At 59.6% G+C, this 56415-nt stretch carries 54 protein-coding genes and 1 pseudogene (1 of these 55 only partly in view); 26 read left to right on the top strand and 29 right to left on the bottom strand.

Annotated elements, in window-relative coordinates; genetic code table 11:
• Window positions 1-164 (top strand): annotated as a pseudogene (locus tag P2081_RS16545) (IS5/IS1182 family transposase); the annotation flags it as partial.
• Between the two features lie 704 nt (window positions 165-868).
• Here the strand turns inward: P2081_RS16545 and P2081_RS16550 are convergent.
• The 4 genes from P2081_RS16550 to P2081_RS16565 form a co-directional block, all read right to left on the bottom strand.
• Window positions 869-1618 (bottom strand): DeoR/GlpR family DNA-binding transcription regulator, encoded by a 750-nt coding sequence (locus tag P2081_RS16550; protein WP_278923976.1) that lies wholly within the window; start codon window positions 1616-1618, stop codon window positions 869-871.
• Entirely contained in the window at window positions 1618-3303 is a 1686-nt protein-coding gene (locus P2081_RS16555; protein WP_278923977.1) for an ABC transporter permease subunit, read from the bottom strand. The genes P2081_RS16550 and P2081_RS16555 overlap by 1 nt, the downstream gene beginning before the upstream one ends.
• Window positions 3300-4334 (bottom strand): ABC transporter ATP-binding protein, encoded by a 1035-nt coding sequence (locus P2081_RS16560; protein WP_278923978.1) that lies wholly within the window; start codon window positions 4332-4334, stop codon window positions 3300-3302. The genes P2081_RS16555 and P2081_RS16560 overlap by 4 nt, the downstream gene beginning before the upstream one ends.
• Before the next feature lie 85 nt (window positions 4335-4419).
• Window positions 4420-5427 carry an ABC transporter substrate-binding protein gene (locus tag P2081_RS16565; RefSeq protein ID WP_278923979.1) on the bottom strand — a complete coding sequence of 336 codons (1008 nt, stop codon included), beginning with the start codon at window positions 5425-5427 and terminating at the stop codon, window positions 4420-4422.
• A 206-nt stretch (window positions 5428-5633) separates the two neighbouring features.
• Between P2081_RS16565 and hisN the strand changes: the two genes are divergently transcribed.
• Window positions 5634-6446 (top strand): histidinol-phosphatase, encoded by an 813-nt coding sequence (gene hisN / locus P2081_RS16570; RefSeq protein ID WP_278923980.1) that lies wholly within the window; start codon window positions 5634-5636, stop codon window positions 6444-6446.
• A gap of 228 nt (window positions 6447-6674) precedes the next feature.
• Here the strand turns inward: hisN and P2081_RS16575 are convergent, their stop codons facing one another.
• Together P2081_RS16575 and P2081_RS16580 are read right to left on the bottom strand one after the other, a co-directional pair.
• Window positions 6675-7310: a class I SAM-dependent methyltransferase gene (locus tag P2081_RS16575; RefSeq protein WP_278923981.1), complete on the bottom strand. Its 636-nt coding sequence runs from the start codon at window positions 7308-7310 to the stop codon at window positions 6675-6677.
• A gap of 513 nt (window positions 7311-7823) precedes the next feature.
• Window positions 7824-8861, bottom strand: a complete 1038-nt coding sequence (locus P2081_RS16580) for a zinc-dependent alcohol dehydrogenase family protein (protein WP_278923982.1) — start codon at window positions 8859-8861, stop codon at window positions 7824-7826.
• A 140-nt stretch (window positions 8862-9001) separates the two neighbouring features.
• Here P2081_RS16580 and P2081_RS16585 point away from each other — a divergent pair, with 140 nt between their 5' ends.
• Window positions 9002-9481 (top strand): Lrp/AsnC family transcriptional regulator, encoded by a 480-nt coding sequence (locus P2081_RS16585; protein WP_278923983.1) that lies wholly within the window; start codon window positions 9002-9004, stop codon window positions 9479-9481.
• Between the two features lie 10 nt (window positions 9482-9491).
• Here the strand turns inward: P2081_RS16585 and P2081_RS16590 are convergent, their stop codons facing one another.
• Together P2081_RS16590 and P2081_RS16595 are read right to left on the bottom strand one after the other, a co-directional pair.
• Window positions 9492-9671 (bottom strand): hypothetical protein, encoded by a 180-nt coding sequence (locus P2081_RS16590; RefSeq protein ID WP_278923984.1) that lies wholly within the window; start codon window positions 9669-9671, stop codon window positions 9492-9494.
• Window positions 9668-11272, bottom strand: coding sequence for an FAD-dependent monooxygenase (locus P2081_RS16595; RefSeq protein WP_278923985.1), 1605 nt, complete (start codon window positions 11270-11272; stop codon window positions 9668-9670). Before P2081_RS16595 ends, P2081_RS16590 begins: the two co-directional genes overlap by 4 nt.
• Window positions 11273-11362: 90 nt before the next feature.
• Between P2081_RS16595 and P2081_RS16600 the strand changes: the two genes are divergently transcribed.
• Entirely contained in the window at window positions 11363-12052 is a 690-nt protein-coding gene (locus P2081_RS16600) for a helix-turn-helix transcriptional regulator (protein ID WP_278923986.1), read from the top strand.
• A gap of 188 nt (window positions 12053-12240) precedes the next feature.
• Here P2081_RS16600 and P2081_RS16605 read toward each other — a convergent pair whose 3' ends face one another.
• From P2081_RS16605 to P2081_RS16615, 3 genes are read right to left on the bottom strand one after another with little or no spacing between them, the layout of a single operon-like run.
• On the bottom strand, window positions 12241-13002 hold the full coding sequence (locus P2081_RS16605; RefSeq protein ID WP_278923987.1) for an ABC transporter ATP-binding protein: 762 nt from the start codon (window positions 13000-13002) through the stop codon (window positions 12241-12243).
• Complete coding sequence (locus tag P2081_RS16610; protein WP_278923988.1) at window positions 12996-14063, bottom strand: FecCD family ABC transporter permease; 1068 nt, start codon at window positions 14061-14063, stop codon at window positions 12996-12998. The genes P2081_RS16605 and P2081_RS16610 overlap by 7 nt, the downstream gene beginning before the upstream one ends.
• 60 nt (window positions 14064-14123) lie before the next feature.
• Window positions 14124-15260 carry an ABC transporter substrate-binding protein gene (locus tag P2081_RS16615; protein ID WP_278923989.1) on the bottom strand — a complete coding sequence of 379 codons (1137 nt, stop codon included), beginning with the start codon at window positions 15258-15260 and terminating at the stop codon, window positions 14124-14126.
• A 123-nt stretch (window positions 15261-15383) separates the two neighbouring features.
• Here P2081_RS16615 and P2081_RS16620 point away from each other — a divergent pair, with 123 nt between their 5' ends.
• Complete coding sequence (locus P2081_RS16620; protein ID WP_278923990.1) at window positions 15384-16148, top strand: class I SAM-dependent methyltransferase; 765 nt, start codon at window positions 15384-15386, stop codon at window positions 16146-16148.
• Between the two features lie 90 nt (window positions 16149-16238).
• Here P2081_RS16620 and P2081_RS16625 read toward each other — a convergent pair whose 3' ends face one another.
• From P2081_RS16625 to P2081_RS16635, 3 genes are read right to left on the bottom strand one after another with little or no spacing between them, the layout of a single operon-like run.
• Window positions 16239-17462: a CaiB/BaiF CoA transferase family protein gene (locus tag P2081_RS16625; protein ID WP_278923991.1), complete on the bottom strand. Its 1224-nt coding sequence runs from the start codon at window positions 17460-17462 to the stop codon at window positions 16239-16241.
• On the bottom strand, window positions 17459-17887 hold the full coding sequence (locus P2081_RS16630) for a PaaI family thioesterase (RefSeq protein WP_278923992.1): 429 nt from the start codon (window positions 17885-17887) through the stop codon (window positions 17459-17461). Before P2081_RS16630 ends, P2081_RS16625 begins: the two co-directional genes overlap by 4 nt.
• Before the next feature lie 3 nt (window positions 17888-17890).
• Window positions 17891-18676: an IclR family transcriptional regulator gene (locus tag P2081_RS16635; RefSeq protein WP_278923993.1), complete on the bottom strand. Its 786-nt coding sequence runs from the start codon at window positions 18674-18676 to the stop codon at window positions 17891-17893.
• A gap of 145 nt (window positions 18677-18821) precedes the next feature.
• Here P2081_RS16635 and P2081_RS16640 point away from each other — a divergent pair, with 145 nt between their 5' ends.
• The 9 genes from P2081_RS16640 (at window position 18822) to P2081_RS16680 (ending at window position 29836) form a co-directional block, all read left to right on the top strand.
• On the top strand, window positions 18822-20381 hold the full coding sequence (locus P2081_RS16640; RefSeq protein ID WP_278923994.1) for an acetate--CoA ligase: 1560 nt from the start codon (window positions 18822-18824) through the stop codon (window positions 20379-20381).
• A 36-nt stretch (window positions 20382-20417) separates the two neighbouring features.
• Complete coding sequence (locus P2081_RS16645) at window positions 20418-21554, top strand: FAS1-like dehydratase domain-containing protein (protein WP_278923995.1); 1137 nt, start codon at window positions 20418-20420, stop codon at window positions 21552-21554.
• Between the two features lie 34 nt (window positions 21555-21588).
• Complete coding sequence (locus P2081_RS16650) at window positions 21589-22104, top strand: TRAP transporter small permease (RefSeq protein ID WP_278923996.1); 516 nt, start codon at window positions 21589-21591, stop codon at window positions 22102-22104.
• Window position 22105: 1 nt separating this feature from the next.
• Window positions 22106-23107: a TRAP transporter substrate-binding protein gene (locus P2081_RS16655; protein WP_278923997.1), complete on the top strand. Its 1002-nt coding sequence runs from the start codon at window positions 22106-22108 to the stop codon at window positions 23105-23107.
• A gap of 75 nt (window positions 23108-23182) precedes the next feature.
• A complete protein-coding gene (locus tag P2081_RS16660) occupies window positions 23183-24472 on the top strand; it encodes a TRAP transporter large permease (protein ID WP_278923998.1) in 1290 nt (429 codons plus the stop codon).
• 76 nt (window positions 24473-24548) lie between these two features.
• Window positions 24549-26156: a carboxyl transferase domain-containing protein gene (locus tag P2081_RS16665; RefSeq protein ID WP_278923999.1), complete on the top strand. Its 1608-nt coding sequence runs from the start codon at window positions 24549-24551 to the stop codon at window positions 26154-26156.
• Window positions 26157-26158: 2 nt separating this feature from the next.
• The gene (locus tag P2081_RS16670) at window positions 26159-28153 is read left to right on the top strand and encodes an acetyl-CoA carboxylase biotin carboxylase subunit (protein ID WP_278924000.1); all 1995 of its coding nucleotides are present in this window, start codon (window positions 26159-26161) and stop codon (window positions 28151-28153) included.
• Window positions 28154-28163: 10 nt separating this feature from the next.
• Window positions 28164-29039 (top strand): hydroxymethylglutaryl-CoA lyase, encoded by an 876-nt coding sequence (locus P2081_RS16675; protein ID WP_278924001.1) that lies wholly within the window; start codon window positions 28164-28166, stop codon window positions 29037-29039.
• Window positions 29036-29836, top strand: a complete 801-nt coding sequence (locus P2081_RS16680) for a crotonase/enoyl-CoA hydratase family protein (RefSeq protein ID WP_278924002.1) — start codon at window positions 29036-29038, stop codon at window positions 29834-29836. Before P2081_RS16675 ends, P2081_RS16680 begins: the two co-directional genes overlap by 4 nt.
• Window positions 29837-29921: 85 nt before the next feature.
• Here the strand turns inward: P2081_RS16680 and zapE are convergent, their stop codons facing one another.
• Entirely contained in the window at window positions 29922-31010 is a 1089-nt protein-coding gene (gene zapE / locus P2081_RS16685) for a cell division protein ZapE (protein WP_278924003.1), read from the bottom strand.
• 288 nt (window positions 31011-31298) lie between these two features.
• Between zapE and P2081_RS16690 the strand changes: the two genes are divergently transcribed.
• Entirely contained in the window at window positions 31299-32540 is a 1242-nt protein-coding gene (locus P2081_RS16690; protein ID WP_278924004.1) for an MFS transporter, read from the top strand.
• Between the two features lie 76 nt (window positions 32541-32616).
• Here P2081_RS16690 and P2081_RS16695 read toward each other — a convergent pair whose 3' ends face one another.
• The 7 genes from P2081_RS16695 to P2081_RS16725 all read right to left on the bottom strand — a co-directional run bounded on the left by P2081_RS16695 (window position 32617) and on the right by P2081_RS16725 (window position 39333).
• Complete coding sequence (locus P2081_RS16695) at window positions 32617-33534, bottom strand: ornithine cyclodeaminase family protein (RefSeq protein WP_278924005.1); 918 nt, start codon at window positions 33532-33534, stop codon at window positions 32617-32619.
• Window positions 33531-34151, bottom strand: coding sequence for an HAD family hydrolase (locus P2081_RS16700; RefSeq protein WP_278924006.1), 621 nt, complete (start codon window positions 34149-34151; stop codon window positions 33531-33533). Before P2081_RS16700 ends, P2081_RS16695 begins: the two co-directional genes overlap by 4 nt.
• A 13-nt stretch (window positions 34152-34164) precedes the next feature.
• Window positions 34165-35127, bottom strand: a complete 963-nt coding sequence (locus P2081_RS16705) for a DMT family transporter (protein ID WP_278924007.1) — start codon at window positions 35125-35127, stop codon at window positions 34165-34167.
• A gap of 277 nt (window positions 35128-35404) precedes the next feature.
• Window positions 35405-35863, bottom strand: coding sequence for a YaiI/YqxD family protein (locus P2081_RS16710; protein WP_278924008.1), 459 nt, complete (start codon window positions 35861-35863; stop codon window positions 35405-35407).
• A complete protein-coding gene (gene sthA, locus P2081_RS16715) occupies window positions 35860-37398 on the bottom strand; it encodes a Si-specific NAD(P)(+) transhydrogenase (protein ID WP_278924009.1) in 1539 nt (512 codons plus the stop codon). The genes P2081_RS16710 and sthA overlap by 4 nt, the downstream gene beginning before the upstream one ends.
• Before the next feature lie 3 nt (window positions 37399-37401).
• A complete protein-coding gene (fghA, locus tag P2081_RS16720; RefSeq protein ID WP_278924010.1) occupies window positions 37402-38235 on the bottom strand; it encodes an S-formylglutathione hydrolase in 834 nt (277 codons plus the stop codon).
• A 132-nt stretch (window positions 38236-38367) separates the two neighbouring features.
• Window positions 38368-39333: an AEC family transporter gene (locus P2081_RS16725; RefSeq protein WP_278924011.1), complete on the bottom strand. Its 966-nt coding sequence runs from the start codon at window positions 39331-39333 to the stop codon at window positions 38368-38370.
• 155 nt (window positions 39334-39488) lie between these two features.
• Here P2081_RS16725 and P2081_RS16730 point away from each other — a divergent pair, with 155 nt between their 5' ends.
• A complete protein-coding gene (locus P2081_RS16730; RefSeq protein WP_278924012.1) occupies window positions 39489-40115 on the top strand; it encodes a TetR/AcrR family transcriptional regulator in 627 nt (208 codons plus the stop codon).
• Window positions 40116-40211: 96 nt separating this feature from the next.
• On the opposite strand, the gene P2081_RS16735 is transcribed toward P2081_RS16730, so the two are convergent.
• Window positions 40212-40727, bottom strand: a complete 516-nt coding sequence (locus P2081_RS16735) for a c-type cytochrome (protein WP_278924013.1) — start codon at window positions 40725-40727, stop codon at window positions 40212-40214.
• Window positions 40728-40951: 224 nt separating this feature from the next.
• Between P2081_RS16735 and P2081_RS16740 the strand changes: the two genes are divergently transcribed.
• Window positions 40952-41296 carry a DUF2794 domain-containing protein gene (locus P2081_RS16740; protein ID WP_278924014.1) on the top strand — a complete coding sequence of 115 codons (345 nt, stop codon included), beginning with the start codon at window positions 40952-40954 and terminating at the stop codon, window positions 41294-41296.
• Between the two features lie 50 nt (window positions 41297-41346).
• Here the strand turns inward: P2081_RS16740 and P2081_RS16745 are convergent, their stop codons facing one another.
• From P2081_RS16745 to P2081_RS16755, 3 genes are all read right to left on the bottom strand, one after another.
• Complete coding sequence (locus tag P2081_RS16745; RefSeq protein ID WP_278924015.1) at window positions 41347-42090, bottom strand: C40 family peptidase; 744 nt, start codon at window positions 42088-42090, stop codon at window positions 41347-41349.
• 5 nt (window positions 42091-42095) lie between these two features.
• Complete coding sequence (locus P2081_RS16750) at window positions 42096-43520, bottom strand: leucyl aminopeptidase family protein (protein WP_278924016.1); 1425 nt, start codon at window positions 43518-43520, stop codon at window positions 42096-42098.
• 199 nt (window positions 43521-43719) lie between these two features.
• Complete coding sequence (locus P2081_RS16755; protein ID WP_278924087.1) at window positions 43720-44079, bottom strand: hypothetical protein; 360 nt, start codon at window positions 44077-44079, stop codon at window positions 43720-43722.
• A 177-nt stretch (window positions 44080-44256) separates the two neighbouring features.
• On the opposite strand from P2081_RS16755, the gene P2081_RS16760 reads away from it, so the two are divergent.
• A complete protein-coding gene (locus tag P2081_RS16760; RefSeq protein ID WP_278924017.1) occupies window positions 44257-44907 on the top strand; it encodes a carbonic anhydrase in 651 nt (216 codons plus the stop codon).
• A 48-nt stretch (window positions 44908-44955) separates the two neighbouring features.
• Here P2081_RS16760 and P2081_RS16765 read toward each other — a convergent pair whose 3' ends face one another.
• Window positions 44956-46107, bottom strand: a complete 1152-nt coding sequence (locus P2081_RS16765) for a DUF3095 domain-containing protein (protein ID WP_278924018.1) — start codon at window positions 46105-46107, stop codon at window positions 44956-44958.
• A 193-nt stretch (window positions 46108-46300) separates the two neighbouring features.
• Here P2081_RS16765 and P2081_RS16770 point away from each other — a divergent pair, with 193 nt between their 5' ends.
• The 3 genes from P2081_RS16770 to P2081_RS16780 all read left to right on the top strand — a co-directional run bounded on the left by P2081_RS16770 (window position 46301) and on the right by P2081_RS16780 (window position 49082).
• On the top strand, window positions 46301-47476 hold the full coding sequence (locus P2081_RS16770; protein WP_278924019.1) for an MFS transporter: 1176 nt from the start codon (window positions 46301-46303) through the stop codon (window positions 47474-47476).
• Between the two features lie 78 nt (window positions 47477-47554).
• Entirely contained in the window at window positions 47555-48577 is a 1023-nt protein-coding gene (locus P2081_RS16775; protein ID WP_278924020.1) for an aspartate-semialdehyde dehydrogenase, read from the top strand.
• A gap of 127 nt (window positions 48578-48704) precedes the next feature.
• Window positions 48705-49082: an aspartate-semialdehyde dehydrogenase gene (locus tag P2081_RS16780; protein WP_278924021.1), complete on the top strand. Its 378-nt coding sequence runs from the start codon at window positions 48705-48707 to the stop codon at window positions 49080-49082.
• Window positions 49083-49262: 180 nt separating this feature from the next.
• Here P2081_RS16780 and P2081_RS16785 read toward each other — a convergent pair whose 3' ends face one another.
• Entirely contained in the window at window positions 49263-50147 is an 885-nt protein-coding gene (locus tag P2081_RS16785; protein ID WP_278924022.1) for a LysR family transcriptional regulator, read from the bottom strand.
• Window positions 50148-50279: 132 nt separating this feature from the next.
• On the opposite strand from P2081_RS16785, the gene P2081_RS16790 reads away from it, so the two are divergent.
• The 5 genes from P2081_RS16790 (at window position 50280) to P2081_RS16810 (ending at window position 55912) form a co-directional block, all read left to right on the top strand.
• Window positions 50280-51227, top strand: a complete 948-nt coding sequence (locus tag P2081_RS16790; RefSeq protein ID WP_278924023.1) for a Bug family tripartite tricarboxylate transporter substrate binding protein — start codon at window positions 50280-50282, stop codon at window positions 51225-51227.
• Window positions 51224-51739 (top strand): tripartite tricarboxylate transporter TctB family protein, encoded by a 516-nt coding sequence (locus P2081_RS16795; RefSeq protein ID WP_278924024.1) that lies wholly within the window; start codon window positions 51224-51226, stop codon window positions 51737-51739. Before P2081_RS16790 ends, P2081_RS16795 begins: the two co-directional genes overlap by 4 nt.
• Window position 51740: 1 nt before the next feature.
• Window positions 51741-53258, top strand: a complete 1518-nt coding sequence (locus tag P2081_RS16800; protein ID WP_278924025.1) for a tripartite tricarboxylate transporter permease — start codon at window positions 51741-51743, stop codon at window positions 53256-53258.
• Window positions 53242-54831, top strand: coding sequence for a gamma-glutamyltransferase family protein (locus tag P2081_RS16805; protein WP_278924026.1), 1590 nt, complete (start codon window positions 53242-53244; stop codon window positions 54829-54831). The genes P2081_RS16800 and P2081_RS16805 overlap by 17 nt, the downstream gene beginning before the upstream one ends.
• A gap of 112 nt (window positions 54832-54943) precedes the next feature.
• Complete coding sequence (locus P2081_RS16810) at window positions 54944-55912, top strand: bile acid:sodium symporter family protein (protein WP_278924027.1); 969 nt, start codon at window positions 54944-54946, stop codon at window positions 55910-55912.
• A gap of 326 nt (window positions 55913-56238) precedes the next feature.
• On the opposite strand, the gene P2081_RS16815 is transcribed toward P2081_RS16810, so the two are convergent.
• Window positions 56239-56415, bottom strand: partial view of a branched-chain amino acid ABC transporter permease gene (locus tag P2081_RS16815; RefSeq protein WP_278924028.1) — the 3' end only. 894 nt of this gene lie beyond the right edge of the window; only the last 177 of its 1071 coding nucleotides appear in the window; the start codon falls outside the window, past its right edge; the stop codon is at window positions 56239-56241.

Below are 56415 nucleotides of genomic sequence, written 5' to 3' on the forward strand. Positions count from 1 at the left end.
ACCCGTTCGGCACAATCAAAGCCTGGATGGGTGCGACGCACTTCCGGATGCGCACGCTCAAGAATGTCCGCACCGAGATGGCATTCCATGTCCTCGCCTACAAGATCAAGAGGATGATCAACCTGATCGGGGTGCGTGGGCTTCTTGCCGCAATTCCGGTCTGATTAGGGGCGCTCAGCTCAAATCGCGCCCAATTAATCGCCACAAAAGCACAGATTCAGCGCCCTCCGGCGCACAAGGTGCCACAATGGTCAAAAATCCGGGTGCCTCCACAAAATCAACCGAAAAATCCTCTTCGTCGAGAAATCAAGCGAGTTTCCACACGCCCTCGGCTGGCTGCAGCCATTGTTGCTAAGGGCTAATGAGGTCAGTTCACACTTCTCGTTTGCACGTGAACTAAACCGCAGCCGAAAGGGTGGGTAGGTTGCGACGGTTGTCTGCTCCCGCAACCAATAAATCATAACAAAATAAGACACTTAACGCCTCCCTTGGGAGGCTTTCTGCGTTGCTGCTATATGCGCAGTGCTGCAACGGTGCTACGCGCCACAGCAAACAACAGCAGCAAAGGCGCACTGCATTCCCAACCCGTGGAAGCACTGTGGAAGCAGTTCGCGCGCGAAACACAGCGACAAGCTCCCTTCCAATACAATCCTCAAATGTGAAAACTAACAGGACATACTGTCGGTGCTGTCGGTGCCGTCAGCCGCATGGGACAGGTCCAAACGAAAAGCGCCCGACCGTCGCCTTGGTTTGAGAACAGGCTAACCTTGAATGCCGGACATTTCAGGAGCGCAGGGCATTTCGAATGAAAATGGGACTCGCGTCATTCAAAACAGGACTGGCAAAGCTGACAGCCAGACCCAAAGGGCTAGACGACTTCAATGTTGGTGTTTCGGAACTGATCCAGCAGGGCTTCGGGTGCGGCGCGGTTGGTGATCAGTGTTCCGATCTCTGCCACGTCCCAGGCACGAACACGATTGGTGGTACCCAGTTTCGTGTGATCAGCCAATGCGACGGTCCGCAGGGCTTGCGCGGCCATCGCGATGGAGATTTCGGCCTCTTGCAAGTCATAGAAAAAGGACCCTTTTTCCGGGTGCAGGGCAACGGGCGCAGAGAAGCAGAGTTCGACCTCAAAGCGACGGATCTCCGATAGCGTGAGTTCGCCCACTGTGGCAGGCACATCGGTAGCGATCCGGCCGCCCAGCAGCAGTACGTCCATTCGACCTGCCTGCAGTGTTGTGGCAATGTCCAGTGAATTGGTGATAACAGAAACGCCTGGGACTTTGATCAATTCGCGGGCGAAGACAGCGGTGGTTGATCCGGCATCCACCATGATTGTCTGGCCGGGCTGGATCAGGCCGACCGCTTTCTTGGCCATTTCGGATTTAGCCCGGATCTGCGTCGACATGCGTTGGTGGAAAGGATCCTCTGAACGGGCTTCGGGCAGGACGGCACCGCCGTGTACCCGCGTCACTTTGCCAATCTCCTCAAGGTCGAGCAGGTCCCGCCGCACGGTTTCGCGCGACACGCCCAGCATTCCGGCAAGGTCATTGGCGCTGACCTGCCGGTTCGCGGTGAGCATCGACAAAATCCGCTGGTGACGCTCCTTTGCCCACATCAAGCCATTCCCTTGTTCCGACTGCGACGTCCGATAAGCGCCAGAGTTATCCTCATGGACAGGATCGCTACACAGACCACGGCCATCACGCAAGTGGAGAAGGCCGCCGCCTGTGAGGTCAGCCCGGCATCGTCGAGGCGCATGATCGTCACGGCGGCGACACTCAGGTTTGGGGTGGTCAGGAAGACCACGGCTGAAAGCGTCACCATGGAGCGCATGAAGAGGAAGAAAAAGACGGAGACCAGCATTGGCGCGACAAAGGGCACAACGATATCCCGGGCGGTGCGGCCAAGTCCGGCGCCAAGACTACCTGATGCTTCCTCCAGTGCAGGCGGCAATTGGCGAAAGCCTGTTATCACGGTCAGGAACCCCTGTGTGTGGTAATGGTAGAAGTTGATGATGGCGATCAGCGCGGCGGTACCATAGAGCAGGTAAAGCGGTGTCGCAGTGGAGTTGAAGGTCAGGATATAGGCCAGACCGAGGACCATTCCAGGAACGGCGGCAGGCATCGCCGCGAGGATCTGTATCGGCTGGGCGAGCGCTTGCGGCAGGCGGCGCAGGCCAAGCCCCAACATGAACACAGCAATGGTTCCGCCGACCGATGCCCCCAAGGATACGACGATGGTCATCCAGAGGGACGAATACCCGCCTGCCAGGGTAATGTTGTAGTGTTTGAACGAAAACGACATGTTGTAGGGCCACAGTTTTACAAAACTGGCATAGATCACGATCCCGATGACGGCGACAATCCCCGCACAGATCAGCAGTGAAACCGTTGCGATGCTCAGGTCGCGCAGCGGTGAAAAGCTGGGTTGGTAGGCGACCTGTCCGGTGGTCTGCCCTGCCTGCTGCCGCTTCATGGCCTGCCGTTCGATGCTGTAGGAAATCACCGTTGGCAGCAGCAGCATGATGCCAACGACGGCGCCCATGTTGAAGTTTCTCTGCCCAACAACCTGACTGTAGATCTCGGTTGCCAGCACGGAATAATCGCCACCGATCACGGCGGCATTGCCAAAATCGGTGATGGTGATGGTAAAGCAGACAAAGGCTGCGTTCAGGATACCGAACCGCGCGGCAGGAAGCGTCAGGTCGCGGAACTGTCGCCATGGGGACGCGCCCATGACCTCGGCTGCCTCGTAGGTGCGCGCGTCCAACAGGACCAGTGCCGCACCGATGATCATAACCGCCTGTGGCAGCGCGTAGAGCGTGTTGGCGATCAGCAACCCCCAGAAGCCGTAGATCTCGATCTCGATCCCAAGCGCCCGACTGATGACGCCATTGCGCCCCAGCAGAAAGATAAGCCCAAGTGCCTGCACCAGCGAAGGCGCCAGCAGTGGCAGGACGATGATACCTCGGATCAGCCATTTGCCCCTGAAGGCACAGCGATAGAGGCCCTGCGCAAGGATGAAGCCCAGAAAGACACTGAGCGCTGTGGTCGCGCCGCCCATCGTCAGTGAATGCCGCGTCGCCCGCCAGAAACCGGCAGAGCCAAGCACCTCGGTGTAATTGCCGATTCCGTAGCCGTCTGCGACGGTGATGGAACGCAAAAACACGATGACCATTGGATAAGCAAAGAACAGGATCAGCCCGATCAGTGGCAAGCCAACGCAGGCCAGCGTCAAGAGCCGGTCGGCGTCAAGGGACTGGCGCGAGCGAGGGCGGGAAGTCTGGTCAATGCTGCTCATGCTGGAATGGCCTTGGGCTGATCGGCGTCATCAAGAACCCAAGTGCAGTCCTGTGATGCGATGCTCAGGTGGACTTTGTCGCCTGTGCAGCAGCAGGGTCTGCCGTGGGTCTCGACCAGTAAAGGTCCGGTGGGACTGTCCACTTCCAGTCGCTGAAGATTGCCTAGAAAGCTCATGCTGCGCACTGTAGCGGTGCCATCCTCGGCGGGTATCAGCTCGATCTGTTCGGGGCGGATGCAGGCCAGATATGTCTCTGTGCTTGCGGGGCGTGTTGCCAGCAGATCCGGGTAGAATTTTGCCACGTCTTCGGCGGACAGCAAATTGCTGCTTCCCATGAACTCCGCCACGAACCGTGTGGCAGGACGGTGGTACAGATCCTCGGGCGTGCCCGCCTGAACGACGATGCCATGGTTCATGCAGATAATCTTGTCGGCAAGTGCCAGGGCTTCTTCCTGGTCATGGGTCACCATGAGCGTCGGGATTTCAAGCGAGCGCTGCACCTGCCGGATCTCATCGCGCAATGTCGCACGAACCTTTGCATCCAATGCCGACAGGGGTTCATCCAGCAAGAGGACCCGTGGATCGACCGCAATTGCCCGCGCCAGGGCGATCCGCTGTTGCTGTCCGCCGGACAGCTGACCGGGGAGCTTATTGGCCACCTGCGGGAGCTTCACCAGCTCCAAAAGCTCTGTCACCCGCGCTGCGATTTCGGATGAGGGAACATTGCGGATTTTGAGTCCGTAGCCGATGTTTTCGGCTACGCTCATGTTTGGAAACAGGGAATAGGACTGGAAAACAATGCCAAAGCCTCGTTTGCGGGCGGGCAGGTCCGACAGGGCCACCTCTTCGAGCGTGATTTCTCCTCCGTCCAGCTCGGTCAGCCCTGCGATAAGCCGCAGCAGGGTGGTCTTGCCGCATCCCGAAGGGCCAAGCAGGCAGACAAATTCTCCCTTCTCGATCTCGATGGATACGCGGTCGAGCGCGGTAAAGGTGCCGTAGGTTTTTGTGGCGTCACGGACGGTCAGATACATCGGGGTGCTTTCCTTGGCGTTCGGGCGGTCCACGACCAGGCCCGAAATTGTACCGGGGCGGCTCTTGGCCGCCCCGGTGTTTGGCTCAGCGGCCGAACTTCTCTTTCCATTGTGCTTTCACAGCGCTTTGCTGGGTCGACGCCTCAACAAAATCTACATCGGCAAGGATCGTCGAAATATCAGCGGGCAGGCCAGCGGCCTCGGCTGCTTTGGATGCGTCAACACCTGGTATGGTGATCAATGCCTTATAGCTTTGATACAATCCGATGGCTTCGTCTGACATGGTCCAATCAAGGAATGCCTGAGCGGCCTCCTTGTTGTCCGAACTTGCCATCAGGCCGGAGGCCTCTAGCTCGTAACCAACGCCACCTTCGGGAAAGACCATCGCCAATGGGTAGCCTTCTTCGATCGATTGCATCGCGGTAAAGGCCAGCGAGATGCCGACGGTATATTCCCCCACACGCGCCGCTTTGCAGGGCTTTGACCCAGAAGAGGTATACTGCGCCATATTGGGGTCGATGGCTGCGAGTTTGGCCCAGCCGGCCTCTGTACCCATGCCCTGCAAGACCGCGTTGACGTGCAGATACCCGGTGCCGGAAGAATTCGGGTCAGGCATCACCACCTCGCCCTTGAAGGCAGGATTCTCAAGATCCGCCCAGCTGGTTGGCATCGGCAGGCCTTTTTCTTCCAGTCGGGCTGTGTTCACGCAGAAGGCGCCCATATAGCCGATCGGGGCGAACCACTTCCCGTTTTCGCCACGGAATCTGTCAGGGAGCACCTCGACCCCAGTCGCCTCGTAGGGCTCCATCATATCAAGGATCTGCGGGTCCATCATGGCGCTGACCGCCCAACCCCAGATCACATCGGCCTGCGGGTTCCCGGCCTCGGCCAGAAGCCGCGCACCCAGCTTACCGGTGGAGAGGCGCAAGACGTTGATCTTGGTGTCGGGCATCGCCGCCTGCGCTGCTGCAACATATGCGGCGATCTCTTCTTCTTCCAAGGCGGTGTACACAGTCAGGTCATCGGCAAGGGCGGGCGCGGCAAAGCCGAGCGCCGCCATTGTAAGAGCGGTGGTCTGCATCCAGGTTTTCATATTGATCTCCTTGTTGGTCCATACTGTTGGCCCGGACCTGTATCCGGAAGACTGCGGGCCCTTGCGAAGACCCGTTCTGATTGCCCCGTTCAGTTCTTTGAGCTTGGGGTTATTTGTGTAGTCTTGCGTTTTTGTGGCATTTGTCTACAATTAATTTGCAACGCAGGTAGTCACAGCCTGCCAGAACCCGCATTCGAGGAATTTTTATGCAGATGATCCCCCCCCATCCTGAAACGGACTTGAAGGCTCAATTTGCAGCGAGTCTGGCCGATGCGACCGACGCCATGGCCATGACCTTTTTCCGAAAGCCACTGGATGTTGAGGCCAAGGCTGACGATTCTCCGGTCACCCAGGCGGACCGGGCCATTGAGAAAGAGATGCGGCGTCAAATCTCTGAAAGGTTCCCCGCAGATGGCATCCTTGGCGAAGAGCAGGAAGCCACGCGGCTGGATGCGGCCAATCTGTGGGTCATTGATCCGATCGACGGAACCAAGAGCTTTCTCTCTGGCATGCCAACCTTTGGCACGCTGATCGCATGTCTGATCGATGGGAACCCCGATCTTGGGCTGATTTCCATTCCGCCCACCGCCGAGCGTTGGATTGGTCAGCGTGGCAAACCTACTCTGCTGAACGGCACCCCTTGTCGGACGAGCGGCAAGACTCTGCTCCGCGATGCTATTCTATATACAACCAGTCCGGACAGCTTTGATGTCGCGGGTCTGGCGCAGTTTGAAGCGCTTTCAAAGCGGACCGCGCTGCGGCGTTTTGGCGGCGACTGCTATGGCTATGGCTTGCTGGCGTCAGGTCATGTCGATCTATTGTTCGAGATGAACCTGCAGCCCTATGACTACATGGCGCTTGTTCCGGTAATCGAAGGCGCGGGCGGTGTGGTCACCGATTGGGATGGCCAGCCGTTGACGTTGCGCTCCGAGGGGAAAGTCGTGGCAGCTGCCAGTGCCGCGCTGCACGCGGAAGCGCTGGCGGCACTGCGCCGGGATGAAAGTGATCCGCAATCCTGAACTTGCCCAGGGGGGAAGCTTTCTCTGGGCGTCGCGGTCAAACCTGGGGGAACGATCATGGTGAATATTCCGAAACAAGGCGTCGCGGTGGACGTCCGAAGATCTGAGGTGTTCAACTTCTCGACTAGCTTTGCTCTCGCAAATTGGCTGCCTTAACCGGCACATCAGGGTGGCTGTTCGTTTGGTGCAATCTGTCCCGTGCTACAGCGGCGCCGGGGCTGGATCACGCTACTGGGCTGACCCCTCTGCTCTGCGTCTGAACATGCTGAACTGGAAGGATTGGCTCGCACCGCCTGGTGTCGTGTGCAGGTGATGACACTGTTTCACGGGGATGAACTCTCGCCCCAGGCATTCTGCCAGTGTCTCTGGACTGTAGCGCACCACTGGCAGGCCGCTGCATTTTTCGGGGCCGTTGAGGTCAAATGTCGCTAGTATCGCCCACCCTCCGGGCGCGATCGCAGTTCTTAGGGCCGTGAGATAGGACGCACGATCCTGGGGGGCGGTCAGGAAGTGAAACGTCGCCCTGTCGTGCCAAAGGCTATAATGCCGCTCCGGTTGCCATTCGGTGATGTCGGCAGCGACCCATTGAACCTGCTCTGCAACATCGCCGAGCCGCTGCCGAGACATTTCCAGCGCGGTCTTGGAGAGATCGAGGACGGTCAGGTCGGTAAAGCCGCGATCGAGCAGAGCATCCACCAGGTTCGAGGTGCCGCCGCCGATATCGATCAGTGCCGCATCGCGGCTGACATGAGTCCTTTCGATCATCTCAAGAGAGATGGTAGGGGCGTCCTGATACCAGCTGACCTTGGCCTGGTCTTTTGTCGTGTAGATGCGCTCCCAATGATCGTTAGGCTTGCTGGTCATTTCTTTCTCCAGAAACTCTACCGGATTATATCAGATTGCGCGCCCGATGCACCTGTGACGGTGAGATGGCGATCAGGTCGCCCTCATGCAGTGCCCCATCGTCGCGCCGATCGGCCACCGGAAAACCGGACATTCGGTGTAGGACGCCAGCCCAGTATTATGTTGCTTCGGCTGGCTTTTGAGGCACTTGGTATCGGCCGTCACAACCGGTATTCGGGATAGTGTTGGCTGGCTCTGCATCATTACTTCCCGCACTGCACGGATGCGCCAGCCGATATCCTCGGGGCCGAGGCGCGCCGGGTTGACCCGACCGCCCTTGACGACATGAACGCCGAAATCACGGGTTCACGCTGCTTCTAGGCAGTCTGAGAGCGGCAGCAAAGTAATCCATCCCAATCATGATGGGATCGACGGGGGGCTCCTCGACTTTTTCAAACATGAGCTCCCCCTTTACAATTTCAGCTTCGCGCGTCCGGCATGCTGTCTGCATCTTGCGCATCTGTCGCCGCATTTTCAGAACCGGGTGATGACGGTGGCGCCGACGGACTGGAACTTGTCCATGTTCATCAGGGCCTCGGGCGCATCCGCAAGGTCGATCTGATTGCCCACCAGCCGCGCCGGATCGAGTTTGCCGCTGGCCACCATGTCGAGCATCGCGCCGTAGCGGTGCGCCTGCATCCCGTGCGAGCCGAGCAGCTCAATCTCCTGCGCCACGATCTTGGGCATGGGCACGGCGGGGGCGGCGTGCTCGCCCAGCATCAGCCCGACCTGAATGTGTTTTCCCCGCGGCCGCAGGCAAAGGATAGAGTTTGTCATGGTAACAGGATGGCCGAGCGCGTCGAGCGAGACATGCGCGCCGCCCCGCGTGATCTCCTTGATTGCTTCGGCCACATCGGCCTCGCCACCGTTGATGACGGCCACAGCACCGAGGTCTTTCGCGAGGTGCAGCTTTGCCGGATCGAGATCCACGCCGATGACATTGGCCCCGGCAGCGGCCGCAATCATGACGGCCGACAGGCCAACGCCGCCGCAGCCATGCACGGCGACCCACTGGCCCGCGCTTACCTTACCTTGATCAATCACCGCGCGGAAGGATGTCGCGAAGCGGCACCCGAGGCTGGCCGCGGTGGCAAAATCCATGCTCTCGGGCAGTGCCACAAGGTTCAGGTCTGCCTGGTGAATGCCGACATATTCGGCAAAGGATCCCCAGTGCGTAAAGCCAGGCTGTTCCTGGTGCAAGCATACCTGCTGGTGCCCCGCGTGGCATTCGGAGCAGCTGCCGCAACCGCAGATAAATGGTACTGTGACCTTGTCCCCCACCTTCCAGTTGGTGACATCCTTCCCCACCGCCTCGACCACGCCCGCCAGTTCATGTCCTGGAATATGCGGCAGCTCGATGTCGCTGTCATGTCCCATCCAGCCATGCCAGTCGCTGCGGCAGACACCTGTTGCTGCGACCTTCAATACGACTCCATGCGCCTCGGGGCTCGGGTCATCCACCATGGCCAGCTTGGGGGCCTCTTGGAACTTTTCAAACAGGACAGCTTTCATGGTGGTGTCTTTCCGTTGCGGTTTTCAGGTGCGCAGATCATAGCGTTCAGCCTGGAAACAACTTTGCCAATCTTGCATGATTTCCGGTAATCTGGGGCGGGAACCCCTCCCAATTCGCCAATTTCGAAAGGTTTCTGCCCTTGCCTGACATTGATGTTGTAAATTCCCACATCCTGTCCCTGCTACAAGACGATGGCCGCATGACCAATGCAAAGCTGTCCGAAAGGCTGGGCATGAGCGAAACACCCTGTTGGCGCCGCCTGAAACGGCTGGAGGAGAGCGGCGTCATAGAGGGCTACCAGGCCAACCTCAACCGGCGCAAGCTGGGGCTGGGTGTCATGGCCTTCGTGCAGCTTCGCTGTTCGGAACACGATCAGGCCGCAACGGCAGAGTTTCAGCGGATCGTCGAGACGACCCCGAACATACTGTCCTGTCACAATACCACGGGCGCAGACGATTTCCTGTTGATCGTCGTTGCCCGAGATCTTGACGATTACAGCAGCTTCGTCGACAGCACCCTGCGCCGCCTGCCGGGAGTGACCAGCATTCGCTCAAACCTTTCGCTGAAAGAGATGAAGGCATCTAACAAATTGCCAGTACTGCCACCTGCCGCATCGTGATTTTGTAACATCAGTCGGGGCTGGTGCGGGCTGCCTCGGCGATGAGGTCACATATACGATCAGCGTCGCCGAGTTCATGCGCCAGCAAGAGGGCGATTTTGGCCAGGAACAGATCCCGCTTGTCGGCTGTCAAGGAATCCAGTGTGGTGGCCAGAGCGTCATAGACGCGCTCAATGTCGATTTCTGTCATGTCAAATCTCCATGATTGCGGGCAAGGGCCGCCATGACTTGTGCTGCCGTTGCCTTGGTCCAGCGGGATGCGACATGCATGTCGGGACGAATGAGGTATGCGCCATCTGCACCAAGTTGCAGGGCCATATCGACCGCCGATCCTGTCGGGATCACAACATTCGTCAATTCATCGTGCGACACGGCCTCGGAAATGGCCGTGCTGCAGGTGACGAGCGTGAAGCCGCTGCCAAGCAGATCGGTCAAATATCCGCTATGGACACGCACTTCCGGTAATACCGCACCGGGTAATGGGCCACCGTTAAACCCCACATCATCCATTTCGGTGATCGGGCTGTCGGAATAGGTGTAAGGCGTCATCTGCCGCGGGTTGGCAAGCTGCCCGGCAAAGGGATGGCGCAGCGCGAGGCTTAGCGCAGCGTCTCTCATAAGCTGCCAGCCGGGCGTCGGCGGCGTCATGAAACGCGCCGATTTCGAGGCATTGGCAAAGACATCCAGCGTCGCACCGCGGCGCTCTGGTGAATAGCTTTCGAGCAACGCGTCTTGCGCGCGGCCATCCAGCACCCGCGCGAGTTTCCATGCGATGTTCTGCGCATCTGCCAAACCGTTGTTCAGCCCGCGCACCCCGAAGATCGGCACGATATGCGCGCTGTCCCCGATGAAAAACACCCGGCCATCGCGGTAGTCGTCCAGCGCCAGGGTGTTGGCGGAATAGATGCTCCACCATTCAAGATCCCATGTTCCGTCATAGCCCAGATCGTCCAGAACCGCCTGCACCGAAGCGCGTACGGTGGTCTCGGCGATGGCTGCGTCTGCATCTTCGTCGTCGCGCAGCTGATAATCGATCCGCCAGATGTCGTCGGGTTGCTTGTGAACCAGCACCGTCCCGCCCCGTCGGCAATCCGGATCGAAAAGCGCCCGGCGGATCGTCGGGTAATCATGCGCCATCTGCACATCGGCGATGACATAGCGGCCTTCATAATTTTCCCCCTTCAGCCGCAGCCCGCGCATCTTGCGGATTGCGCTGCGCGCGCCATCAGCGGCCAGAACCCAGTCGGCGGTCATCTTGTAGACACTCTGTGGATCGCGCACCGTCAGGCATAGGCCACCGTCCCGATCTTCGATGCCCTCGACGGTGCTTTGCCAGCGCGTTTCGATCAGCGGTTCCCGTGCGATGGCGTCCCAGAGGAATTGTTCGATGTACTGCTGCTGGATGTTGTACATCGGGCGGTATTTCTCGTCCGGGCCATCTGGCATATCGAATTCGAGGATCTGTTGCCCCCGGTAGAAGCTGCGCCCCGTCGTCCAGCCAAGCGCCTTGTCGAGAAAAGGCGCCACAACGCCGAGTCGTTGGAGAATGTAAAAGCTCGACCGCGAGACACAGATCGCGCGGCTGCCGTCGTTGAATGTTGATTTTGCATCGAGGAGCACTGATGCGATCCCCTCTCGTGCCAGCGCCAAGGCCGCCGTCATGCCCACCGGTCCCGCGCCAACGATGGCCACGCGCGCGCGCCCCTCAAGATGTTTGCGGTCTTCCGGGGCTTTGAATTGCGGATAGTCGAAATATAGCGATTGCGTTTCTGCGCGGCCCTGCGGTCTCATGTGGTGTTCTCCCTCGAATAAGGCGGAAGATAGCAGGCCGGGCGCGACGCCGTCTGTCCCCTGCCTGGGGGGACATGCTACTGTCTGCGCATGTTACCGGATGCACTTAAGATCGATGCCTGCCTTGCTGCCCTGGGATCAGAGAGTTTTCCTCTGGTCTATGTCGATTTTGTCGAGACCCTGGGCGTTGACCAGATCATGATTTTTGCCATCGAAGACGCGCGGGCGCGGTGTCTGCTGTCGTGCCATTACGCCAATGCAGCCCTCGCCGAGCAACTGGCCTCGGCATATCTCGACGGGTGTTTTCTGCGCGATCCGCTGCTGCCTGATCTGCGAGAGGCGCGGCCGAACTGCATCGAGCTGCGCACCCTGGAAGAGATCACCGAAGCGATGGACCAAGACTACCGCGAGAGGTTCTTTGATGCGCCGGGGTTGACAGCAAAGTCCACGGTGCTGGCGGTGGGCGAACGGCTTCGGTTGTTCGTCAGCCTCTATTGTGCCGATACAGGCAATCCCGATCCGGGGCTGTCACGCCTTGCCGGGCGGTTGGCACTGATGCATTTCGAACGCGCGGAGGACACAGGTATCCCCGCCGCCCTCGCCATTCTTAGCCAGCGCGAACAGGCCGTCTGCGTTGGTATCCTTTCGGGGCAAAAAGCCGAAGTGATCGCCGCCGACCTTGGTGTTGCGCCCTCCAGCGTGGTGACCTACCGCAAAAGGGCCTACGCCAAGCTTGGTATCACATCGCGCGCGGGTCTCTTCGCGGTCTGTTCTGGATAGCTGTTCCAGGTCCCGTCAACTGGTGAACGAAGCATGGCAGCATAGGGGCAGGATCGCGTTGCAAAGATCGCTGCGCAGTCCGGTCTTCTGACGCGGTCAATTTCTAGGGTGAGCTTCAGCTGAGCCATGGCCCCCCACCGCGTTCAGAAACACCGGCGAAGTGATGCATACCCCAGAGGGTAAATCCATCACAGTGCAAGCTGTGCGGTTGGTCCGTCCACGATCATCATGGGGCAGCCCTGCGAGCAGCGTTCTACCCGGCTGTTGATGCCATAGAGGCGACGGATCAGGTCTGGGGTCAACACGTCAAGCGTTGCACCAGAAGCAAGGATCCGGCCTTCCGCCAGCGCCACGGTTGCGGTGCAGCAGCGCATCACCTGATTGAGGTCATGCAATGCCAGGACCATCACGGCACCGGTTTGTTCCGCATAAAGCCGAAGTGCCTCCAGAATCTCGTACTGGCGGTTGAGGTCAAGCGCCGAGGTCGGCTCGTCCATCAGCACCACTTTGGGGCGGCTCACCAGCGTCTGGGCGATGGAAACCGCCTGCCGCTGCCCGCCAGAGAGTTCCGACAGCTGCTGATCTGCCAAGTGAGAGAGGTTGAAGTGGCGCAGCGTCTCGTCCACCGCGCCCAGTTCTGTGGCCGATAGTCGCCAGCCGCCACCGCCCTGTTTCAGTGCCAGAATAATCGATTCATAGACCGTCAGCGCGGCGGTCATGCCCGTGTCCTGCGGCATGTATCGCAAGTCATGGGCTACCGCCCCCTGCAGCCGGATGTGACCGGTGCCCCGCAAATGTCCGGCGATACGGCGAAACAGGGTGGATTTCCCGGCCGCATTTGCCCCAACCAAAGCGGTGAGTGTGCCGCCCTGTATCTCTGCCGTTGCATCGGACAGGATTTTGCGTCGGCCATAGTTTGCGCCGATGTGTTCCAGAGACAGGGCTACCATGATTTGCGTCCTTTCGTCAGGATCAGTGCCGCAAAGAAGGGAACGCCCACCAAGGCAGTAATGATGCCGATGGGCAGGACGGCACCGGGCAGGATGGCTTTGGACAGTACCGAGGTGGCCGAGAGGATCACGGAGCCTGACAGCATCGCGCCGGGGAGAAAGAAGCGTTGATCCTCTCCCAGCAGCAACCGTGCCACATGCGGCCCGACAATGCCGATAAATCCGATGGTGCCGACAAAGCTGACGGGTACAGCCGCAAGCACCGAGACCAGGACCAGCGCCTCAAGCCGCAACCGTTTGACCGGAACCCCCATCGCAGTGGCCCGGACCTCGCCGAGCCGGATTGCTGTTAGCGCCCAGGCGCGACGGGCAAACAGCGGCGTACAGACCACGAGAATCGCGGCGGTAACAGCGACCTTGCCCCAGGTTGCCTTGGTCAGGCTGCCCATGGTCCAGAACACCACCGCTGACAAGGCCTGTTCAGAGGCAAAATACTGCAGCAATGCCAGCGCCGCGTTGAAGGAAAACACCAGCGCGATGCCAAGCAGGACGATGGTTTCCACCGTCACCCCCCGCAGCGTCGAGAGCCCGAAGATCAGCAGTGACGCAGCCATCGCCATGGCAAAGGCGTTGATTGGCACCATCAGCGCGACCGCGCCGGGAACCAGTGCAACCCCCAGCACCATTGCCAAGGCTGCTCCGAAACTCGCCGCAGCCGACAGGCCGAGCGTAAAGGGGCTGGCGAGTGGATTCGCCAGGATCGTCTGCATCTGCGCCCCGGCAAGAGACAGGCTTGCCCCGACAGTCACCGCCAAAAGCGCCATGGGCATCCGGATGTCCCAGACGACAACCCGCATCTGCAATTCGGCGCCCCCCGGCGCAAAAATTGTCTGCAGCACATCCCACACGGGATAGCGCGCAGGTCCAAGCGAGACGTCTACTGCCACCGACAGCACCAGTGCGAGTGTCAATCCGACAAGGATTGCGATGCGCCGCGCCACCAACCTTCGGTAGCTGTGCGTGCTCGCGGCTTCCGGGGTTTGTATTTCCATGGTGGTCATTGTGTCTCCAATGGTGAAGGGCGGCCCGGTCACAGGCCGCCTTGCTTAAATACGGATGGTTTAGTTGGTTGCAGCGTCGCCCAACGAGACCCAGTAGCCGGGCTTGTAGTCCACCGGCAGAAAGCGCCTGTGCAGTTCTTTCAGCGTCGCTTCGGGATCAAGATCGGGGAAAAGGTCCGGGTGCAGCCAGCCTGCCAGTCTCTGCACGGCGATGAAGCTGTAGGGGGAATTGTAGAACTGGTGCCATATGCCATGGACCTGATTATTTTGCACGGCGGTCACGCCGGTAAAGGCAGGCCGTTCTGTCAGGGCGGCAAGCTTGCGCGTCGCTTCGGCAAGATTAGAACCTGGCCCCATGCCGACCCATGCACCACCGGGCACATAGGCGTCCCAATTGCCGCCAGTGACCACGATCTGGTCCGGGTCAGAGGCGATGACTTGCTCTGCGTTTACCGTGCCAAAGGTGCCGGGAATGAACTCGGACCCCATATTGGTGCCCCCCGCAAGCTCTACGAAACGGCCAAAGTTGCCATTGCCGAAGGACATGCAGCAATCCTCGGAATAGCCGCCGGCGCGCTCGACAAAGACCAGCGGGCGCTTCAGGTCGTCCTGTGCGTTGATGACATCCGTAACGCGGGCGAGCTGTTCTTGATAGAAGGTGTTGAATTCTTCGGCTTTGCTTTCTTCGCCAAAGAGTTGCCCGATGATGTGCATCGACTGCGACGTATGTTCAAAGGGTTTCTCACGAAAATCGACATATACGATGGGGATGCCGACCTTGGCCAATTTCTCTTCGTACCCCGCCTCGTCGGTGGCCGCCTTGGCCTCAAGGTTCATGATCAAGACATCGGGGTTCAGGGAAACCGCCTGTTCGATATCGAATGAGCCATCCTTGAAACCGCCGAAGGTCGCGATATCCGACAGCTGCGGGAATTTCTCGGCGTAGATCTCGTAGCTTTCCGGAGAGGCCTGGCGGAAGTCGTCACGCCAGCCAACCACCCGTTCGAACGGGTTTTCGCGGTCCAGCACAGCGGCAAAGAAGATCTGGCGTCCCTCACCAAGGATGACACGCTCAACCGGGGCGTCGACCGTGACATCGCGCCCTGCAATGTCGGTCACGGTGATCGGGTCGGCAAGCGCAATGCTTGCAGCAAAGAGGCTTAGGGCGCTGGCGCCGAGAATGGAATGAAGGGTCATGTGGTGCTCCTGAAGAGGGGTCTTGGATGCTCGCCTATTCTTTCTGAGTTTTTCAGTCAACTATAAAGTTGACAGTTTTACTATGTTAAGAGTAGTTGGAGAAAACGACACTGGAGCGGCACGTTGACATCAAGCAACCGAGATTTGCGCGACGAAATTCGCGACTATTGGTCTGATCGCGCTGCTACCTTTGACGATGAACCGGGCCACCGCATCGCCGATGGCAGCGAAATGGCCGCCTGGGAGGCCTTGTTTCGCCGTCATCTGGGGGATGGGGAAGGGCGTGCGCTGCTGGATCTTGCCTCTGGCACTGGCGAGATCGCGCGCCTGTGCCAAAGGTTGGGCTTTGTGGTGACTGGTCTTGACTGGTCGGAACCGATGTTGGAGCGGGCACGCAGCAAGCTGCCAGAGGTGACCTTTCTACAGGCAGATGCAGAGCGCACGATGCTGCCATCAGCCAGTATGGATGTGATCGTCACCCGCCACCTGGTCTGGACCTTGGTGGATCCGGCGGCGGCCTTTGCAGAATGGTTTAGCGTGCTGCGCCCCGGCGGGGTCCTGCTGGTTGTGGATGGTGATTTCGTGTCACGCGGCTGGCTGGCGCGGATGCTCTTGCAGCTGGGATCAGCCGGGCGGCGTCGGTCCAGTGTTTCGGCCGCTGCCACCCGACACGAAGATATTCTTGCGCGGGTACATTTCAGCGCAGGGGCGCGTGCCGATGCGGTGGCCACGATGCTGCAGGCTGCCGGATATGGCGAGGTCAGCATCGACACGCGACTTGCATCAATCCACCGCGCACAAGGGGCGCAGTTTGGCTGGCGCAAATCCATGCTGCGCCGCTCTGAACATCGCTATGCCATTCGTGCCTGCAAGCCGGGGCAGCCCTGAATGCGGGTGCCGGATTGCAGAACAGGCCCAGAGGAAAGCGGGCGGGTCACAAGCGGGTCTGATCGGACAGAGTACACCTGATGGCCTGCCTTATGGCAGACCTTTCACCACCCCTTTCGCAACCAGTTTCTGGATATCCGACGCCTGAAGCCCCAACTGGTCGGACAGAACGTCAAAAGTGTTTTCCCCCAGCATTGATGGCGCTTTGGCTTTGGCCGGACCAAGGCCGTCGAACCGGATCGGACCGCGAACCAATTTCATGTCGCCGATTTGCGGATGTGTGATCTCTTCGACCAGCCCCTGTTTGGCAACATGCTCTTGTTCAAGCGCCTCGCCGATGGACAGGATCGGCGCGCTTGGCACGTCGAATTCTTCCAGTCTTTGCAGCCAGTAGGCGGTGGTGTCTTGGGTCATACGCGCGTGGATGATGGGTTGTAGCGCATCGCGATTGGCAAGCCGCGCGTCATACAGCGCAAAGCGAGGGTCTTTTATCAGGTCTGCGCGGTCGAGGCAGCGGGCAAAGTTATGCCAGAACCGTTCGGTCAAGCAGGCCACGATGACGTGCCCGTCCGAGGTTGGGAACGACCCGTAGGGAACGATGCTGGGATGCTGGGTGCCAACCGGTTGCGGGCTTTGACCGGAAACATAGTAAATCTGCGAGAGATACCCCTGCAGCGCGATCAGGCTGTCGAGCATTGCAACCTCGATATGCTTGCCGCGCCCTGTGGCGTTGCGTTCATGCAGGGCCGCGAGCAAGCCAAACAACGAAAAGATACTGCCGGCCATATCGCCCAGGGGAATGCCCAGCTTGTTCGGAGCCTGCCCCGGTTCACAATTGACGCTCATGACGCCCGACAGCGCCTGCGCCACGATGTCAAAAGCGGGCTTGTCGCCGTGCGGGCTGTTGGCGCCAAAGCCAGTGATCGAACAATAGAGCAACCCTTCATTTTCGGCGCGCAACGTGTCATATCCGAGGCCCAGCCGATCCATTACACCGGGGCGGAAATTTTCCAGCACAATGTCGCTTTGCTGTGCCAGGTCTTTGGCAATCTGCATGCCTTCGGGTGATTTCAGATCAAGTGAGATGCTTTTCTTGCTGCGATTGAGTGCGATGTAATAATGGCTCATGCCGTTTTGAAACGGGGGGAAGTTGCGGGTCTCGTCGCCGGATGTGATCGGTTCGACCTTGATAACTTCGGCGCCAAGGTCCGCCAGAACCATGCTGGCATATGGGCCGGACAGAATGCGTGAAAAGTCGAGAACTTTGATGCCTGCCAGCGGGCCAGCAGCGGTTTGTTGTTGCGTATCGCTCATGATTTTTCTCCCGAAGTCTTTGAAATTTTCATCACTGCCGAGGCACTTGCGATCAGCCTGTCGTCACAGGTGATGTTGGCATCGACGAACACCAAAGACCGCGTTGCTTGCCGAATTGAAGGCTGGATTGTCAGGAAGTCTCCAGCATGGGCGACGCCCAGGAAGCGCGTTTCCATTTGCACGGTCACTGTGGGCTGGCGATCTGCCGCGTTCCACGCGGTAATCGCAATCACCTGATCCAAAAGACTGGTAAGGACACCGCCGTGAATAATCCCCAGATGGTTCTTGTGGCTTTCATTGGTTTGCAGCGCATACCTGTGCTTGTGCTCCGCACTCTTGGCGCGCAAAAGCGGACCGATCAGCGCCATGAAGCCGTCAATCTTCATTTCTCGCCACTCTTCCGACGCGATGTCATGTGTCGTCACGATCTAACTCCCAGTGTCTATTTGTATTTTTTCGATGTCTTCCCGGATGGCCATCATTGCCTTGACCAATTTGGGGATTTGCTTGTCCTGCAGGCGTTCGGAAATACCGATGGCCACGATCGAGCGGGTCATCTTGCGGCTGGCGCCAAAGACCGGAACGGCAACAACCGTCACGCCGGAAATATAGCTTCCCTGATCCACCGCGTAGCCAAGCTCGCGCGCCTTTGCGACTTCTTCGCGCCATTGTTCAAGCGAGGGGGGATGATCCCAGGTCAGCTTGTGGAAGCGCTCTGTCAGCTCTGCATCGTCCTGCACGTTGAAGGCGGCGAACAAGCGGCCCGTGGCGCTGATCAGGGCTGGAAAGCGGCTGCCCAGATCCACCTGAAGCCGGAATGGAATGTTGGATTGCGACAGGGCAATGACCACCATCTGCCCCGGTTCAGACAGTTGGGTGGCAATACCGGTCACCCCGAATTTGTCGGATAGTTCTGACAGTTTTGGCTGAATCAAAACCGAGAATGTATTGCGCTGAAGGGCGGCACGCGCGAGGGGCAAAATGCCAATTCCGATCGTGTAGCGCTTCAGATTCGAATCGAATTCAACCAGGCCTTCATCTTCGAGAACGCGCAAAATGTGCAGACAGGTGCTGGGGATCAGCCCAAGCTCTCTCGCGATCGGATTTACGCCCACCGGCTCATTCGAGCGGGCCAAAAACCTCAATATTGCAAGGGCGCGCGTGACTGCAGGCACCTGCCGTTTGGTTGTGGGTTTCTTGTCGTCGCTTGTCATTTCAGGCCTCTTTCCAATGTCATTTCATTGTATATGTACAACAAGATAACCATATTGACAATAGATGATCGTTATCCCTACCCTTGTCAACGAGCCAGGGCACACCTTCTGGGGGCCTGCTGAAAATTTTGGGGAGGAGATGGGAATGACCCGCTTGACGGAATTCACGTCCTATGCGGACGCTCAAAAGCATTACTCGAAAGAGAAGCTTTGGGAGCTGTTCGACGGCGATAGAGCGCAGTTCAACATTGCGCATGAATGCCTTGATCGGCACGTCGACGGGGACAACGTGGCGCTTCGGATCGCGCATTCTGACGGCGCTGATGAAGTTCTGACCTTTGAAGAGGTGTCACGCCGATCTTCGCAGATCGCGCATTATCTGGACGCCAAGGGCATCAAGAAAGGCGACCGCGTTGCCGTGATGATCGAACCCTCTCTGGCCTTCTATTCGGCGATGTTTGGCGTGATCAAAAGCGGCGCGGTCGCGGTGCCGATGTTTTCGCTGTTCGGGCCAGATGGAATTCGTTTGCGTGTCGGTGATTGCAAGCCTGCAGTGTTCTTCACCAATTCCGAAAAGGCCCCCGATGCCCTTGCAGGGGGCGCCGAGAATGTCACCGTGGTCGATCAGGATTTCCTGGACGGGTTGAACGATTTTCCTGCATCCTATGATTGCGCCACGGCAGGCCGCGATCTGGCGGTTCTGCAATATACCTCGGGCACCACGCGTGCGCTGCCCGCAGCTGTCAAACACAGTCACCAGTCGATTGTAACGCTGATGGTTGCCGCGCTCTATGCTACGGGCATTCGCCCCGGAGATCGTTTCTTCTGCCCGTCTTCGCCCGCTTGGGGCCATGGTCTGTGGCACGGTACACTTGCGCCGATGGCGATGGGCGTATCGACGGGCACATTCAGTGGAAAATTCGATGCCGTTCGCCTGCTGCGGGCCCTGCATGATTTTCGCATCACCAACCTGACGGCTGCGGCAACGCATTACCGTATGATGCGCAATTCTGGCGAAGCCGAGAACTTCACCTATTCCTTTGACAAGCTGTCCTTCACCGGCGAGCCGATCGACTCGGAAACCGCGAGCTACGTTGAGCAGGTTTTTGGCACCAAGGTGCGTTCGATGTACGGCACCACCGAAATTGGCGTCATCATCGCCAACTATCCCGGCGCCGATGATCTGGAAGTGCGCGATGGCGCAATGGGCAAGGCTGTGCCCGGCGTCGAAGTGGAGGTGCAGCGGCCAGACGGATCGGCTGCAGATCCCGACGAAACCGGCGAGCTGATGGTCAAGAAACGCGGTCAGTGGTTCCAGACCAAGGATCTGGGCCGGGTCGATGCCGATGGCTATTTCTACCACGGCGGCCGGGCAGATGACGTGATCATTTCCGCAGGTTGGACAATCGGCGCGGTCGAGGTTGAAGACGCAGTGCTGAGCCATCCGACAGTTTCCGAATGCGCGGTGATCGGCGCCCCCGACGCGCTGCGCGGGCTGGTGGTCAAGGCCTATATCATCCTCAAGGGAGATGAGACGCCTGACCTGGTCCAAAGCATTCAGGATCATGTGCGCTCCAGGCTCGCCCGCCACGAATACCCCCGCCAAATCGAATTTGTCACCGACCTGCCAAAGACACCGGCCGGGAAAGTGAACCGAAAAGTCCTGAGAGATCAGGAAGCTGAAAAACTGGCGGCAGCGGAATAATCCGACCCGCCACCCCCATATACCAAGGAGAAGAAGATGAACGACATGACACGGAAGTTTCCGAAAATCACCGATGAAGGTCTGGAAGATCTGCGCAAACGCGTTGGCGTAAAGATCGAAAGAACGGTTGAGCCTTGGTGCTATGAAGCCACCCGCGACAATATTCGCCACTATGCCCACGGCATTGGCGACGACAATCCGCTGTGGTGTGATCCCGAATATGCCAAGACCACCAAATACGGTGATGTTCTGGCGCTGCCCAGCTTTCTGTTTTCGACCAGCCGGATCATTTCTGGCTATGTTGGTGGCCTGCCGGGCGTGCATGCCATGTGGTCGGGTGCAAACTGGACATGGCACAAGCCGATCCTGCGCAACACCGAGTTCCGCACCGAGGCCTATCTGAAAGACTTGATCGAGCATGATACCCGTTTTGCTGGCAAGGCGATCCAGCAGATCTATCACGTGGATTTCTATGATGCGAAAACCGGTGAAATGTTGGCCGAGGCCGACAGCTGGTGTTTCCGTACCGATCGCGACCAGGCGCGCGAAAACGGCACCAAGTACACCGAGGCCAAAAAGAACGGTCGCAAGGTTTGGACCGATGCAGAGCTTCAGGAATACTACAAGTATTACGAACAGGAAACCATCCGCGGTGCCGAGACCCGCTATTGGGATGACGTCAACGAAGGCGACGAACTGCCAACAATGGTCAAGGGCCCGATGACAGCCACCGGCTTTATTGCCTATGCGCAGGGGTGGGGCGGTCTCTATATCCGTGCCAACAAACTGGCCTGGCAGTTGCAGCAGAAACACCCCAGCGCCGGACCAAAGAACAAATTCGGTATCCCCGATTGCCCCGAGCGGGTGCACTGGGAAGAAGAATTTGCCCTGGAAGTCGGCGCACCGGGTGCCTATGACTACGGCCCCGAGCGCACATCATGGCTAACACATCAGGTCACAAACTGGATGGGTGATGATGGTTTCTTGGCAAAATCCACCTGCGAAGTGCGCCGCCACAATCCAGAGGGTGACATCATCCTGATCCACGGTAGCGTCGTTCGCAAGTTTGAGGAAGATGGGCGTTACCTGCTGGAAATCAAGCAGCGTGCAGAACAACAAGATGGCGAAATGTCGGCTGTCGGTACGGCAATCGTCGAACTGCCAAAACGCTGAGGTCCACCACGATTCAACTGCTGGGGAGGCACCGTTGAAACCACTGGAAAAACTTCTGATAAAAATCGAGGACACCCTTCATCTCGGAGGGTGCCTCGGCCTCGTCGCCGTCGCGGCGCTGATCAATGCGGATATTCTGCTCCGGCTTTTCTTCAACAAGCCGGTGCAAATCCAGTTCGAACTGACCGAGCTCTACCTGATGCCGGCTCTTGCCACCCTGTCCCTGTCGCGGGTCTTTCGCGACGGTGGGCATCTGGCGCTGGATTTCATGCCGCGCCACCTACCTGGCGTTCTCGATACGGTAGTCGCCAAATTGCGCCTGCTTTTGCCTGCGGCATTCTTTGCTGCAGTCACGTGGATGTCCGGCAAGTTTGCTTTCAAAGCAATCCTGCATGGTGATGTCGAATACGGGGCAATCGATTGGCCGCTTGGCTGGGCCTACGCCGTTATCCCTTTGGGATGCAGCGTGTTGCTTCTGCGGCTGCTCTACGATGCGTTCAACCCGGAACCCCTGCTTGAGCGCACAACAAATTCAATGGGAGGAGAATGAGATGAAACATACGAACAAGTTGTTTGCAGTCGTCGCAGGTGCATTTGCATTTGCTGGTCTGACAGCCCAGGCGGAAACGCTACGGTTGGGTGACTTTCAGTCGACCAGCCATATCGTTTCAATCGAGGGAACGGCAAAATGGATGGAATCCGTGACCCAGGCCACGGACGGCGCAATTACATTTGAACATTTCCCCTCGCAACAGGCGGCGAAATCCAAAGCGCAGCTGGATGCAGTGAACAATGGTATTCTGGATGCCGCCTTGCTTGGCGCATCCTATCACGCCGATGCCTTGCCGCTGAATTCGGTGGTGGGTCTACCGGGCTACTACAGCTCTGCGGAACAGGGCACCGCGACCCTGCAAAAGATGCTTGCAGACGGCCCCCTGCGCGATGAGATTCTGGCCGCTGGCGTGACCCCCATTTTTGGCTTTGTTCTGCCACCCTATCAGGTGCTGGCCAAATCGCGGCTGGGGATGCCCGCCAATTGGGCCGGTCTTGACGTGCGCACCTCGGGATCGACCCAGGCGATGACGGCACGCGCGCTTGGCGGGGTTGGCATCTCTATTCCCGGCCCAGAGGTCTACACTGCGGTTGAACGCGGTCGCCTGGATTCCGTCTTGTTCCCGCTCGCTTCTGTTCCGGGATACAAGCTGAACGAGGTTGTCAGCCATATTTCGACCAATGGGTCCTTTGGCGGCTACAGCTTTATCATGGTCGTGCGCTCTGAACTGTTCGATGGCCTGTCGGATGAAGTAAGGGCCACAATGCTTGAGCTTGGCAATGAAAGCGCGATCCGCGTGGCGCAGGCGCAGGATGCTTCGGTTGAGGGCTTGATCGAAGAGTGGAAAGCAGAAGGCATCGACACCTATGCGTTCAGCGAAGAAGAGCTGGCGTCGATTTCAGACGCTTTGCAGGCTGTCAGCGTTGATTGGGCCGAACGTCTTCAGGATGACAAAGCCTCTGCTGTGCTCGCGACCTATCGCGCACTGACCAGCGAATAAATCCACGTTCCAAAACACATAACCGGGCGGTCGTTTCGGCGACCGCCTGCCACTTACGGAGCGCAGGTTACCTAGATGCTTACCTTTATTGTCATCCTTATTCTTCTGGCCGTTCTTATGGCAGCACGGGTGCCGATCGCCTTTGCCATGGGCATTGCCGGCACACTTGGCCTCGCGGCTCAGCTTGGGGTTCGCCCTGCACTGGCGGTGTTGGAACGGACGTTCTTTGACTCGTCTGCCTCGTTCATCTTGGTTGCGATCCCGTTGTTTATCCTGATGGCGGAACTTCTGACCGCAGGGGACGTCACGCGCCGCGCGATCATTGCCTGCCAATCTTGGGTCGGCCATTTCAAGGGTGGTTTGGCCATCGCGACGGTTGGCGCCTCTGTGCTACTTGCAGCGCTGGTTGGCAGCTCCACTGCCTCGACGGCTGCGATGTCTGCCTCGGCCTTTCCAGAGATGCGTCGCCATAACTATTCCGACCGGCTTGCCGCTGCTGTTGTAAGTGTTGGTGGCACCTTGGCGGTGGTTGTTCCGCCCTCGATCGTGCTGGTGGTCTATGGCGTGCTGACCGAAACCTCGATCGGCAAACTGTTCATCGCCGGGATCATTCCGGGCCTGCTGACCGCATGTGGCCTGGGCGTGGTGATCAAAATCATCGCGCATACCACAGATCAGGCCCCTAAGGGCGAACCCTTTGTCTTAGGTAAAGCCGTCAAGCAAAGCCGACACGTTCTGCCGATGGTGTTGCTGATGTTTGCTGTCATTGGCGCAATTTACGGCGGCATTGCATCGCCGTCGGAGGCAGCAGCCCTCGGGGTGATGGGATCGCTTGTGATCGTGCTGGCGCAACGCACATTGAGCTTTGTGCAATTCAACCGGTCCGTCAGCAGCGCAATCCGCGCGACAGTGATGATTGTCACAATCATCGCCTGTTCGGCGATTTTCTCCAACTACCTTGCCTTTACCCGCATCACGCACAGCCTGCTTGAATTTGTGGCAACCACCGACATGCCACGTGAAGTCATCATTGGCATCATCATTCTGGCCCTGCTGATCATGGGTATGTTCATGGACCAGCTTGCCATTTTGTCCCTGGCCATGCCGCTGGCCTTTCCGACGGCAATGGCGCTGGATTGCAATCCGGTCTGGTTCGGCATTGTGGTGACCAAGACGGTCGAAATTGGCCTTTTGACACCGCCGTTGGGGCTGAATGCCTATGTGGCCTCGGCACAGACAAAAGTACCGCTGAAAACGATCTTCAAGGGGGTTTTGCCCTTCCTCGGGATGGAAATTGTCGTGCTGATCCTGCTGTTGGCCTTCCCGTCGATCACGTTGTTCCTGCCCGAACTCATGAGCAACTGACGCTCAACCCTGACGTTCCGATTTTATCATCGCAGGGCGCCAATCCGACCTGCGAAAACGAGAAGAAAGAAGCGAAATGACGATATTGCAAAGCAGTCAGGTGCCATCCTCTGCAGAGTTTCTAGAAAATGCAGCAGCCATGGAGGAGCAATACGCAAAGATTGCAACTGAAGCGGCGCGTATTGTCACCGGCGGTTCAGAATCTTCGCGGTCGCGCCATGTTGGGCGGGGCAAGCTGTTGCCGCGTGATAGAATTGCCGGGTTGCTGGATCTTGGGTCACCGTTTCTTGAGGTGGGCCTGTTCGCGGCCTCGGGTCTCTATAATGACGAAGTGCCCTCGGCGGGGGCAATCGCGGGGATCGGTCGCGTCGAAGGGCGCGACTGCATGATCCTGTGCAATGACGCGACGGTCAAAGGCGGAACATACTTTCCGATGACGGTGAAAAAGCACCTGCGCGCACAGGAAATCGCCGAGGAAAATCATCTCCCCTGTATCTACCTTGTCGATTCCGGCGGGGCGAACCTGAACAATCAGGACGAGGTCTTCCCAGATCGTGACCACTTTGGCCGGATCTTTTTCAATCAGTCCCGGATGAGCGCAAAGGGCATAGCGCAGATCTCTGTCGTGATGGGCTCCTGTACCGCTGGCGGCGCCTATGTGCCCGCGATGAGCGATCAAACCATTATCGTGCGTGAACAGGGTACGATTTTTCTGGCCGGTCCGCCGTTGGTCAAGGTGGCCACGGGAGAAATAATTGATGCCGAAACCCTGGGCGGTGGCGATACCCACACGCGGCTGTCTGGTGTGGCGGATTATCTTGCCGATGATGATCGCCATGCGCTGGCTCTGGCGCGCGAAATCATCAGCCACCTGGGGCCGGTTGCCCGCCCGACAGTCGATTTCAAGGCCCCCAAGGCACCGCTGTACCCGCCCGAGGATGTGATGGGGGTGGTCCCCGCCAATGACAAGACGCCCTATGATGTGCGCGAGATCATTGCCCGTCTGGTCGACGGGTCGGATTTCGCTGAATTCAAACCGCGCTATGGCACAACTTTGGTCACCGGCTTCGCGCATATTGACGGGGTGCCGGTTGGCATCATCGCCAACAATGGTGTTCTGTTCTCAGAAAGTTCGACCAAGGGCGCACATTTTATCGAACTGTGCTGTCAGCGGAAAATCCCGCTGCTGTTCTTGCAGAACATCACCGGTTTCATGGTCGGCTCGAAATACGAAGCGGGCGGCATTGCAAAAGACGGTGCCAAACTGGTGACGGCGGTGTCGACGGCTTCGGTTCCCAAGGTCACCGTGATCATTGGCGGGTCTTACGGGGCTGGCAACTACGGCATGTGCGGACGGGCATTCGGGCCACGCTTTGTCTGGAGCTGGCCGAATGCACGGATTTCGGTGATGGGGGGCGCGCAGGCTTCGGGCGTTCTGGCGGACGTACGCCGCGCCGCAATCGAGGCCAAGGGCGGCACATGGTCGGCGGAAGAAGAAGCCGCATTCAAGCAACCGACAATCGACATGTTCGAGCGCCAGTCGCAGCCGCTCTATGCTTCGGCACGGCTGTGGGATGATGGGATCATTGATCCACGAAACACCCGCGAAGTTGTCTCGCTCTCGCTTCGGGCCGCACTGAATGCGCCTGTCGAAGATACCAAATTTGGCCTGTTCAGGATGTGATGATGAAAAAGCCCTTCTCTAAAATACTGATCGCGAACCGTGGCGAAATCGCCTGTCGCATCATCCGTACCGCCCGTCGAATGGGGGTCGCAACAGTTGCGGTCTATTCTGATGCAGATGCGACCGCCATGCATGTTGCCATGGCTGACGAGGCCGTTCACATCGGGCCATCGCCCGTTTCCGAAAGCTATCTGCTGGGCAGCCGTATTATTGAGGCTGCCCTGGCGACCGGGGCGCAGGCGATCCACCCCGGTTACGGGTTTCTGTCAGAAAACCCCGATTTCGTTGATGCCGTCGATGCCGCTGGCTTGATCTTTGTCGGACCCTCTGCCGCTGCGATCCGCGCGATGGGCCTGAAAGACGCAGCCAAGGATTTGATGACCAAGGCTGGTGTGCCAGTGGTGCCTGGATACCAGGGGGTAAATCAGGATGCAGGCTTCCTAGCCGCCGAGGCCGAAAAAATCGGCTATCCTGTCTTGATCAAGGCGCGCGCCGGCGGCGGTGGCAAAGGCATGCGCAAGGTGGATAACCCGGCCGATTTTGCCGAGGCCCTGGCCTCGGCACAGCGCGAAGGGCAGGCCTCGTTTGGTGACCCGCATGTGCTGATCGAAAAGTTCATCACCTCGCCGCGCCATATCGAGGTTCAGGTGTTCGGGGATAACCACGGCGATGCCGTGCATTTATTCGAACGCGACTGTTCGCTGCAGCGCCGCCATCAGAAAGTCATCGAGGAAGCACCGGCCCCCGGCATGACGCCAGAGGTACGCGAAACCATGACGCAGGCGGCGGTGACGGCCGCAAAGGCGATCGGCTATAGCGGCGCAGGTACCATTGAATTCATCGTCGACGGGTCCGGTCCGCTGCGAGAAGATGGCTTTTGGTTCATGGAAATGAACACCCGCCTACAGGTGGAACACCCCGTCACCGAGGCGATCACTGGCGTGGATTTGGTTGAATGGCAGTTGCATGTCGCTGCTGGTGCGCCACTGCCACTGGCCCAGGACGCGTTGCAGATCAACGGTCACGCCTTTGAGGCGCGGCTCTATGCAGAAGATCCGTCAAAGGGGTTCCTGCCTGCCACCGGCAAGTTGGAACATCTGGCGTTCAGCGATCATGCCCGCAACGATTCAGGCGTGCGCAGTGGCGACAGCATCAGCCCTTTCTATGATCCGATGATTGCCAAAGTCATCACCCACGCCGCCACGCGCGCCGATGCGCTGGACGGGTTACTGCGCGCCCTGGGCGAAACGCATGTTGCGGGCACTGCCACCAATGCCGAATTCCTGTCGGCCCTGGCGCAGCATGACGGGTTCGTTAACGGCAGCTTCGACACCGGTGTGATCGAGCGCGACCTGACAGCGCTGACAGCAAGCGCGCCGTTGAGCGAAGCACATATTGCCTTTGCGGCCATCGCGGCGCTGAAGCTGGACCCCAAGGCGCGTGATTTCGGTTTCCGGCTTTGGGGAGAGGCACAACACGCGCTGCGCTTTGTCTATGAAGGTGAAGTGATCGAGCGTCGTATTACCCTGGGTGGCGATGGCTCTTTGTCATTTGCGGGCGAGGATAGCGCCCCGTTGAAACTGTCACGGCTGACAATTGATGGGGCGGTGATGACGGCCCGTATCGGCGATGTGAACACAAAGATCACGGCGCAGGTGCAAACGGCCGTACGCAACGCAGAGTTACTGATCTCGGTACTGAGCGACGGCGTTGTGCGCGATCTGGAATTGCCGGACCCACGGTCTGGTCTCGCAATGACGGCAGATCTTAGCGATGTTGTCGTCGCCCCCATGACCGGGACGATTGTCGCGTTGGGCGTTGCCGTCGGCGATCATGTGGAAGAGGGCACAAAGCTGGGGGTGATGGAAGCGATGAAGATGGAAACGTCGCTGTTGGCCCCACGTGCAGGCACCGTAGCAGCCGTGCTTTGTGCGGTTGGTGATCCGGTTGAGGGTGGCTCGGTTCTGGTCAACTTCGAAGAACTGGCCGCGGAATGAGGGGCCGAAAATGACCGAACATGTCCGCGTATACGAAGTGGGGCCCCGTGATGGCTTGCAGAATGAAACGGGTTTCATTCCGACCGCCAGCAAGATCGCTTTGATTGACCTGCTGTCGCGGGCGGGGTTCGAAAAGATTGAAGCCACCAGCTTTGTGTCGCCCAAATGGGTGCCGCAGCTGGCCGACGCCGCCGAGGTCATGGCGCAAATTACCCGCTCAGACGGCACCGACTATGCCGTTCTGACCCCCAACCAAAGAGGCTTCGAGGCAGCCAAAGCGGCGGGTGTGGATGAGGTTGCGATATTTGGCTCCGCGTCGGAAGCCTTCAGCCAGAAAAACATCAATTGTTCCATTGCAGAAAGTTTAGAGCGTTTCGCCCCCGTGGCCGTCGCAGCGCAAGAGGCAGGCATTCGGCTGCGTGGCTACGTGTCATGTGTGGTGGAATGTCCCTACTCTGGCATGGTTGATCCGGTGGCCGTGCGCGACACCGCTTTTGCGATGCGGGAAATGGGATGTTACGAAATTTCACTGGGCGACACCATTGGACGGGCCAGACCCGATGCCACGCTGCGTATGCTAGAGGCCGTTGTCGATTATGTACCAGCCCAAGCGCTTGCCGGTCATTTCCATGACACGGCCGGGCGCGCGCTCGACAATGTTTCCGTCGCGCTCGACATGGGGCTTCGTACCTTTGATAGCGCGGTGGGTGGTTTGGGCGGATGCCCCTATGCACCCGGAGCCAAGGGCAATCTGTCGACAACCTCTCTTGTCTCTTTTCTGGAAGAGCGCGGTTTTCATACCGGAATTGACATCACCCTGCTGGCGGAGGCAGAGGCCTTGGTTGCCTCTCTTGCGACGGGCGGCCACGGAAAGGTAGCACCATGAGCTTTGAAACAATTCGAGTGACGACAGACGCGCGCGGCATCGCCGAGGTCACGCTGAATCGCCCCGACAAACACAACGCAATGAATGCGCAGATGATTGCAGAACTGAGTGATGCCGCGCGTAGCCTGTCCGCAGATTCCACTGTACGCGCGGTGGTCCTGCGCGCAGAGGGGGCCAGTTTTTGCGCGGGCGGTGATTTAGGCTGGATGCGTGCTCAGGCGGAAAAAGATCGCGCAGGAAAGATGAAAGAGGCCGGTGCCCTGGCCACGATGCTGGGTCTTTGGAACGTCCTGCCCAAGCCGCTGATTGGTCGCGTTCATGGTGCTGCCTATGGCGGTGGCATTGGCTTGGTTGCGGTCTGTGACGTGGTGGTCGCTGAAGACGTTGCTCGGTTTGCTTTGACAGAAACGCGGTTGGGCCTGATCCCCGCGACCATCGGTCCGTTTGTTGTCGGGCGCATGGGCGAAGCTTTTGCGCGGCAGGTGTTTTTCACGGGCAAGCCGTTCGACACCGCTTTTCTGATGCGGGCGGGCATGGTTGCGCGTTCCTGCAGTGCCAAGCATCTGGATGCAGCAGTCGAAGACGAAATCAGGGCGATTTTGACCTGCGCGCCAGGGGCTGTCGCGCGGGCCAAGGAACTGTCCCGCAGGCTGGCGGGCATTGATGATCCTGCCAGTGCGGCGGACTATTCTGCCAATGCGCTTGCAGATTGCTGGGAGACCGAGGAAACCCAGGAAGGTATCGCTGCCTTTTTTGCAAAAGAAACGCCTTCATGGCGTCAGTCGAACGGAAGATAAGCGCATTCAAACAGCATAAAATACAGAAGACGGGTCAAAATGGTGGCGGCGTTTTACGGGATGTGAACGCCGCCAAAGACCAGTTTCACTGATCTGCCTGGGGATCGTCCTGGCCCCAGTTCTGATCCTGCATCTCCCGCAACCGGCTTGCCGTGCGCTCGAACTCGAAGGCGCCATCGCCTTCAATATACAGAAACTCCGGCTCTGCCGCAGCGGAACAGATCAGCCGTACGCGGGCTTCGTAAAGCGCATCAATCAGGGTGACAAAGCGTTTGGCTTCGTTGAAATTGCTGCGGCTGAGCCGGGGAATGTTCTCCAGCACCAGTACTTTGACCTTTTCCGCGATGGCCAGATAATCGCCCGGCCCCAGCATGGCACCGCAGAGATCAAAAAACGTTGCCCGTGCAATCCCGTTGCGAAAGGCCGGCAGCACAACATCGCGGCCTTTGACCTCTAGGTGCAGCGGCGCGGCTTCACCGCCGGACAGATCCTGCCAGATCGCTTGCAGGCTGGTGCGGGCAGCGGCATCGGCAGGGGTGAAATAGACCGCGCTGCCGGTCAGGCGATCCTGCCGGTAATCCACCGGGCTGACCATTTCCCAGACCTGCATCTTGTCTTTGATGAGGTCGATAAAGGGAAGGAACAGCTGCCGGTTCAGCCCGTCTTTATACAGCTCATCCGGCAATCGGTTAGAGGTGGTCACCACACAGACATCAGCGGCAAACAGCGCCTCGAACAGGCGGCCAACGATCATCGCATCGGTGATGTCAGAGATCTGCATCTCGTCAAAGGCGAGCAGACGCACGGATGCAGCCACCTCTTGCGCCACCGGGGCCAGCGTATCCTGCACGCCATCCTGACGGGCGGCGTGCATCTTGCTGTGAATTTCCTGCATGAAGGCATGGAAATGTACCCGCCGCGACGGAATATCGCCCAGGCTGTCGACAAAGAGATCCATCAGCATGGATTTCCCCCGGCCAACCCCGCCCCAAAGATACAGCCCCTTGGGGGCCGGCGCTGGGCTGGCACGACGAAACAACCCGCGTTTCACCGGTTCGGCCTGCAGCCCGGCCGATATGCGGTCAAACTGCGGCAGGACGGCTTCCTGGGCGGGGTCGGGGCGCAGATCGCCAGAGGCAATCTTTTGGGCGTAAAGCGTGCTGAGATCAGTCATGCCAGAGCCATAGCGCGCGGCGTCACAGATGGAAAGTCAGAGCAGCGCAAAGCTGTGTTGGCGCAACAGATGAAACACCCCAGCGCTGTTCTCGGCTTGACGCGCCTTGCAACCCAAAGATTTGGGCTGTCTCTTCATTGGTGGCGCCGCCCGAATGGATGGAGTGTACCAGATGGCGCGGGCATCAAGTCTTATACATCAATTTTCCTTAACTATAGGGACAGAATTCTTGATTTGACGCAGGTGGCAATTCCCATACTGTCGCGCCTCTGATCAGGAGAAATATCCATGTCCCGCAGCGCTGCGCCCCTGTTTACGCCGGTTTTGATTGTCGGTTGCGTTATCATAATGGCCAGCTTTGCGGTGCGGGCGTCATTTGGGGTGTTTCAGATCCCCATCGCCGAGGAATTTGGCTGGCTCAGGGCGGAATTTTCCCTGGCGATTGCCATTCAGAACCTGGCCTGGGGCATTGGACAGCCGCTGTTTGGGGCGTTGGCGGAAAAGATGGGGGATCGCCGGGCCATCATCCTGGGCGCTATCATCTATGCCGCCGGTCTGGTGCTGAGCGCCGGCGCCACAACCCCCTTTGAGATGCAGACCTATGAATGGCTGGTGGGCTTTGGCATCGCGGGCACCGGCTTTGGTGTGGTGCTGGCGGTTGTCGGCCGGGCGAGCTCTGACGCAAACCGGTCGATGTCACTGGCGATTGTCACCGCAGCCGGATCGGCGGGGCAGATCGTCGGTGCCCCAACGGCAGAGTTTTTGCTGTCTCTGATGAGCTGGCAATCGGTGTTTCTGGTCTTTGCCGGCGCGGTTCTGGCACTGATCCTGACGCTGCCCTTGATGCGCGCGCCACAGGTCGCCAGCAAGGCGCAGCTAGAGGCCAGCATGGGGACGGTCCTGAAACAGGCATTCAAGGATCCCTCTTTTACGCTGATCTTTCTGGGTTTTTTCTCTTGTGGCTATCAACTGGCCTTTATCACCGCGCATTTCCCGGCCTTTGTAACCGAGATGTGCGGGCCGATCCTGCCGGGCGGCGCGCTGCATAGTATCGGGATCACCACCACCTCGGCGCTGGGGGCGGTGTCGATTGCCCTGATCGGGGCGGCCAATGTCGGGGGGACGCTGTTTGCCGGCTGGCTGGGCAACCGCTACAGCAAGAAATACCTGTTGGCGGGGATCTATACGGCACGGACGGTTGTCGCCGCCACCTTCATCCTGCTGCCCATTACCCCGCTTAGCGTGATTGTCTTTTCCATCGTGATGGGGTCGCTTTGGCTGGCGACCGTGCCGCTTACCTCGGGGTTGATCGCCCATCTCTATGGGCTGCGCTATATGGGAACGCTGTATGGGATCGTCTTTTTCAGCCATCAGCTGGGCGGCTTCCTTGGCGTCTGGCTGGGCGGGCGGATGTATGACGTCTATGGCGATTACACCTTTGTATGGTGGATCGGCGTTGCCGTGGGCGCCTTTAGCGCAGTGGTGCACCTGCCAGTGCGAGAGACCGCGCCCAAGGGGCTGGCGGTCTGAAGCACTGACAATTGAAACGGCAACTCAAACGGTTGAGCAGGCAGGCGCTACGGCGACCTGATCTGGCCGCCTGTGCTCAGCCCTGGGCTTTCCATTTCTGCAAGATATGGTGGCTGGTCATCAGGTCCAGATGCGCGCCTCCACCATTTTTGAACAGGGTGATCGCGGCGGGGTCAAAGGCCGGAAACTGGTCAATGGCGTAGAAATCCGCCAGTACGTCGCTGCGCTGAATGATACCTTCGGCGAGTGGGATCTTGAATTCACCGATGTGATCCAGCGTGGTGTCAAAGCTGTCGCAATAGATCTGCGCCCGTGTCAGGGCAGTGTCATCCGCTTCGCGCATGTCGGGGCGATAGGCACCGATCATGTTCAGGTGCTGGCCGGGGCGCAGCCAGTCGCCCTTGATCACAGGAGAGGAAGACATGGTCGAGGTCACGATGATGTCAGCTGCCTTCACGGCCTGTTCCAGATCGCTTTCTACCTGGGTGCCGGGGTAGCGCGCGGCCAGCTCTTGTGCCTTGGCTTCTGTCCGGTTGCAGAGCCGGATCTGCGCCTGCGGATAGGCGGCGCCAAAGGCTTCGATCAAGGATCCTGCCACGGTGCCGGCACCAACGATTAGCACCTCGCGGCTGTCGGGGTTGGCCAGACGCAATGCCCCCAGCAGGCTGTCGCCTGCGGTCTTCCACTTGGTCACCAGATGGAAATCCACCAGCGCCTCTAGCGTGCCGTCCAGGTCAGAGTAGAGACAGACCGAACCATTGATCATCGGCTTGCCCGTATCTGGGTTGCGCGGGAAAATATTCGCGGTTTTCACCGCCAACCCCATGCCATCAATCCAGGCCGAGCGGCTGAGCAATGTGTCGGGGTCGCGGTAGAGAAAGGTATCGCCGATCTCGGCCTTGGGCAGGTCGTGGCCACGGGCCAGGGCCTGGGTGAATTCGACCCAGTTCAGCAAGGCTTCGCCGGCGTCAAAGGTGATGAAGGGAATGCTCATTGGGCGTCCTCTTGGCTGAGTAATCCTGCCGAGACCAGACGCGTGGCCCAGCCGTCGGGAGAGGTGAAAAGATGGGTCTGCCAGCCGCGCGCTGCGGCGGCCTCGATGTTTTCGGGCCGGTCATCGGCAAAAAGCAGGCGCTCGGGCAGCACTCCGGCCCCCTGTTCCAGATGTTGATAGATTTCATGGTCCGGCTTGATGCAGCCCAGATGGCCCGAGATATAGGATTGATCGAATTCATTCAGAAACGGGTAGGCCTGTCGCGCCAGATCAAAGGTGCCAATGCCAAAGTTGCTGAGGGCCAGAACCGGAACGCCGCTGGCACGCAGGGCGCGCATCAGGCGTACCGACCGGGCGATTTCGCGCGGGGCAAAGTCCAGCCAGCTGTCGTGCCAATGGCGGATTTCCTCTCGCCATTCAGGGTGTTGGGCTGCCAGGGCATAGACTGACTCGCGAAAGGGGTCGCCGCGATCCAGCCCCAAATTCATCTCATGCAGGGGGACTTCGGCAAACAGGCGTTGCCGGGTCTCTGGCCCGAGGCGGGCATCATAGAACCGCTCTGGGTCCCATTCGATCAGCACTTTGCCAATATCAAAAACGACGGCATCTATGGTCATATCGGTTGCTTTCCTACCCGGCGGCGCGTGGGCGCGGGCGGGTGACAGGGCGGTTGTTGCGGGTCTCGCGCCATACAGAAACAAGACCGGCTCCAATGATCAAGGCGCTTCCGATCCAGACCGGCAGATCGGGCCATTCTTGAAACACCAAAATCCCCCAGATCACCGCCATTGGCATGGTGATGTATTCAAAGGGCGCGACCAGACCGGCCTCGCACTGGCGATAGGCAAAACTGATTAGATAACCGCCGATTGATGCGGTCAGCCCGAGACAGACAAAGGCCCACCAATCGCCCGGCGCAGGCCAGATCCAGGCCCGCAGGATGAAATCCACTGCCGCATTGTCGCCGCTTGCAAAACGGCCATCGCCGGTGGCAAAGCCAACAAGACCGCTGATCAGCAGAAAGGCCAGCGAAGGATAAAAGGTCAGCGCCGCCGCAGTATCCGCGCCGCCTGCGCGCCGGGTCAGCACGTGCAGTGTGGCATAGCCGCAGGCGCCGAAGAGTGGCAACAGCGCTGCCGCCTGAAAACTGTCGGGACCAGGCCGCATGATCACCAGAACGCCGACAAAGCCCACGGCAACCGCGCCCCAGCGCCAGGGGCCGGGGCGTTCGCCCAGCAGGACGACGGACAAGACGGTGACAATCAGCGGGGTGGCAAATGCAATGGCCACAGCGTCGGCCATCGGCATGGTGGCCAGGCCAGTATAAAAACAGAGATTGGCAAAAATTACCGCAGTGCAGCGCATCAGATGCAATCGGGGCTGGCGGCTGCGCAAGACGTGATAACCGCCCTCTAGCGGCACGATGATCAAGAGTAGGATCGGCATTGCCACCACGGATCGCAGCAGAACCACTTGATAAAGCGGATATTCCCCCGAGAGAAACTTGACCAGCACGTCAATGATGGAAAAACAAATCGCAGAGCCCGCCGCGGCCAAGAGCCCCAGGATGCTGACCTTCAGGCTGTCGTTCATCTCTGCCTCCTGTTGTGCCCTGCCTTGATGCATCGCGCAAAACCTGCGCCGGGGCAATGGGGCGGTGGCGGAAAACAGGGCAAAAGCGGCGACAGGGAACGGGGCGGCAAAACGGTGGATTTGCTGAGAAGCGGTTTGAGGGGCAGAACTGCCCTCAAACGCGCCATATCGAGCCTATGTCTGGCCGATCCCGCCTCAAGGACAAGCCGCTGACGCGGGGGCTTTCGGCCCTCCTTGACCCGCGATCTGCCAGGGTAGTGGAAGGCGGGGCAGCAGGTTATCCGGCGGCTTTGGCAGCGCGGATTTCGCGTTCCAGCGCATCAAGAAAACGCGAGCGATCCGCCTTGGTGAACCCCTTGCCAGAGCCGCCGGCGCCAAGTGGGTTGGCGGCGCGCAGGTCTGCCATCAGGTCGCGCATCGCCAGTTGTTGGCCGATATTGGCCGGGGTAAAGCGTTCGCCATTGTGGCGCAGGACCTGGGCGCCAGCCTCGATGCATTTGGCGGCCAGCGGAATATCCCCGGTGACCACCACATCGCCCGCGCCGCAGCGTTCGGCGATCCACATGTCGGCCACATCCGGCCCGTCAGAGACGATGATATTTTCCACCAGCGGATTGCGCGAGGGGCGCAGGCCGCCATTGGAGACCACATACATCTTGATCTTGTGGCGGCTGGCGACCCGCTCGGCTTCTTCTTTGACCGGGCAGGCGTCCGCGTCGATATAAAGCGCGCTCACGTGTTGGCCTGCGTGCCGCCCTCGACACCATGGGATTTCTCCTTGGTCTTGGCGGTGGTCTTGGCCGGTGATTTTTCTGACGTTTTGGCGGGGGTTTCTATGGGGCGCCGCACCTTGAATTCTTTGGGGATGGGCATCCGGTTAAAGGCATCCAGACCGGCGATCTTATAGGCCTCGGCCAGGGTGGGATAGTTGAAGGTGTTCTGGACAAAATAGTCCACCGTGCCTTTCAGGTTCATCACCGCCTGGCCGATATGGATCAGCTCGGTTGCGCCTTCGCCAACGATCTGCACCCCGAGCAGGCGGCGGGTTTTCAGGCTGATCAGCATCTTCAGCATGCCATGTTCCAGCCCCATGATATGCCCGCGTGAGGTTTCGCGGAACCGCGCGATGCCCACCTCATAGGGGACGCCGCGTTCATTCAGCTCTTCCTCGGACATGCCGCAGGTGGACATTTCCGGTACCGAATAGATGCCATAGGGGTACCAGGGGCTTTCGGGCACCGTCGGCACCTCCATCGCATGGCAGGCGGCAACGCGGCCCTGCTGCAGCGAAGTCGAGGCCAGCGAGGGGTGGCCAATCACATCACCGCTGGCATAGATATGCGGCACCGCTGTCTGATAGCTTTTGCGGTCCACCTCAAGCCGGCCGCGGTGGTCGGTTTCAAGCCCGACAGCGGCAAGGTTCAGCCGGTCAGTGTTGCCCATGCGCCCCGCAGCAAACAGCAGCATTTCGCCGCGGACATGGCGGCCGTTTTCCAGTGTGACCTCGACGTGGCCGCCCGCGTCTTCGATGTGTTCGATGGCAGAGCCAAGCCGCAGATCCACGCCGTTTTCGCGGATCTGGTGGGTAAAGTCCTGGATCAGGGTGCTGTCGATGAAATCGAGAAATGTATCGCGCGGTTCGATCAGGGTGACGCGCACATCCAGCGCCGAAAACATGGTGGCATATTCAACACCGATCACCCCGGCGCCCACCACCACCAGCGAGCGTGGGATCTGCCCCATTTCGAGGAATTCGTCGCCATCCACCACCGTGGTGCCGTTAAAGGGGACGGTGTCGGGGCGATAGGTGCGGCTGCCGGTGGCAATCAGGAATTTACGCGCGGTAACGCGGGTGCTGTCGCCTGCTTCTGTTGCCACTTCGATTTCATGCGGGGCGATAAACTTGGCCATCCCGTAAAGGGTTTCGATGTGGTTGCGGTTGAACTGGTGCTCCAGCACATCGACTTCGTGGTCGAGGGTCATATGCAGCCGCGCCTTCAGGTCGTCGGCCTGGATTTCGTCCTTCACCCGGTAGGAGCGCCCGTAGAAGCTGCGCTCACGCCAGCCCGACAGATTCAGTACGGTTTCGCGCAGAGTTTTGGAGGGGATGGTACCGGTATGCACCGAGACCCCGCCCAGCCGATCTTTGCGATCCACCACCAACACCCGGCGTTTCAGTTTGCCGGCCTGAATGGCTGCAGTGCGCCCCGCAGGTCCAGAGCCGATGATCACCAGGTCGTAGTCGAATTCAGTCTTGGGCATATCTGTCATAGGTCAATCCCGATACAGGGCTTCGGCGTGGAAGGTGACATGGTCTTCCATGAAGCTGGAAACAAAGAAATAGCTGTGGTCATAGCCAGGTTGCAGGCGCAGGGTGGCCTCTTGCCGCTGTTCGGCCAGCGCGGCTGCCAGGGCTTCGGGGCGCAGCAGGTCGATGAATTGATCATTGGTGCCGGTATCCACCAGTACCGGCCCGTCAAAGCCAGTGTCGCGCATCATCAGCGTGGCGTCATGTTTGGCCCAGGTGGTTTCATCGCTGCCCAGATAGGCGCCAAGCTGCTTGCGTCCCCAATCGGCCCCGGTTGGGTTGCAGATCGGCGCAAAGGCGGAAACCGAGCGGAAGCGCCCCGGCAGGCCCATCGCCAGGGTCAGCGCGCCATGGCCGCCCATGGAATGGCCGGTGATGGCCTGGCGGTTCAGATCAATGGCGAAGTTTTCCGCCAGAACGGCGGGCAGCTCTTCGGCGATATAGTCCCACATCTGGTAATGCGCGGCCCAGGGGGCCTGGGTGGCATTGACATAGAAGCCCGCGCCCTGGCCCAGATCATAGGCCTCGTCATCGGCGACGCCTTCGCCACGCGGGCTGGTGTCGGGAAAGACGATGGCGATGCCCTGTTCGGCGCACCAGGCCTGCGCCCCGGCTTTGGTCATGGCGTTTTCATGGGTGCAGGTCAGCCCGGAAAGATACCACAAGATCGGCACCGGTCCATCGCGGGCCTCTTCGGGCAGAAACAGGCCAAATGTCATATCGCAGTTGGTAACGCTGCTATTGTGGCGATAGACGCCCTGCTGGCCCCCAAAGGCCTTGTTTTGCGAAAGGGTTTCCATGGCGGGCTCCTGTGTTTTGGTTGACTTATCGCTACCTGTCGCAGGCGCGCGGGTCCAGTGCAGCCGCGGCGGCTGCGCCTGTTTTTGCGCCATTTGCGTTACAAAACCTTGAAGTCTGACCGCAAAACTGCGCTAGGGCAGCGAAACCCAGGCAATGACCATGGGAACGGTCACAATAGAGGCAATGGTTGAAATCAAGATCGCCGCCGAGGCCCGATGCGGCGCAACCCCATAGTGCTGGGCCAGCATATAGACATTGCCTGCCACCGGCAGGGAGGCCGCGGCAATGGCAACCGTGGCGGCAAAGCTGGCAACCGGAAAGAGGTAAAGCATGCAGATCGCAACACAAAGAGGGTGCAGCACCAGCTTGGCAAAGCTGATCCAGCCAGCAATCTGCATCCGTTCCGCCGATTTCGACGCCAGCGAAGCGCCTATCGCAAACAGTGCTCCGGGGGTGGCCGCACCGCCAAGGATCGACAGAAAATCATTCATCGGCGCTGGAATCGGGATTTCAGCGGCAGACCATGCCAGCCCGGCACAGATCGCCAGGATCATCGGATTGCGCAGCAGCCCTAGCAGGACCAGTTTCACTGTCGCCAGCCCAAGACCGCTGGCCGAACCGTCCATCTGGCTCGCGCTTTGCGCCTTGCGTTGACCGATGTTGATCAAAATCACGATCAGCGAGGAAAACACGACCAGGTCAATACTGAGAACCACCATCATCGGCCCGACCGAGGCCTCTCCGAACAGCATCGACATCATCGGCAACCCCAGAAAGCCGACATTGCCAATCGCGGCGCATTGCGCTTCGACGGCGGTGGTTGGCATATCCAGTCGCCGCAGCATCGCGACAAGGGTGACAATCAAATAGACCGCCATGGTGCCCGCCAAATAGGCCAGTACCAGATCCAGGTCAAAAATCTCGCCGAAGGAGAGATTGGCGGAAAAGCGGAAAATCATCGCCGACAGGGGGAAGAAAAAGACGAATTTGGTCAGATAGGCGGTGGCTTCTTCACTAAAAAATCGCGTGCGTCCAGCCCAGTAACCCAGGCCAATTATTGCAAAGAAGGGGAGTGTTCTAAAGAAAATATCGACCATTTTCGAAGTGGTAGCGGATCTGGTTGCAAAGGCAAAGCGGAAAGCGCGTCATATGGCGTCAGCTTGCTTTGTGGGGTCTTGCTATAGAAGAGTTGTTGACCCGCACCGCTGTCGTCTAGAATGGGGGCATTCCTGCCAGCGCCTTGAGGTCAGCCATGAACGAACACGCCAGTATCCTGCGAACGGGACGCAAATTTGATCAGGTGCTGCGCGGCGCGCGTGAGGTGTTTCTGGCCGATGGATTTGAAGGCGCCAGCGTCGACGATATCGCCCGCGTGGCGGGGGTGTCCAAGGCGACGCTGTACAATTATTTTCCCGACAAGCGATTGCTGTTCATGGAGGTGGCGCGCAGTGAGTGCGCCCGCCAGGCGGATGCGCCAATGGATCTGGCAACCTGCAGCCGCCCTGCGCGCGAAATTCTGTGCCTCGCTGCGCGGCATATCCTGTCGGTTAGCCTGTCGGATTTTGGCCTCGGGATGTTTCGCATCTGCGTGGCCGAAGCCGACCGCTTTCCCGATCTGGGGCGCCAGTTCTACGAAAGTGGTCCGATGCTCGTACGGGGGAAAATCCGCGATTACCTGTGCAGCGCCACTGCCAAAGGTGAGCTGGAGATTGAGGATTTTGACCTGGCAGCGGATCAATTCGCCGAGCTGTGCCGCGCCGATCTGGTGCCACGGTTGCTGTTCAAGATCGACAGCAGCTTTTCCGAGGCAGAGCGCAGCCGGGTGATCGAGGGGGCCGTTGATACCTTTCTGGCCCGCTATGGGGCGCGCAACACCTGATTGACGTCTGTGGCTTGCGACATCATTCATCAGCTAAAAGGTTGAAATATTTTATTTCAGGCCGTGTTGGGTGATTTGGGTTCAACGCGAAACGCTTTAGTGTGTCACCGCCTGATTTGGGGTCCGACGATAGGATTGGTGGCAGCTATGGCAGGCCTGCATCATTGCCGGAATACTGCGGCGCAGCCCGTTCAATGAACCGGCGTTCAGTTCTTTTGCTGCTATCTGGGCGGTCTCGGCGCGCTGCGTGAAATCCTGCCAGCGGCCCCAGATCTCGGGGCGTGCGTGCGAATTCGGCTCCATCCGCTGTTTCTTGAACCGTTTGGTGATCTTGCGGGTGCTGCCGATCAGGGATCGTCGGGCTGCTCTGGCTTGGGTGGCGTTAAAGATGCGGCGCCCGGCGACCATATCGCCCAGGGTGGTCAGGGCGGCTTTCTGGCCCTGCATCAGGGTCAGGCGATCGCGGACATGCTTGTCGGTGATGATCGCGCTGCCTGCGTTCAGATCGGCCCCAAGCATGAGCAGGCAAAGCGCCAGACCAGAGACGAGACCTGCTAATGGCCGGAGCGCCAGCCTGCTTGCGCCTAACGGGCGCGGTGAAGGAGCAGTCATTGTGGTCTCTCCCTATTGGGTGCGCGGCCAAAGACGGGGTCCTGACCAGAGTAGGTGGTCGGCGCGGGCCTGCTGGCATAGTTTCCGACAGCCGGGTTATTTCCGAGTTAAATATTGTAGCCCAAAGGGCAAGCCGCAGCAAAAAACGCGCGGTTTGGTGCTGGGGGGATCAAGCCAGGTGCGAAAGATCTTGATTTATGCAGCTGTTGCGGTGAATCTTGGGTATGAGCATAGAGAAAACTCCGCCCTCTCAGGGGGCTGTGATACCGCAACAGGTGGCCTTTGATCGGCGCGAGATGTCGGTGATCCTGTCGCTCTATGGCCGTATGGTTGCTGCCGGAGAATGGCGCGACTACGGCATTTCCTGCCTGCGCGACCTGGCCGTTTTTTCGATCTTTCGCCGCACCGCCGAACATCCGCTGTACCGGATTGAGAAACAGCCCAAGCTGCGCAATCGGCAGGGGCAATATGCTGTGGTGGGCATGGACGGCCAGATCTTGAAACGCGGCAGCGATTTGAAATCAGTGCTGCGGGTGCTGGAACGCAAGCTGATCCGCGCCGTCAAATAGGCTCTGCCCCCCCGGCAGTAAGTCTTGGCCCAGAGTTTACGCTGCGGGGGTCACAGTCGTTTATGTGCGGTGACGGGGCCGTCGCCCTGGTCGGCAATGCGCTGGATCGCCACCTGGAGCGGTTCCAGCGCCACGGCCATCGCATGCACATTGGCATGCAGCAGCGTGTCGGGGTCATGAACCCAGGCCACATGCCCCTTCCAGAACAACAGATCGCCGCGCTGATAGGCGCTCCCCTCCGGCAAGATGTGGCCGAGAGCATGCTCTTGTGGGGTGCTGTCACCAGGGCAGGGGATGGCACAGGCCAGGCAGGCAATTTGCACCAGCCCCGAACAGTCAATGCCAAAGCGGCTGTTACCGCCCCATAGATAGGGGGTGCCAAGGAAGCTCTTGGCCACCGCTACCGGATCGTCCAGATACTGGCCAAGCGGCGTCAGATGCACCTTTGGCACAAAGCCCTGATCGGTGATGGCAAACCGTCCTGTGAACCCCGAAACCCGAAGCTGGCTGGCAAAACTCAGTGTCGCCGTGTCACGGGATTTGAAATCGGCCTGGGAATAGACGTGGCTGGCCGGGGTGCTGATCCAGTGGCTGGCCTGTTGCGCGGGGGCCAGGGCCGAGCATGGCAGAAAACCAGTGTAGCCATCTTTGGCCGCGCGCACCTGGGCCCAGTCGGTGTCTTGCTGCAAAACCGTGACAGTCTCGCCGTACAATAACTGGCGCTCTCGCGGGCCTGCGGGGGCCCGCAGGAGATCGACAACCGGCAGGGCAATACGGGCGGTGTTGGCGGTCATTGCGATTACAGCTCCAGCAGGGCGGGCAGGGCGGCAAACAGCGCCCGCCCGCCCTGGCCAATGCCGCCCTTGGGGCAACCGGGGGCGGCGCTGGGCATCCAGCCGTAGATGTCAAAATGCATATAGCGGCTGTCAGCGGCAAAGCGGCGCAGGAATAGGGCGGCGGTGATTGAGCCGGCGAATCCACCCGCGGGCGCATTGTCGAGATCGGCAATGGCGGGTTCGATCATGCTCTCGTAGGGGGTATGAAAGGGCATCCGCCAGACCGGATCCGCCTGCGGCACCGCAGCGGCGGCCAGGGCCCCGGCATCATCGTCTTGATCGGTGTAAAACGGTGCCAGATCCGGCCCCACGGCAACCCGCGCCGCGCCGGTCAGCGTCGCCATGGATATGATCAGATCGGGGGCGCCTTCCTCGGCCAGGGTCAACGCGTCAGCCAGCACCAGGCGGCCCTCGGCGTCGGTATTGTTGATTTCAACGGTCAGCCCACTGCGCGAGGTCAGCACATCTCCGGGGCGAAAGGCGTTGCCCGCAACGGAATTCTCGACTGCGGGAATCAGGACCCGCAGTTGCAGTTCTATCCCGGCAGACATGATCATCCGAGCCAGCCCCAACACATTGGCCGCGCCGCCCATGTCTTTTTTCATCAGCCCCATGCTGGCGCCGGGTTTGAGGTTCAGCCCGCCAGTATCAAAGCAGACCCCCTTGCCCACCAGCGTCAGGCTTGGGCCGCTGCTGCCCCAGCGCAGGTCAATCAGGCGTGGAGCCTGTTCGGCGGCGCGCCCGACGCTGTGGATCAGCGGCAGATTGGCCTCTAGCAGGTCATCGCCCACGATCACCCCGACCGAGGCGTCAAATTCGGCGGCCAGGGCCTCAACGGCCTGTTCCAGTTGGGCAGGCCCCATGTCGGCGGCAGGGGTGTTGATCAGGTCGCGGGTCAGGAACTCTGCCGCTGCCAGGTTTTCGACGGCGCGGGCATCCAGACCTTCGGGCGCGACCAGCTTGGCCCCCATTGCGGCGGCTTTTTTGTAGCGGGTGAAACGATACTGGGCCAGCAACCAGCCAAGGCATTCAGCGGCCAGCTGATCCGGCGACAGAAGCGCAGTTTTCCCGCTACTATGGATCAGCTGATAGCTGCCAGCGGGTAGTTTTTCCGCAGCGGCGGCCAGGGTGAATCGCTTGCGGGCGCGCAGTATCTCTGTGCCGTAGCCCGCTAGCGCCACAGTCGCAGCGGGATCTGCGCCCTCTGGTCCCCGTGCCAGCAGGCCGGGCACCAAGAGCGCCTGGCCATATGCGCCGGTAAAGCCATTTTGCGTGACCCATGTTTGCATCGTCTCTGGCTGATCCGCCAGCCAGTCTTGCAGCTGGTCCTGCGCAATCAAATAAAGCGGAACGTCAGTTGCAGTGGCTGGGGCAAAGCGAGGGGCCATGGGGATACTCCGGTTGGGCGTCAAGAGCCATCAGAGTATCTGTCCCCCAGCTGCCTGCAAGCCCTGGCAGTTGTTTGTCGAAATAGATTTCCCAACTGGCGCCCCAGAGCTGCGGCCAGGCAGCGCAACAAGTCAAAGCCGCCCGGAACCGATCTGGTCACCGTGGCGGCTTGGCTGCTGCACAGTTGTGCAGAGCTATCTAGACCGAGAGGTCCTGCTGATCCCAGACAGCGGTCAAAGAGCGTTCTCCGACTCGCAGCAGGCGGAACAGAATCGCCGCCACCGCTGGTGGATCTTTGCTATCAATCGCAAGTGTGACATCGCGCGCAATCGACGCCATTGCGCTCATGCCGATCTGATCTGCGATTGCAATAAGGGACCGTGCATTTTTGCGCAGATCAACCATGTCGTCTTGCCGCCACAGGCGTTCGCAATGCGTCAGGCGCACTGCGAGTTCCTCGATGGCGCGGCAGACGACGTCTTCCGCTCCTGCTTCGCCCAATTGTGCATAAAGCGTACCAAGTTTGTCTGGATCCAGCTTTACGTTTTCTGCCTGCATGACAGTGAGTATATTAGCCACCACATTCACCCTAAATTTAATGTACCCCCACGGCACGCAGCCAATTTGACGCTGAGTGGTTGTCAAAAGGTTTCCGCCCGCCTGTTCAAATCGCTCGAATTTGCTAACAATGCAGGATAATAACCCGGCTAACACTCACACCAGGGGATGCTTCTTATGGAATTTGCCAAACCTCTACCCAGTTATCTGGTCAAGCGTTATCATGGCTGGAAGGCCACATCGTACAAGGAAAACCAGGGCTGGTATCGCCGTCTGGCTACGGAAGGCCAGCGGCCGCGCGCCATGGTGATTTCCTGTTGTGATAGCCGGGTTCACGTGACCTCTATCTTCGGGGCCGACCAGGGAGAGTTCTTTATTCACCGCAATATTGCCAATCTGGTGCCGCCCTATGCGCCCGATGGCGATCACCACGGCACCAGTGCGACGGTGGAATATGCTGTAACTGTGTTGAAAGTGTCGCATCTTATTGTCTTGGGTCATTCGCAGTGTGGCGGTGTGCAGGGCTGTATCGACATGTGCAAAGGCCATGCGCCGATGTTGGAAGCCAAGGAGAGCTTTGTCGGGCGCTGGATGGATATCCTCAAACCCAAGTTCGAGCTGGTGGCGGAAATCGAAGATGAAGACCACCAGGCCCGGCAATTTGAACGCCAGGCGGTTGTGGCCTCGCTGGAAAACCTGATGAGTTTTCCTTTTGTTGACGACGCGGTCAAAGGCGGCGGTCTTAGCCTGCATGGGCTATGGACTGACATCGGCGAAGGCGGGCTGGAATGTTATGACCCTGCGACGGGTCACTTCAAAAAAGTCTGATCTCTGCTGCCTTGCCCCCCGGTCCTGCCGGGCGGGCAGGAATCGCGCTTATTTGCCTATAGTTTTACCCATGTTTTTGGCAGCGCGGGTATATCCACCGGCGCTGCCATCGACAAAATGCACATGATCGTCGCGGCTTGCCGAGGGCACGATGCAGGTCAGGCGGGCTTCCTGTTGGCTATGCAGGCCAAAGCGCACCTCTTGCGCGGCCTGCGCGCGGTACAGAATGGCGGTGATCTGATCGCGGATCTCGGGGGTGCAGTCGAGGGTCATCTTCAGCCCATCGTCGAATTTGCGATAATCGGCATTGGCGCTCATCGTTGCTTTGTAGCGGGTGGGGTTGAACTGTCCGGTGGGTTTGTTGCGGCGAAACAACAGGCTTGCCAGCAGCGCCGAGCCCAACAGCGCCAGCTGGCTTTTCCAGAGCGACCGGCTGCCATGGGTTAGCTTGGTTTCAAGCATGAGATCGGGGGGCAGCAGGTTCATGCCGGGGCCTTCCACCGGGACGGGATGCCCCCCACGCGCCAGCTTGGCCGTAAGGGCGAGGATCTCGGCGGTTATCTCGGCAAAACGCGCTGCGCTGGCCAGTGGACCGGGTAGCATCACCAGCGACAGGATCAAACCGTTGCGGGCTGGAATCGTGTTCCAGCGGCAGGACAATCCTGTCAGGTCTGGCGGGGTGTGATCGTCGCTGTCGGCCAGCATGAAGCGGCCCTGTTTCATCTCGGCCTCGGCCCAGGCGAGGCCACCGCCGGAAAACATGGCGTAATCCGCATGATCTGACACCGCGTGGCGGGCGACGGTGACATCCAGCCCCTGGGCACGGACCTTGGCCAGCGGAATGGCGGCCACCCGCAAGGCGATGCCAAACTCTTGCTGGACCCAGTTGCGCAGGCGCACGAGGATGCGCCGGGAGGTATCCGCCTGCGCGGCAGGGACCGCAAACGAGGTGCCATCACCGCCAAAGACAAAGGGAAACGCGGCCCCTTCAACGGCATTTTGCAGGGCAGCAATCACTGCGGCAGCAATCATATTGACGGTCTTGTACCGGCCGGCCGCAATAAGACCGGTGGAATCGACGATATCGCTGCAACAGATCACCCAATCATCCGGCAGCGGCGTAAAGGCGGTGGGCTGGGCCAGATTGGCAAAGCGTGGCTGCCGGGGGAGCGCGTCATAAAAACCGTCGGGTTTTGTCATGGGGCCACTCTCTCTTTATCGCGGCCCCTGTCGGAAGGTCAGGCCGGGCTGCTTGTCAGCAACATAGGCTGAACCATTTGATCTATAAACAATTGTGTCGGTGCACCAAACATGCAAGCTCCTCTTTCTGTCCCCCTTACAAGATCCCGTGATGGGGCGCAGTGCTTTGACCGCAAGAAAGGGAGCGCCGCAAATGCAGGCTGGATTGATCATGTTGTGCCTGGCCTATGTGCTGAGCCAGTTTTTCCGCGCCTTTCTTGGTGTTCTGACCACGGTGCTGGGGCAGGACATTGGCGCCACGCCTGCTGATTTGGCGGATGCCTCGGGCATGTGGTTCCTGTCCTTCGCCGCCATGCAGCTGCCGGTGGGCTGGGCGCTGGACAAGATTGGCCCCAGGCGTACGGCCTCTTGGTTGTTGTTTCTGGGCGGCGCGGGCGGTGCGGCGGTCTTTGCGCTGGCAAGCAGCCCCTTTCATGTCAGCATGGCGATGTTCTTTATCGGGATTGGCTGCTCGCCCGTGTTGATGGCGTCATATTACATCTTTGCCCGCCAGTACCCAGTGGCCCGCTTTGCCACCTTGGCGGCCTTGATGCTGGGCATGGGATCGGTCGGCAATCTGGTGGCTTCTTATCCGACGGCCTTTGCGGTAGAGCACCTTGGCTGGCGGGCGACGCTTTGGGGGCTGGCGCTGGCCTCCTGGCTGGTAGCTGCAGGTATTTTCCTGACGGTTCAGGATCCGGCTGCACCTGAAGGCGACCACAAGGGTTCGGTGCTGGATCTGCTGAAAATGCCGGTTCTCTGGGCGATCTTCCCGCTGATGTTTGTCTGTTACGCGCCCTCGGGGGCGCTGCGGGGGCTGTGGATTGGTCCCTACCTTAGCGATGTCTACGGTCTGGATACCGGAGAGATCGGGCTGGCGGCACTGGTCATGGGCATCGCCATGGTGGCGGGCACCTTTGTCTATGGGCCGTTGGATCGGATGTTTGGCAGCCGTAAATGGGTGATTTTTAGCGGCAATGCGCTGGCGGTTCTGGCACTGGGGGCGCTGATTGCAGTGGATGGGGCTGCGGTCTGGATTCCCGTTGTGGTGCTGGCGCTGGTCGGGTTTCTGGGCGGTTCTTTCCCGGTGATCATCGCCCATGGCCGCGCCTTCGTGCCGCCGCATCTGGTGGGGCGCGGGGTTACGCTTCTCAACTTTTTTGGCATTGGCGGCGTGGGAATCATGCAGTTTGTCTCGGGGCGGATACACGCCGATCTGTCCATGGGGGCAGACCCGGCAGCGCCCTATCTGGCGATTTTCGGCTTTTTTGCCCTCGCGCTGTTGCTGGGATGCGTAATTTATCTGTTCAGCCGCGACAGCATGGAGTGAGCGGCCCTTTATTTGCAAGGCGTTTGCCTATAAGAGACCCCAGCCGGCCATAAGGCCGGGTGATACTGGAGAAACGATATGGGTTATCGCGTCGTCGTCGTTGGAGCCACAGGCAATGTGGGCCGCGAAATGTTGAACATCCTGGCTGAGCGCCAGTTCCCTACGGATGAGGTTGCCGTTCTGGCCAGCCGTAAATCGCTGGGAACCGAGGTGACGTTCGGCGAGAAGACGTTGAAAACGCAGGATCTCGACACCTTTGATTTCACCGGCTGGGACATGGCGCTGTTTGCCGTTGGCTCGGACGCGACAAAGATTTACGCCCCCAAGGCCGCCAAGGCGGGCTGCGTGGTGATCGATAACTCGTCGCTGTATCGCTATGACGCGGATGTGCCGCTGATCGTGCCAGAGGTAAACCCCGAGGCGATCCATGGCTATGCCAAGAAGAACATCATCGCCAACCCAAACTGTTCAACCGCGCAGATGGTTGTGGCGCTGAAGCCCCTGCATGACCGGGCTAAGATCAAACGCGTCGTGGTCTCGACCTACCAGTCGGTATCCGGCTCTGGCAAAGAGGCGATCGACGAGCTCTGGGAGCAGACCAAGGCAATTTACAACCCGACCAAGGACGTGCCGCCAAAGGTTTACCCCAAGCAGATCGCCTTCAATGTGATTCCCCACATTGACGTCTTCCTGGATGATGGTTCCACCAAGGAAGAGTGGAAAATGGTTGCCGAAACCAAGAAGATTATCGACAAATCCATCAAGGTCACAGCCACCTGCGTGCGAGTCCCGGTCTTTGTCGGCCATTCGGAATCGATCAATATTGAAACAGAAGATTTCCTTGATGAAGACGAGGCCCGCGACATCCTGCGCGAGGCACCCGGCGTCATGGTGATCGACAAGCGCGAAGACGGTGGCTATGTGACGCCGGTTGAATGCGCTGGCGATTTTGCCACGTTTATCAGCCGCATACGTCAGGATTCCACCATCGATAACGGCTTGAATCTGTGGTGTGTCAGCGACAACCTGCGCAAGGGTGCTGCGCTGAATGCGGTACAGATCGCCGAGCTTTTGGGCCGTGAAGTGTTCAAAAAAGGCTAAAGCTTTTTGTACTTTCGGATAGGGGGCCGCTTCGCATGAGGTGGCCCCCATTCTTTTGCAGGGGTGCCCAAATCTGGCCACAAAACCTAATATCCTAAGGGTGGGATATGAAAAGGGGACGTAAGCCATGTACTCGAAAGATTTTGAACGCGAAACCCATACAACCGGTGATGCAGCCATGCAGCAGACCGCGTGGTCCAGCGCCAGTGACCAGGATCGCATGGATACCGAAATGGCAATCCAGCTGCGCATTCTGCTGACGCCGCACTTCCAAGACGCCACAACCTGGTCTGAACTGCGCGGCGGGCTACAGGCCAAGGGTTTTTATATGAAACGCACCAAGGGACATATGCATCTCTTTGATGCACAGAGCCATGTAGGGATCTGCACCTGCGCGTTTCTGGGCTTTCCCTACAAAGATCTGGAACAGCGCTTCAAGCGGGTGCGCCCGGTGCGCAAGGCCCCGACACGCCCGATGGCTGCTGCACAGCCGTTTCAGCACTAAACCACATTCCCTCCTACTCTCTCTCGATTTTCCATTGGCCGTGCAGGGTCTAGACTGCAGTCAATGAGGTTCAAAACGGTGCCAGAACGGCGCCGTTTTTGCATGTTTAGCGCCTGCTTTGTCAGCTAGGGGGCGATGCGGCCAGTCGGGGTGCTGCCCTTGATTCGGCGGGCGGATTTGTCAGTCACAATGGTCGCGCGGTTGCCCATGCTGGATCAGCGCGGCGATCAGTTCTGACAGCACTTCGTCCCGGCTGGTGGTGGGGCGTCTGACGACGCCCAGTCGACGATGGGTCGGTGGCGTGCCAAAGGGGAACCAGTCAAGCGCAGCAGTGATCGAATCCTGCAACACGACATAGGGGATGATGGCAAAGCCGATCCCGGCCCGTACGCAGCCCACCACCACCGTCATCGTGTTGACCGACACCACCTGTCGCGGCACGATGCCAAGCTGGGCGATTTCAGTGTCGATCTGGCGTGCCAGCGGCACCTGCGGGCGATAGCGGATGTAGGGCACGTCGCGAAGCAGCTCGTGGATCGTCATGCCGCCGACGCCTGGTGGGGTAATCACCACCAGCGGTTCATTGAGCACCTCGGTCCAGCGCAGGCCCGGCGGCACCGCCACATGTTCGGAGACCAGCGCAGCATCAAGCTGCCCCGAGACCACTTCTCTCATCAACTCTTCGGACATGCCAATACGCAGGCGGAAATTGAGCTCGGGGTATCGCCCCTGCAGGGTGGCCAGCGCATTGGGCACCAACGAGTTGGCCCCGGTGCGCAGGGTGCCAAATGCAAGCGTGCCGCTGACATGCCCTCCAGTAACCGAGGATTTGGTTTCGGTCACGATGCGCAGAATTTGCCGGGCGGCGCGCAACAGCTCTGCGCCCTTGGCGGTTAGCACCGGCGGTCTGCGTGATCGGTCGAACAATTCGGCACCCAGCTCGACCTCAAGCGCAGAAACCTGCTGGCTGACCGCCGAGGCGGTGATGTTGATCGCCTGCGCTGCCGCAGCAAAACCGCCATGCTGTTCGATGGCGAGAAGGGTTTCAAGTTGACGTGTGTCCATCCCTGTAAGTTAAGTAATGCTGAACATAATGGCAAGAATTACGCGCTTTGTGAGCGTCTGACTTGTGTTAACCCTGTCGGACAATACATCGTCGGCGGATGAACCGCTGGCCGAAACACAGGGAGCCTCCCCATGAAACTCCGCACGGGCCTTGCCGCCCTTCTTGCCGCCGCCACTTTGGTTGCTGCTCCGGCCAGCGCGCAGGACTACCCCGAGCGCCCGGTCGAATTCATCGTGCCCTGGTCGCCGGGTGGTGGTTCTGACACGCTGATGCGCTTGATTTCAGGCAATATCGCTGACCACCTAGGCACTGAGATGCCGATCATCAACATGCCCGGCGTTGGTGGCACCGTTGGCCTGCGCGAGGCCTCGCGCCGTGCCGCAGATGGCTATACCGTCAGCCAGGTGCATGAGGGCCTTCTTGTTGCCACAGAGGCTGGCATCACCGACCTTTCCTGGGACGATTTTGAACCTATCGCGCTGATGACCGCCTCGCCGCAGTATCTGGTGGTGCACCCGACCGAAGACTATGCGGATTTTGCGGAATTCCTTGCCTATGCCAAGGCAAACCCCGGTGCGATCACCATGGGCGTGACTTTGGGCGGTCTGCCGCATTTGCACGCGGCGATGATTGAACAGGCCTATGGGCTGCAATTCCAATATGTTGGCTATGAAGGCACCGGAGAACGCATCCGTGCCCTCGTCGGTGGCAACCTTGATGCGGCCATGGGCGATATCGCCTCGTCCAAGCAGTTTGTCGACAATGGCGACCTGCAGTTCCTTGCCGTCGGCACCCCCGAGCGCGTGCAAGAGGTGCCCGATGTGCCAACCTTTGTCGAACTTGGCTCTGATCTCAATCTGTTGGTGACCCGTGGCATCGTGATGCCAAAGGGGGCACCGCAGCAGGCCCGCGACAAGATGGAAGCCGCACTCGAAGCGCTGTCGCAGGATGAGAATTATATCGAGCAGACCAACAATGCGGGCTCTTCGGTGATGTTCCGTGGCCAAGAGGACTATCGCATCTATCTGACAAAGCTGGACGGGACAGTGAAGTCGCTGGCCGAGGTTCTCGCGCCATGAGCGACGTCGGCTATGACAAGCAGCAGGCAGGGGAGGCAGGCGAGATCGCCCGCCTCCTAAGCTATGTGCTGATCCTCCTCGCCTCGGCTGGGCTGTTTGTTTCGGCCACGGCGATTCCCACCTCGCGGTTTGAACAGCTTGGTGCTGGCGCCTTTCCCAAGATCGTTTTTGCCGGTATCGCGCTGGTGGCCGTCATCGCAATCGTCGAGGCGCTGCGGAAAATTCCCGCAGGTGCCTATGGGCGCTTTGCTCGGCAGACGCAGGCCTGGGCCGGGCGTCGCTACCTTGTTTTCGTTACGCTGGGAGCGCTGGCTGTCTATCTGGTGCTGATCCCGGTGCTGGGTTTTTCACTCGCGAGTTTTCTCTTTATCCTCGGGCTAGAGCTGGTCCTGATGCCACGTCGCGCCGCGACGCTGCTGATTGCGGTGATCGTGGCGGCTGTCTTTTCCTTCGGGTTGAACTGGCTGTTCGCCGAGGTTTTCACCGTCTTCCTGCCGCGCGGGGTGTTTTGATATGGACAGCTTTCTTTCCGGCCTGGTGCAGATCTTCACGCTTGCCACGCTGATCTACATGTTTGCGGGCTCTATCGCGGGTATCATCGCTGCGGCTATTCCCGGCTTTACCGTCACCATGGCCATTGTGCTGACGCTGCCCCTGACTTTCACCATGGAGCCGCTGCAGGGGATCGCGGTGATGCTGTCGGTCTATGTTGGTGGCTACACTGGCGGGCTGATCTCGGCGGCGCTGTTGGGCATTCCCGGCACGCCATCTTCGGTCGCTACCACCTTTGATGCCTTTCCGATGGCCCGCAGGGGAGAGCCGGGCCGGGCTCTGTCGCTGGGGATTTGGGCCTCATTCTTTGGCACGGTGATCTCGACGCTGGTGCTGATCGTCGCGGCACCGCCACTGGCGATGTTCGCGGTGAAGCTTGGCCCTTGGGAATATTTCTCGCTGATCGTTTTTGCGCTGACCATTGTTGCCTCTCTGGTGGGCGACAGCGTGATCCGGGGGATGCTGGCCGGGCTTATCGGGCTTGGCATTTCGACTGTCGGCACCGACCCTATCATGGGCCGCCCGCGGTTTGACTTTGGCATAGAGATGCTGCAGGCGGGCCTGCCCTTTCTGGTGGTGCTGATTGGCATCTTCGCGATCTCGCAACTGACCTCCGAGGTGGAGGATCCAAAATCGGTCCGGTCCGGCAATGCGCTGGTGACCGGTGCAATCGACTTTCAGACCTGGCAGGTGATGAAAGAGGTGTTGATGCGCCCGGTGAATCTTGTCCGCTCTTCCGTCGTGGGCGTGCTGATCGGCGCGCTGCCGGGGGCAGGGGGCTCGATCGCCAATCTGGTTGCCTATGATCAGGCCAAGCGGAATTCGAAGGACCCTGAAAGCTTTGGCAAGGGTAACCCCGATGGCGTTGTCGCCTCGGAGGCCGGCAATTCCGCCACTGCTGGCGGCGGGCTGATCCCACTGATCGGGCTGGGCATTCCAGGGTCTGCAGTGGATGCAATCCTGATGGCCGCGCTGATGGTGCATGGCATTTCCGTTGGCCCGCGGCTGATCATGGATCACGCCGATCTCGTCTACGGTATGTTCATCGCCATGGCGGTTGCCTCGCTGATGATGCTGATTGTCTCGGTATTGTCGATGCGTCTGTTCCTGCGGGTTGCCGAGGTGCCAAAATGGCTGATCGTGCCGGTGGTGATGGTCTGCTGTGTTGTCGGCTCCTTTGCCTTGAACAACCGGGTGAGCGATCTCTACCTGCTGGGCTTTGTCGGGGTTGCTGGCTACACGCTGCGCGCGCTTGGCTATTCCTTGGCCCCCCTGGTGCTGGGGGTGATCCTTGGCCCCATCGCCGAGACCAATCTGCGCCGGGCGCTGATGACCGACGCGGATCCGACGCTGTTCCTGACGCGACCAATCAGCCTTATCTTTCTTATGCTTGCCGTGATCTCGATTGCCTGGGCAATCCGCGGCCATCTCAAACACCGTAAACCCTCTGGGAGGAGCACCGATGCATCTGCGTCATAATTCCATCTACCCGTCGCGCCGCTCGCCGGTGCTTGCCGACAATGTCGTGGCGACCTCGCAGCCGCTGGCCACCCAGGCCGGGCTGGCCATCCTGCAACAGGGCGGCAATGCGGTGGATGCCGCGATTGCCACTGCCGCCGCGCTGACCGTGGTTGAACCCACGGGCAACGGGCTTGGCTCGGATGCCTTTTGCATCCTGTGGGATGGCAAGCAGTTGCACGGGCTCAATGCCTCGGGTCGGGCGCCCGCAGCCTGGACGCCCGAGCGTTTTCCAGAGGGAATACCCGAGCATGGCTGGGATGCGGTGACAGTGCCCGGCGCGGTCAGCGCCTGGGTTGAGCTGTCAGAGCGCTTTGGCAAGCTGGGGCTGGCCACCGTTCTGGCCCCCGCGATCCGCTACGCCGAAGAAGGGTTCATTGTCTCGCCGGTGATTGCAGCGCTTTGGGCCAAAGGGGCTGAAACCCTGGGTGAACAGCCCGGCTTTGCGGCGACCTTCATGCCGGGCGGCCAGCCCCCGAAAGCGGGCGAGCGGTTCTGCAATCCCGGCGCGGCGCGCACCCTGCGGGCCATCGCTGACACCAAGGGGCGGGCCTTCTACCAAGGTGAAATCGCCGAGGAGATCATCGCCTTTTCGCAGGCCAATGGCGGTGCGATGACGATGCAGGACCTGGCCGACCATGCGCCGGATTGGTGCGGTACGGTCAGCCAGGCCTTTGACGAGGTGGAACTGCACGAGATCCCGCCGAATGGTCAGGGCATTGCTGCGCTCATGGCGCTGGGCATGTTGCAGCACAGCTCTATCCGTGATCATGGCCCGGATGATCTGACGGCTGTGCATCTGCAGATCGAGGCGATCAAGCTGGCCTATGCCGACCTGCATGCCTTTGTCGCGGATCGTGATCACATGACTGACGTGGATGAGACGGCCTTGCTGGACCCCGAGTACCTGAAATCTCGCGCCGCGCTGATCTCGGAAGACAGGGCGCAGGATTTTGGCCCCGGCGCACCAAAACGCGGCGGCACCGTGCTGCTTAATACGGCTGATGAGTCGGGCATGATGGTCAGTTTCATTCAGTCCAACTATGCGGGGTTCGGATCAGGAGTGGTGGTGCCAGGCACCGGCGTCTCTATGCAAAACCGCGGCTTTGGCTTTACCACAGAAACGGGGCACCCCAACCGCGTTGCAGGCGGCAAGCGGCCGTTCCACACGATCATTCCAGGTTTTGTGATGAAGAATGGCGCGCCGCTGATGGCCTTTGGCATGATGGGCGGGCCGATCCAGGCACAGGGCCACATGCAGTTGCTGCTGCGCACCGAACTGTGGGGCCAGGACGTGCAGACCGCTGCCGACGCCCCGCGCTGGCGGATGATCGAAGGACTGGATGTGGCCTGCGAGCCAAGCATGGAGCCCGCACTTCTGGACGGGCTGAAGGCGCTTGGCCATCGGGTGCAGATCGAGGCACCCGACAATGCCTTTGGCTTTGGCGGTGCGCAGCTGGTGCACCGGCTACCACAGGGCGGTTTTGCCGCCGGCTCGGATCCGCGCAAGGATGGCCAGGCCGCAGGGTTCTGACCCCGCTGCTGACATCTTGCGCAAAATTCGGTAGGGCCGTGGCATCCGTGTCGCGGCCCGGCAACATATGGATCTGGCCGACACGCCAAAGAGAACAAGAGCAGGAAACGAGATGAGCTTTCTCAAACGTATCGGCATCGACACCTATATGCTGCTGCTGATCACCACCGTCTGTCTGGGCCTGCTGTTGCCCGCGCAGGGCGTGGCGGCGCAGGGATTGAAGCAGGTGACCTACTGGGCTGTGGCGCTGCTGTTCTTTCTCTACGGGGCAAAGCTTGACCCCGGAGCGGTGCGCGCAGGCTTGCTGAACTGGCGGCTGCAGGGGCTGACCTTTGGCGCAACCTACGTGATGTTCCCGCTGGTTGGACTGGCGCTGGCAACGATTTTTGCACCGCTGCTGGGCCCGACAATCACCCTTGGGCTGCTGTTCCTGGCGGTTCTGCCCTCGACGGTGCAGTCCTCGATTGCCTTTACCTCCATTGCAGGTGGCAATGTGCCGGCGGCGATCTGCGCTGCCTCGTTGTCCAATATTGTCGGGGTGCTGCTGACCCCGGCGCTGGTGGCGCTGCTGCTGCATCAGGGCGACGGAGGGGTCAGTTTTGACGCGGTGATCAAGATCGGCACCCAAATTCTGCTGCCCTTTGTGGTTGGCCAACTGCTGCGTCCCTGGGTTGGCGGTTTTGTGCAAAAGCACAGGCTGCTGACCATGATCGTCGATCGCGGTTCGATCCTGCTGATTGTCTATTCGGCGTTCAGCGCCGGGACGACTTCGGGGCTGTGGCTACAGATCCCGGCGATGAGCCTGACCCTGCTGGTGGTGGTGGTGCTGGTTTTCCTGGCGATTGTCATGGGTTTGATGGTCGGCGCAGGCAGGCTCTTTGGGTTGGATGACCCGGATGAGGCGGTCCTGTTTTACTGCGGCTCGACCAAGAGCCTTGCCTCGGGCCTGCCGATTGCCGCCGCGTTGTTTGCCGCGGACCAGGTGGGGGCGATTGTGCTGCCGCTGATGATCTACCACATGAGCCAGCTGTTGGTCTGCGCCTTTGTTTCGCAGAGGGCGGTGGCGGTGCAGGCAAGTTGAACCAGACGGCGATATTGTCTGGCCCGTTGCTGTCGTGATGTGTGGATCTTGCGGCGGGGGGCTCCCGCCCAAAATACAATGGATCAAAGATCCCTGGATTTTCGTTGGGCCCAGCGCCGCTACTGCGGCGCTGTCTTTGGTGTCGTGGGTCACGAAATATCGCGGCGCCGGGCGATGGCTGCGGGCACGGAAAAAGATCTGCTGAGAAGGCCATCAGGGGCAGGTCTGCCCTGATGCGCCTGTTTCAAGTTTTCGAACGGGGGCGCGTCAAGGGTAAACCGCGCCCTGCGCGGCCGCATCTGCGGCCCTTGACCCGGCAGCGGACCTTAGCGTTTTCCGCGCAGCCGCCCCACGACCCCGGCCGGGAAGAAATAGACGCTCAGGATAAACAGCACCCCAAGCCAGAGCAGCCAGCGATCAGCGCTGAGCAATTCTGGCAGCAGGGGTAGGTCCGCCACCAGTTCCGAGGCAGCGCCCATCAGGTTTTGCAGGTAGTTCTGCGC

Source organism: Pseudophaeobacter profundi (genome assembly GCF_029697505.1).
GTDB classification, from domain to species: Bacteria; Pseudomonadota; Alphaproteobacteria; order Rhodobacterales; family Rhodobacteraceae; genus Pseudophaeobacter; species Pseudophaeobacter profundi.

Coding starts and splice junctions, on each gene's coding strand:
- P2081_RS16550 (WP_278923976.1), bottom strand. CDS start 1,618: ATGTGGGCAAAGGAGCGTCACCAGCGGATTTTGTCGATGCTCACCGCG.
- P2081_RS16555 (WP_278923977.1), bottom strand. CDS start 3,303: ATGAGCAGCATTGACCAGACTTCCCGCCCTCGCTCGCGCCAGTCCCTT.
- P2081_RS16560 (WP_278923978.1), bottom strand. CDS start 4,334: ATGTATCTGACCGTCCGTGACGCCACAAAAACCTACGGCACCTTTACC.
- P2081_RS16565 (WP_278923979.1), bottom strand. CDS start 5,427: ATGAAAACCTGGATGCAGACCACCGCTCTTACAATGGCGGCGCTCGGC.
- hisN (WP_278923980.1), top strand. CDS start 5,634: ATGCAGATGATCCCCCCCCATCCTGAAACGGACTTGAAGGCTCAATTT.
- P2081_RS16575 (WP_278923981.1), bottom strand. CDS start 7,310: ATGACCAGCAAGCCTAACGATCATTGGGAGCGCATCTACACGACAAAA.
- P2081_RS16580 (WP_278923982.1), bottom strand. CDS start 8,861: ATGAAAGCTGTCCTGTTTGAAAAGTTCCAAGAGGCCCCCAAGCTGGCC.
- P2081_RS16590 (WP_278923984.1), bottom strand. CDS start 9,671: ATGACAGAAATCGACATTGAGCGCGTCTATGACGCTCTGGCCACCACA.
- P2081_RS16595 (WP_278923985.1), bottom strand. CDS start 11,272: ATGAGACCGCAGGGCCGCGCAGAAACGCAATCGCTATATTTCGACTAT.
- P2081_RS16600 (WP_278923986.1), top strand. CDS start 11,363: ATGTTACCGGATGCACTTAAGATCGATGCCTGCCTTGCTGCCCTGGGA.
- P2081_RS16605 (WP_278923987.1), bottom strand. CDS start 13,002: ATGGTAGCCCTGTCTCTGGAACACATCGGCGCAAACTATGGCCGACGC.
- P2081_RS16610 (WP_278923988.1), bottom strand. CDS start 14,063: ATGACCACCATGGAAATACAAACCCCGGAAGCCGCGAGCACGCACAGC.
- P2081_RS16615 (WP_278923989.1), bottom strand. CDS start 15,260: ATGACCCTTCATTCCATTCTCGGCGCCAGCGCCCTAAGCCTCTTTGCT.
- P2081_RS16625 (WP_278923991.1), bottom strand. CDS start 17,462: ATGAGCGATACGCAACAACAAACCGCTGCTGGCCCGCTGGCAGGCATC.
- P2081_RS16635 (WP_278923993.1), bottom strand. CDS start 18,676: ATGACAAGCGACGACAAGAAACCCACAACCAAACGGCAGGTGCCTGCA.
- P2081_RS16640 (WP_278923994.1), top strand. CDS start 18,822: ATGACCCGCTTGACGGAATTCACGTCCTATGCGGACGCTCAAAAGCAT.
- P2081_RS16645 (WP_278923995.1), top strand. CDS start 20,418: ATGAACGACATGACACGGAAGTTTCCGAAAATCACCGATGAAGGTCTG.
- P2081_RS16655 (WP_278923997.1), top strand. CDS start 22,106: ATGAAACATACGAACAAGTTGTTTGCAGTCGTCGCAGGTGCATTTGCA.
- P2081_RS16660 (WP_278923998.1), top strand. CDS start 23,183: ATGCTTACCTTTATTGTCATCCTTATTCTTCTGGCCGTTCTTATGGCA.
- P2081_RS16665 (WP_278923999.1), top strand. CDS start 24,549: ATGACGATATTGCAAAGCAGTCAGGTGCCATCCTCTGCAGAGTTTCTA.
- P2081_RS16670 (WP_278924000.1), top strand. CDS start 26,159: ATGAAAAAGCCCTTCTCTAAAATACTGATCGCGAACCGTGGCGAAATC.
- P2081_RS16675 (WP_278924001.1), top strand. CDS start 28,164: ATGACCGAACATGTCCGCGTATACGAAGTGGGGCCCCGTGATGGCTTG.
- P2081_RS16680 (WP_278924002.1), top strand. CDS start 29,036: ATGAGCTTTGAAACAATTCGAGTGACGACAGACGCGCGCGGCATCGCC.
- zapE (WP_278924003.1), bottom strand. CDS start 31,010: ATGACTGATCTCAGCACGCTTTACGCCCAAAAGATTGCCTCTGGCGAT.
- P2081_RS16690 (WP_278924004.1), top strand. CDS start 31,299: ATGTCCCGCAGCGCTGCGCCCCTGTTTACGCCGGTTTTGATTGTCGGT.
- P2081_RS16695 (WP_278924005.1), bottom strand. CDS start 33,534: ATGAGCATTCCCTTCATCACCTTTGACGCCGGCGAAGCCTTGCTGAAC.
- P2081_RS16700 (WP_278924006.1), bottom strand. CDS start 34,151: ATGACCATAGATGCCGTCGTTTTTGATATTGGCAAAGTGCTGATCGAA.
- P2081_RS16705 (WP_278924007.1), bottom strand. CDS start 35,127: ATGAACGACAGCCTGAAGGTCAGCATCCTGGGGCTCTTGGCCGCGGCG.
- sthA (WP_278924009.1), bottom strand. CDS start 37,398: ATGACAGATATGCCCAAGACTGAATTCGACTACGACCTGGTGATCATC.
- fghA (WP_278924010.1), bottom strand. CDS start 38,235: ATGGAAACCCTTTCGCAAAACAAGGCCTTTGGGGGCCAGCAGGGCGTC.
- P2081_RS16725 (WP_278924011.1), bottom strand. CDS start 39,333: ATGGTCGATATTTTCTTTAGAACACTCCCCTTCTTTGCAATAATTGGC.
- P2081_RS16730 (WP_278924012.1), top strand. CDS start 39,489: ATGAACGAACACGCCAGTATCCTGCGAACGGGACGCAAATTTGATCAG.
- P2081_RS16735 (WP_278924013.1), bottom strand. CDS start 40,727: ATGACTGCTCCTTCACCGCGCCCGTTAGGCGCAAGCAGGCTGGCGCTC.
- P2081_RS16740 (WP_278924014.1), top strand. CDS start 40,952: ATGAGCATAGAGAAAACTCCGCCCTCTCAGGGGGCTGTGATACCGCAA.
- P2081_RS16745 (WP_278924015.1), bottom strand. CDS start 42,090: ATGACCGCCAACACCGCCCGTATTGCCCTGCCGGTTGTCGATCTCCTG.
- P2081_RS16750 (WP_278924016.1), bottom strand. CDS start 43,520: ATGGCCCCTCGCTTTGCCCCAGCCACTGCAACTGACGTTCCGCTTTAT.
- P2081_RS16755 (WP_278924087.1), bottom strand. CDS start 44,079: ATGCAGGCAGAAAACGTAAAGCTGGATCCAGACAAACTTGGTACGCTT.
- P2081_RS16760 (WP_278924017.1), top strand. CDS start 44,257: ATGGAATTTGCCAAACCTCTACCCAGTTATCTGGTCAAGCGTTATCAT.
- P2081_RS16765 (WP_278924018.1), bottom strand. CDS start 46,107: ATGACAAAACCCGACGGTTTTTATGACGCGCTCCCCCGGCAGCCACGC.
- P2081_RS16770 (WP_278924019.1), top strand. CDS start 46,301: ATGCAGGCTGGATTGATCATGTTGTGCCTGGCCTATGTGCTGAGCCAG.
- P2081_RS16775 (WP_278924020.1), top strand. CDS start 47,555: ATGGGTTATCGCGTCGTCGTCGTTGGAGCCACAGGCAATGTGGGCCGC.
- P2081_RS16780 (WP_278924021.1), top strand. CDS start 48,705: ATGTACTCGAAAGATTTTGAACGCGAAACCCATACAACCGGTGATGCA.
- P2081_RS16785 (WP_278924022.1), bottom strand. CDS start 50,147: ATGGACACACGTCAACTTGAAACCCTTCTCGCCATCGAACAGCATGGC.
- P2081_RS16790 (WP_278924023.1), top strand. CDS start 50,280: ATGAAACTCCGCACGGGCCTTGCCGCCCTTCTTGCCGCCGCCACTTTG.
- P2081_RS16795 (WP_278924024.1), top strand. CDS start 51,224: ATGAGCGACGTCGGCTATGACAAGCAGCAGGCAGGGGAGGCAGGCGAG.
- P2081_RS16800 (WP_278924025.1), top strand. CDS start 51,741: ATGGACAGCTTTCTTTCCGGCCTGGTGCAGATCTTCACGCTTGCCACG.
- P2081_RS16805 (WP_278924026.1), top strand. CDS start 53,242: ATGCATCTGCGTCATAATTCCATCTACCCGTCGCGCCGCTCGCCGGTG.
- P2081_RS16810 (WP_278924027.1), top strand. CDS start 54,944: ATGAGCTTTCTCAAACGTATCGGCATCGACACCTATATGCTGCTGCTG.